Genomic DNA, 49,469 nt, shown 5'->3' with positions numbered 1-49,469 from the left:
CGAACATCGTCTGACGAAACCCAACCATCTCTAGAGCAATGGCCAGGTTGAACGGATGAACCGGACGATCAGGGAAGCAACCGTCAAGCGCTTCCATTACGACAGTCATGAGTAGTTAAGGACACGCTTCAATGACTTCATGGCAGCCTATAACTTCGGGCGAAGACTCAAGACCCTGAACGGCCTCACTCCTTACGAATACGTCTACAAAATCTGGACTTCAGAGCCAGAAAAATTCATCACCAATCCAAACCATCAAATTAAAGTACTAAAGACATGGGTTAAAATATCGGCTGTGTAATATTGTTGAGATAATTTTCATAAAATTAGGAATTGGTGACGTATCTCTACCCGATATGACAAAGGCAAGGAATTATGTCCTGGCTTTGTCAATCTCGTCTCATCAGTCCAATGGATACACCTTGCCCACGAGACCTAGATTTCGCGTTGTATTCTTTCTGCAATCCGTATGGACAGCGCCGCAGCGGTGAGGGTTGGGTTCATGCAGGTGCTTGCGGACATGACGCTTGTGCCCGCGATATACAGATTGGGATGATCGTGGGCGCGACAGTCGCGGTTTACGACGGAATCCCTGGGATTGTCGCCCATGATTGTCGTGCCCGACGGATGTTGGCGATTTTCGAATTTCATGTTTTTTTTGGTGATTTCCGCATCGAGAAGCTGCGAGAATCTGTTGAGATCCTGCATGGCGAGTTCAGTGCCTGCATGCCAGTAATCATTAAGATCGTAATAGAGTGAGGGGACGGGCAGACCAAGGGCATCGAATTTAGTCTTGCTCAGTGTCACACGATTGGCGGGATCGGGGAGGACTTCAAAGTCTACGGCCCACGCAAGGGTGTGAGCGGAAAGCTCCTGTATTCGTCGGTCGAGTTCCGTGCCGAGAACGCCCTGTTCCAGCAGGGTGGCCGCATATTGCGAGACCGGTGTCGTATTGCGGACCTTGATCTTGTACTGGGCAGCGTTACGGCGAAAATCGCCTTCGCGCTTATTGAAGACCAGCAGTTCTGTCGGTCCCTGGCCGGGCCATACGGGGTCGCGCGTTTTCATCGTAACGCTGATACCGGTGGTATCCATGAGGTTTCGCCCGACCATGTCCGAACTGTTTGCAATTCCGTTAGGAGAATGTCGGGTTTTGGACATTAGAAGGAGCTTGGGTGTTTCAATCGTATGTGCGGCCACAACGAAAACCTTGGCCGTAACCTTGTGTTCTGAACCGTCAGGACGTTTGAACCACAAGGCCTGAATGCGTCCGGTATCATCGTCTTCAAGTTTATAGACGACAGCGTTTGGCATGATGACGGCGCCTCGGTTCTCGGCGATGTCGCAATGCATAGAACCATCATATTTGGCACCAATAGGGCAGACCGGGTTGCAATTGTTGTTCCCCGCGCAGACCGGCCTCTGATTATAGGGGCGTGTTGCCCGTCCGTGGGGTTCCCAGACGGGATTGTATCCCCCCGCGGACAGCTTTTCGGCCAGCGTCCTGAACATGTAAGTCAGAGGAACCTGTTTCATCGGGTAAGGAGCCGCGCGTGCAGGCGAGGGGCTGCCGCCGGCCCCGCTTTCGTCTTGATCGTCCGTCCCGCTGACGCCAAGCTCCATCTCAGCCAGGCCGTAGTATTTTTCGAGATCGTCATAGCCGATCGGCCAGTCTCGACCGCGACCATATAGCGAGTTAAGCTTGAATTCGCTGGGTAGGAGGCGCCAGAGGGCCGAGCCGAAATGCCATGTCGTACCGCCGACGACGCGGAGATAGCTCGTATTGTATTTGACCGGTCCTTTCTGCTCCAGATAGTCGCCATAGGTGGAGGGCGCATGAGGAAGGCTCGGAAACGGTGATCCGGCGCCCTGCAGCTTCATGTTTGCCAGAGACAGTTTGACGGGTGCGTCACGGTAGGTTTCGACGATGTCGCGACGCTTTACCCGCGGCCCGGCCTCGAGAATGAGGACGGATTTGCCTGCTTTTGCCAGTTGGGCACCAATCAGGGCACCGCAGACACCGGAACCGACAATCACAACGTCTGCATGCAAATTTTCAGTGCTCATCGGGCGCTTCCTTGAACGTCATGTAGGGTTCGGGGCGGCTGCCCCATGCGAGGGGGCCAGCGCCGTAAGAGGGAACGACCAGAGCTCCTGCGACAGCCTGGAACATCAGTGCGTCGGAATACGCGATCATCTTCTTTTTCGGATCCTCGCCGACCACGCCGAGATACCATGCGGAGACGATTGTTGTTGCGGTACTGCGGGCGTCGGGTGTGGGCCCATGGCTCAGATAATCGTCCATGGTCTGGGTCCCTGAGGCATGAATGTCGTTGGACAGATTGGTGATTCTGTCCGGCAGGTCAGGGAATTGATCACGCAAGCCCAGATAATATCGCCGCGCCAGAGTGAAGTTCAGGTTTTTCCTGCCCGTTAGAAACTCGGAAAGTATGAGAAAGTCCGTTACGTCAGAGGCTTTGGGCGTGTTGGTTAGCCCGTGGGATGCAAGAGCACCCATACTTCCGAACGCAAGGCCGCCAAGCAGAAACCTGCGTCTGGACACCTGACTTAGAGCTGTGGGAACGATGGAGTGTGGGATCATGGTTTAGTGCTCCACATGGGGGCAAGAGCATGGAATCATGGCGTAAGTGCCGCGCGTTGTTTCGCGACATAACTGGCGTCGACCTGGACCGATGGGTTGCCGAAGGTCTTCAGAATGAAATTGCTGAGATCCGCGATATCCTGATCCGAAAGACGATTGACCCAAAGTGCGCCGGATCCGAAGGCAGGCATGAAGACCGAATTGTCACCGCTCCGCCGTTCGACGCCCGTCAGGATGGTTGCCACGAGGTTACGTGCATTGGGGCTTCCAGTGGTGGAGTTGTGCGTCAGGGAGGGGTAGGCGTTGATGCCCTGTCCTTCCGCCTGATGACAGGATGCGCAGGAGCCGCTGAAAATTTTCCAGCCCCTGTCTTCAGGACTGGCCTGCCCGCGTGCCGCGTCTTCCGGTCGATCTGCAGTGCCGTAAGACGTCCGTGAACGTTTTTCGTCGCTTGCGACCGCTGGAACCTCTCGCAGATAGGCAATCATGGCATTAACGTCATTGGAAGTAAGAAACTGGGTGCTGTTCGTGACGACTTCCGCCATGGGGCCAGCCGCTTGACCTTTGTTCAGCGCATGGCCGGTCTTTAGATAATTCCTGAGATCGTCGTCCGTCCAATCGGCGATGCCGGCGACCTTGTCTGTGGTGATATTGGGGGCATACCATGCGCCCACAGACGAGCCTGCCAGATAACGCATACTCGCCGGTCCCATGAATATGGTGCGCGGTGTGTGGCATGTGCCGCAATGTTCGAGGTGATTGACCAGATAACGGCCGTGCGTAATCTGTGGCGTTTCCCGCGGCTGCGCCTGGAACGGACGTGTATCAAGATAAAGCCAGTTCCATAGCACAAGCCCCGAGCGGATGTTGAATGGGAACCGTACGGTATCGGGCTTGTTTTCTTGTTCGACAGGTGCAACCGCCGAATTAAAGAAAGCGTAAAGTGCCTCCATGTCGCTATCCGTCACGCCTGCGTAGGATGTATAGGGCATGGCCGGGTAGAGGCGCTTGTTGCCGTGCCCGACACCTCGGCGCACAGCATCGAAGAACTCTGCCTTCGTGTAGTTGCCAATGCCTGTTCTGGGGGCAGGGGTGATATTGGTCGAATAGATTGTCCCAACCGGTGTCGTGATCGGATAACCGCCTGCAAAGGGTTTGCCTCCAGGCGAAGTATGGCAGGCAAAGCAGTCAGCGGCGGTCGCGATGTAGCGCCCTTTTTCAACCAGCCCTGCATCTTCCGCTCGTGCATCGGGCAGAGTGGCCATCAGTGCGGCAACACCTGAGTATGCCACAAGGTAGAGGGTGGCTCTGGTAGAGCGGGGGAAGGATGTCTTTCGCATCATGGATGTCCCGTCGTCAGAGGAGCGGTGGACGAGGTGTGCTCATGCGATGGAATTCTCTTGTTCTGCACCAGCAGCAGCATGCTCAGCGCCCCACAAACTCCGATGCCAGCAGCAATCCAGAAAGCGGATGCATATCCGCTGGCTGCATGTTCGATGACGTAGCCGGTCAGTGCAGGAGCAACGACACCGGACATGTTGGCCAGGAAATGGATGAAGCCGCCGACGGTCCCCATATAGATGACCGGCGTTACTTCATGGATCATCGCCCAGAGCGACTGGGTCGCCATCGACAGTGCGAAGAGCGATAAGGTGAAAAGTATCACTGCTGCACTAACAGACTGAATGCTCGGGATGGCGGAGAGTGTGACCGTGGCCAGAAGAAGAGGCGCGATTGTGGTTGTTTTGCGCGCTTTCAGACCATTTTCGCTACGTTTGAAAAATAGGTCAGAAATGAATCCACCAAGAAAATATCCCAGAAACCCACCAACCCATGGAACGCCAGCTGCAACGGAAAGGCCTGTCGGTGTGACGTGCATGACATTTGTGAAGTAACTGGGCATCCACGAGACAAAAATATAGAGGGGGTAAAGAAGGGCAAACAGCCCCAGAGCCAGACCCCAGGTGGATCTCCGCAAAATATAATTCTTCAGGGGCGCACTGCCTTTGGGGAGGACGGCTTCCGAGCGGTCAGACGTGATATGCGCCAGTTCTTCGGGGGTAACATGTCGGCTTTCCGCCGGGCGATCGGATGCAAATCTGAGCCACAGAACGCACCAAAGAACACCGATGGCGCCGAGAGCGACGAATGCCAGGCGCCAACCAAAGAAATAACCCAGAGAAATCACCAGTGGCGCAGCCACCGCACTTCCGAGATTCTGCCCCGAGAGCGTGAAACCTAGGGCGCGAGCCGTTTCCTTTCTGGGAAACCAGTTCGTGACCGTTCGGTTCGTGGTGGAATTCATAGGCCCCTCAGAAGCACCAAAGAACAGACGTACGAGGATGAGGGGGGCGAGGGTTGCGACGGCCCCTGTCAGCGAGCAGAAAATCGACCAACTTACGACGGCAACACCAAAGGTGCGTTTTGGTCCGAATTTGTCAGACAGGTATCCACCTAGAAACGAGAATATCGCGTAGCTGAAGAAGAAAGCACTAAACACCCAACCAAGCTGTGAGGGTGTAATGTGTAGATCGCGCTGTATTTGAGGTGCTAGAATTCCGACAGCGGCACGATCAGTATAATTGATCATTCCCAGAGCAAAAAGTAGAGCGGCAATTACAAGTCTGTAGCGGCCTTTTGTCACTATACACCTCAGTGGCTGGCATTGATTTTAGCAGCCTGTTTCGCGTCGAAATCCAAAACACATAACGCCATATTAGAAAGCGCTTACATCACATGAATGCTGTTCTAACAATCGCAAAAGCGTGAATCAGGGGAAGGGATGTAGGCATGAGAGGATTTCTGCGATCGCTGGAAACAAAAATAGCACCATATTTTAGATATTTAGCTGGAAATTCCATTTTATTGTTATAAACGTAACATACACGTGTTTACCGCAAAAGAAAATAGTGGGTGTAAGCGTTTTCATTGAGTGGCGAGCAGCCTGGAATTTTCAAAAGGCCGACGTGATTCACATTTTTCATCTGCGCACAGGAGATAAACGCTTATGTCACGGGAACAGTTTTCGCTGAGTGTCGCCCTGGTTGTTAAAGGGGCGTTCGATGACGGAATTCTCCATGATTTTATGGAAAAAACAGGCTTTGAGCCGGTTATCGAATGGGCGCCTACAACAGTTATTCTTGCCTCCCTCGAAAAGGGAAGTAGGCCTGATGGTGTCATCGTTACAGATGATGCGTTGGCAGGACTCGTGAGGGAGGGGATCGTTGCGTCTGACGCTTTGATACCGCTCGTGGCCTCAAAAATCGGTATCGGTGTTTCCAGTGGAGCTGAGCATCCGGATATAGCAACGGTCAAGGCTTTCAAGAACACGTTGCTGAACGCCCGCTCTGTTGCCTATTCCTTGGGCGGCCAGAGCGGTGTGTACTTTGCTCCCCTGCTTGAACGGCTCGGCATTGCAGAAGCGGTCAATGCCCGGGCGACGCGTATTCCTAGCGGATTTTCCGCGGAGAAGCTGCGAACGGGTGAGGCGGATATCGCGGTGCAGCAGGTCAGTGAACTCCTGGCGATAGAAGGGACCGAGATTGTAGGGACGTTCCCTGAAGAAATTCAGAAGGTCACGCTTTTCTCGGGAGCACCTCTGGTTGACAGTCCGCAGAGGGAAAAGGTCGAGGCATTTCTCTCATTCCTGCGGCAGCCAAAGTCCACGGAGCGATTCAGGAAATCCGGTCTTGAGCCCCAGTGAAACGTGGGAAGCAAGAATCATGACTTCTGGTTTGGTGAGGCGTCCGGCAGCGTTGCTGATCGGTATTGCTGCCCTATCCTGTGGTTCCGCGTATGCACAGACGATTCAGGAGGCCGAGCCGACCTATGATGCCAGCGTTCGGGTCGCAAAGCCTCTTCCCGCGACCCCGCTGAGCGGGCCGGTGGTGCCGCCGTTTGAAAATCCTCCCGCGTTTGTGCCCGATTTTTTCGGTGTGCGGGCATGGCTGCGGGCGCACGGCATTGCATTGCTGGTATCCAACACCAATGAATTTACGGGAGCCGTCACCAGGCCCACGCCAGGCTTCAGAAACTATCGCCAGGGAGCAAGCAATGCCGGGCAGATCAGTACGGTTTTGCATATGAACTGGGATAAGCTGATCGGCTTGCGGGGTTTTGCGACACATGCGGTTTTTACGAGCCGGTATGGTACGACTGCTAACCGGATGTTCGGTGACTGGTTGGGGCACGCATCGGAAATCTATGGCGGTGGTGGCAATGTCGTTGTTCACCTGGTCATGGCTTATGGCGAGGAAAATCTCTTTGGTGGCCGGTTGGCGATTGCGGGCGGCCGTATGACTGAAATGTCAGATTTTTCCAACTCGCCCTTGTTCTGCAATTTCATCAACAACAGCCTGTGCGGCCGTCCCCGTGCGGTGAGTGATAATGACTATATTGGTCGCTATCCTGCTGGTGTCTGGGGAACCCGCGTTCGTGGTCGCCCCTCGCGCTACACCTACATTCAGGCGGCTGTCTATTTCCCCGAGAAAAGCATGTTCGCCAATGCCTATAACCGGAGCGGCTTCAAATTCAGTGGTGGGTCGGCCATCATGGGGCAGTCCATACCGATCGAACTGGGGTGGGAGCCCGAGTTTGGTGCAAAGCACAAGCTTGCTGGGCACTATAAGATTGGTGCGCGTCTCCTGACTGTTCCGCTCTCGGACAACTATTACGATATCAACGGTCTACCCCTGAGCGTGACGCGCAAAAAGGCCATGCAGCATAGCCGGAGCTGGAGCGCGTGGTTTGAAACGGATCAGAAAATATGGCAACCGCAGGGAGCGCCCGCTTCTTCGGGCACCACGCTGATTGGCGGATTTATTCTCAATGATCCACGTGTCGCCCTGCGGCGCTGGGAGACTTATTTCGGTTTTATCAATCGTGGGTTTATCCGCTCGCGTCCTCATGATGCTCTGAATTTCATCGGTATGTACGAAAAAATTGCTGGTGGCGTGAGCGCTACGGAGGCGAATTATCTTGATGAGGGTGCCGCCCGGCTGCTGCCTAATCATGCAACGGGTGTACAGAAAAATGCCGCTGTTTTCGAAGTTAATTATCAGATTCAGGTGACCCGCGGCGTCGCTATCGCCCCGGATTACCAGATCTTCTTCAACCCGAACGGACAAAAAAACCTGCGGACTGCACATGTTTTGGGCTTCAAATCGACAGTCCAGATTTTCTAGGTAAGGGTGTTGTTTGCCTGTGGCAGGCAACAGTTTTCAGATGTTGCGGTCTGGTTCGTCCGGCGCTGGCTTGAGCACAATGCAGCTCGGGCTGGCAACTTTTACGCAGTGCTGAATACCCGCGATGTCCAGCCCCTGCGCCGTCAGGGCGACGCGCCCTATTGTGTCCGAGGTTTCGTGTGCGACCAGAATCGTTGATGCGGATGCGACAACAGAAAAGAAACGCGGCGTTTTGCCTCCGCTGTCGATCGATTGGGTAAGCAAGAGCGTTCCAGTATCGTCGTCGATGGAAAGGACACTCAGTATATCAGCACCCCTAAGGGAAACGAGGACGGAGGTTTCGTCCGGAGAAAGTGCGATTTCTGCTCCTCTGCCGTTTCCGGTGTAGTGCTCCGGAAGGGCCAGAACAGTCTGTTGGGGGGTTAGCTCACCCGTTTCCCGGTTATGGCGATAGTACGTTACCGTACAGTCAAGTTCGTTGATGACATAGGCGTAGGGCTTGGCGGGATGAAAGGCGATATGCCTGGGGCCTGCTCCTTCGCGTGTCGGCACGTTGCTAACACATTGCAAATGACCTTCGTGGAACCTGAACACGAAAATACGGTCCAGACCTTTATCCGGGACGTACACAAAGCGTTCTGCCGGATCGAACGTTACACCATGAGGATGGGAGCAATGCTGTTCAAGTCGGTGGGGGCCGCGCTCGCCGGGGAGTGTTTCGGAAGAGGTGACTGTGCTGAGTATGCCGGTCGCTGCATCGAAAGACACGGATGTGAGAGTGCCATCTGCATAGTTCGGGATGACGATGAAGCGGTTGGCGGTATCGAAGGCGAGGTGTACGGGATTCTGTCCGCCGCATTCGACGCCAGATCTGTGTTCGATCAGACCGGTACGGGGATCAATGGCATAAGACGAGATATGGTTGCGATCTCCATGAACGGCGCAGAGATAGTGCCCGCTCCGATCAAGTGACAGAAACGAGGGATTATCGTGTGTCGGCATATTCTGAAGATGCCGCCACGTCGTTAGTGTCTCGTCCACATGATAGACGTTGATGCCGTCGCCATGCGCGTGTCGCTCCGCCGTCGTGTAGCAGCCAACATAGGCTAGAAATCCGGAAGGCATAGGCTCTCCTGTCGTGCGATAAATGGAAGTCCGTGACAGATTTTGGAAACGATTACATGCATTTTTCGGGATCGCTAATGCTGCTCTGTAAAACATTGCTCATTTTTGCGTGATTCTGGAATGCTTGAAGAGTGATTCTACGCGAACAGTTACGCTTTAAAATAAGAATAATTATAAAAAAATATGCAAAAACAATAGTTTAATGCCATATCTTTGGGGTGGGAATGCCGTATCTGCGGTCAGGTGCCAATCCGTGGACAAGCTCCGCCTCTCTTGCAAGTGGGTAAGAGGGAGACGTAAGATCAATGTAAGGGTTTACATAATTATTTTGAATGCAGGAGCATGTCTGTAAATGGGTGACATTATGAAGACGACTGATGGCCTTCCACAGGCTATTGCTCCCTCTCTTCCTACTGCGTTCAAGGCAACTTCTCGGGTTTTGCCTGCTCGTTTGCGGGACATTTTGGCGCTGGATGACTTTGAGCGGCACTGCAAGCCGTTCCTGCCGCGTATGATTTATCAGTATGTGGCTGGCGGCGTGGAAACAGAAAGTGCCATGCGTAATGGTCGCCAAGCCTATCAGGATTATGGTTTTACACCGCGTGCACTGGTCGATACATCTGCTCGCTCGACGCAGACGAATCTGTTCGGAAAAACGTACTCTGCGCCATTTTCGATTGGTCCGCTGGGCGGAGCGGCGTTCGTGGCCTATCGCGCGGATCTTGCTCTGGCGGCTGCGGCACGGTCATGCAACATCCCTATGATTCTGAGCGCATCTTCATTGATCCGGTTGGAGGACGTCATCGCCGTCAATCCTGACGCATGGTTTCAGGGATATCTGGCGGGGGATTTCGACCGTATTGCGCGTATGCTCGATCGGGTTGAAGCCGCTGGTTACAGAAATCTCGTCGTTACGGTCGATACGCCGATACTCGGTAATCGCGAACATAATATCCGGTCGGGGTTCTCGATGCCGATCCGGATTACACCCAGGGTGATGGTGCAGAGCGCAACCCACCCACGTTGGCTTCTAGGGACTGTAGCCAGAACGTTCCTGAAACATGGCGCGCCGCATTTTGAAAATACGGAGGCGGATCGTGGTCCGCCGATGATGTCACGCAAAGTGCGTAACACCGTTGCCCGGGACAAGCTGACCTGGGAGCATATCGCGTTTATTCGCAAGCGCTGGAAAGGGCCGCTGGTCATCAAGGGCATCATCTCGCCGCATGATGCTTTTATGGCGCGGGATCATGGTGCGGATGGCATTATTCTTTCCAACCACGGTGGTCGTCAGCTCGATCACGCGATGGCCCCTCTGCGTGTTCTGCCAGAGGTCGCATCGAGAAAGGGAGAGATGAAAGTTATCATCGATGGCGGTATTCGCCGCGGCTCTGACGTCCTGAAGGCTTTGGCGTTGGGAGCTGATTTTACGCTGATGGGGCGGCCTTTTCTTTTCGCAGCAGCCTATGACGGTCAGCGGGGCGTAGAACATGCTTACACGATCATGCGCGATGAAATCCTGCGCGACATGGCGATGCTGGGCGTCAATTCAGTCGAAGAGTTGGACGAAAGCTTCGTCAGGAGGGCAGGGGCCATCATGGTCTGAATGGGATCTGCGTTGAGTCAGTTTTTCAGAGCTTGGCCGGGGGCGCCACGGTGCCCCGCAGGACGAGCTCTGGTGTAATCCGCGTCATTTGTACCATTGTTCTGTCATTCATGAGATTGAGCAGGGCGAGGGCCGATATTTTTCCGATCTCGTCAGCGTCGACGCGAATGGTCGTCAGAGGGGGGGAGAGAACAGCGGAGAAGCTTGAATCGTTGAAGCCGATCACGGAAAGGGATCGGGGTATATCGACGCCTCTCTCTGATGCCTCGCTCATGATGCCGAGTGCAATCTCGTCCGTGCCGCAGATGATAGCTGTTGGGCGCTGCTCTTCCGGACCGCCCATCAGCTGACCGAATGCATCCCGCCCTGCCACAATCCCTGACGAGACAGTCAGGTCGTGCGCCGGGATCAGCTCCAGTCCGCGCTCTGCCATGGCCAGACGAACGCCTTCGGCACGTGGTCCGGCACGGTCGTTGTTCTCACGGGTGCCAGTGACGACTGCAACCCGCTTGTGTCCGAGGTCAAGCAGGTAGTTTGCAGCGCGGAACGTGGCTTCTCTGTTATCGAAGCCGACACAGTAGTGACGATCCGAGAGGCTGAAGCTCTGGATGATTGGCACCTGACTGCGTTCCGCACGTGTATAGAGGTCAGGGTCATGAATGCCGCCGACCAGCATCAGCCCATCAACGCTGCGCTGCAAGAGAAAGGAAACCTCCTGCATTTCTGTCGCGAGATCGTATTCCGAACTGGCCGCCAGAACCTGATAGTTCGCGGCGCGCATCGTCCGTTGAAAACTTGAGAGCGCTCGTACGAATACCTCGTTCCCATAGCTTGGGACTATCACGCCAACTGTCGAGGAGCGTCGCGTGCTGAGCGCGCGGGCAGCGCTGTTTAGTACGAATCCGAGTTCTGCAGCTGCTTTCATGACGGCTTCACGTGTGGCCGGTCGCACTTTTTCAGGCTCGTTCAGGGCACGCGATACGGTGGCGATGGAAACGCCGGCGAGCCGGGCGACATCCTGTGCGACCGGAAGACGCGTACGGCGATCGATGTTGGAACTCCTGCTTTTTCTGGGCAAAGGCTGGTCCGGGTTCATGCTGCTCAACGTTTATGTTTCCGTCGCCGGACCAGAGGGCTCTACCATGACGTTGCGGCCGCTGCCGGTCCGGATGTCATGGCAAGAGTGTCGGTCGGATGCAGTCTTATACCGTCCCATTTCAGAACAGTCATTGTCTTGTCGGTCGTGTTTTGTACGAGAAGCGTACGACCATCCGGAGAAAATATGATGCCCTGTGGCCAGCGTCCAACGTTTTCATGTGCAACAGGCGTCAGGTCGCTTCCGTCAACACGATAGAGTGTGAGAGACCCGTGTCTCGCAGCATCTTTGTTGGAGTTATTGACCGCTCCCACCGCGAGGTAGCGTCCGTCTGGAGAAAACCGGAGAGGTTCAGGGCCTGGTGCGACCGGTATCGTACCGAGCAGGTTCAGTATTCCGTTTTCCAATCGCACCAGATGCACCGCAGGACGTGCAGGGTCCTGATCTCCTATGGCGAGGAGGCCCGCTTTGGTGATGTCCATTGTATTGGGGGAACGGCCCAGGTCGAGGCGTTTTTCTTCTATTGTGAAACTGTCCCCGACCCTGTGGAGGAGGGCAAGTTGATGAAAGCCGCGCAGCACGACGACCGCATGCTGCCCATCCGGCAAGAAGAGGACTGAGGCGGGGTTGCTGTCCGCGCCCGTGTTCAAGGTCTGGACAGGGTGTAGCTGTCTGTTCGCGACCGCAAAGACTGAGACTGTTCCGCTTTTGCGGTTCCCGATGAGCACCCATTTCTGGTCGGGTGACACGCTGACCTGACTGGCGCCCAAGCCTGCATGAATTGTCTGGACGAGGCGGGGGACGGCATGCTCGATGCTTACCACCGATACGATATCGTCCTCAATGACGGGATCTCCCGCATGCGACCCTGCGTGTGAGCCGGCTGTGACGATGGCCCAGTTTGAAGTCGGGGCGATCCAGGCTGTTGTCGGTGGGCCCTCAACTGAGGTGGGCAGGACGAGAGTTTTTCCCAGCACTGGCATGCCATGTTCGAACCGGATCAGGGAAAGGCTATCCGGAATTATCGTCGCGGCAGTGACCATTTTTCCGGTCGCACTGGTCGTTGTATGGCCGTCATTTGCCGAAATAGCCCAGTGGTCTGCTGCATGAACACCATGCGCGAGAAATACGCCCAAAATAGCTCCTGCGGCAGACGTCAGGCATCGGGTTTTCTGCTTTCGGGACTGTTTGGCGTGTTGGCAGGAGAAGTATATCATTGTGATTTATTATCCATAAATAACAACAAAGTGATAAGAAAATAACAAAATGAATAGTGGCATACAGGGGTTGTCTATGTAAACGCTTTCAACTCATGTTGAAAGACACTCTGCGGGGGTGAGATGAGCATCACATTGAAGCGTCGATCGTTTCTTGGTTCTGCGTCCTTGGCGGCAGCAGCTACGTATCTTTCATCGTGGCATGCCGCTCATGCGAGCATGTGGCAGCCATCTCTGCGTTTGCCGGATCCCGCGATCAGGATCCTCGACCCCGCGTTCAAAGCCTGCGTTAACAACCTGTCTGTTGTAGAGCGGGTCGCTACCGGATTTGAGTGGACAGAAGGGCCGGTTTGGCTGGGAGAAGCCAATCTTCTTCTGTTCAGCGATATCAGGGGTAATCGTATCATGAAATGGGATGAGGCGACGGGAGAAACGTCCGTATTCCGGGCTCCATCGAATTTTTCGAATGGCAATACGGTGGACCGTCAGGGACGGCTTCTGACCTGCGAATGTGCGACCCGGCGCATCACCCGTACGGAAGCCGATGGTCATATTACAGTTCTTGCGGACGGCTTCGACGGCAAGCCTTTCAATTCTCCCAATGATATCGTCTGCACCACTGATGGGGCCATTTGGTTTACCGATCCGGCTTTCGGGCCGAATTTTTCCGAAGGGGATCTGTCACCGGTTCAGATTGCGCGTGTCTATCGTATTGATCCGCGGACACGGAAGACAGAGGCTGTGCTCGATGATGTGCCGGGACCGAACGGTCTTTGCTTCTCTCCCGATGAAAAGATCCTGTATCTGATCGCCTCCCGTCATACCCCTCATCGGCAAATATGGGCGTATGATGTTGCCATGAACGGTACAGTCTCCAACAGGCGCGTTTTTCTGGATTGTGCCGAGGGGGCGGCGGACGGTCTCCGTGCAGATATCAACGGAAATCTCTGGTGTGGCTGGGGTTCGGGCGAGGGGCTGGACGGGGTGGCAATATTCAGCCCGCAAGCCAAGAAGATCGGGCATATCGACTTGCCTGAACGTTGTCCAAATGTGTGTTTCGGCGGTGTTCACCGGAACCAGCTTTTCATGGCGTGCCATACCTCCATATACCGCCTGACGCTCGCGACGCAGGGTGTGCCACAGATTAGCTAAGGGACGGGGCGTTGCTTCCTGTGAGAGTAATTCCTCTTTTCCAGAAAGTTACGTTCTCGTGAGAAGCTCGGTATGAGTTTGCAAGCCCAAAAGCGCCAGTATATGAAAACGCTTACATTAATGTCGACTTTCGTATTGTCGTGACAGCCTTTCAAGGAATGACGGAATGAGCCAGCGTATTGTCCTTCTTCATGCGACCCCGGTGGCGATGGTGCCTATTCAGGACGCATTTCGTCGCCTCTGGCCTGAGGCGGAGATTGTCAATCTCCTTGATGACGGATTGACGATTGATCGCAAGAAGAGCGTCGATCTGTCGCCGGAACTCTCCCAGAGATTTGTCACGCTCGGGAAATATGGGGCGTCCATGCAGGCACAGGGTCTGCTGGTTACCTGTTCGGCATTTGGCCCGGCGATCGACTTGCTGGAAAACGAACTGACCATCCCGTTGCTTCGTCCCAATGAGGCCATGTTCCGCGCAGCGCTGGAGAAAGGGATGCATATTGGCATGTTGGCGACATTCGCCCCTTCTGTGGTGACTATGGAAAAGGAATTTGAGACTTTCCGCGCACAGGCCTCGTCAGAGGCCACGCTGGAAACGATCATTGTGCCCGATGCCATCGAGGCGTTGAGAGGTGGTGATGTTGAAACACACAACCGGCTCGTTGCTGAATACGCGCCGCGTCTGAAGCATTGTGATGTGATCATGCTCGCCCATTTCTCGACGTCCCAGGCGCTTAAAGCCGTGGAAGCTGTTGTTGATGTTCCGGTGCTGGCTGCTCCGGAAGCAGCCGTTCAGCGGATGCGCTCGCTGCTGCATGCCTGAGTGCCGAAAACGATGCTGATCGGCGTCATTGTGGATGATTTTAGCTGCGCGCGAGGCAGTGCCTTGGGAACTTGCCCCGATGGGCATTCTGTCAGTTATTTTTCGGACGACACTGTTGTCGAATTTCACAAGGTGTTTGGAGAATGAGCGACAAATCGCGAAGCGGCGGATCCCTGGTCTGTGGTCGTCGTGCCATGCTTCAGGGAACAGCGCTGGGCCTTGTTACGACAGCTTTCTTCCATTTTCCCGCAGCCAGCGTATCAGAGGCTGCCGATGCGGAATATGTCTATCGGCCCGTGTTTTTTTCCAGTGATGAATGGCGAACGCTGAGTAGCTTCGTAGACAGGTTGATTCCGGCCGATGCGGAAGGGCCTGGAGCGATTGAGGCGCACGTGCCGGAATTCATTGATCGTCAGATGAATACGCCTTACGGCCATGGCAGCGAATGGTATTTGCGACCGCCTTTGATGAAAACATCGGCGACGCTGGGCTACCAGCTCCTTTTCACGCCAAGAGATATCTACAAACAGGGGCTTCCGGCGTTAAATGGTGCGATAATGCAACGTTATGGCAGGCTGTTTCATCAGCTTGATGCCAGCGAGCGCGATCAGGTCATCGGGCAGATGGAGAAGGGGACGCTCACTTTGTCGCCGATATCGTCGAAACTGCTGTTCGGGCAAATTCTGAAAAACTGTAAGGAAGGCTATTTCGCCGATCCGATACATGGCGGGAACTACAAAATGGAAGCCTGGAAGATGATCGGGTTTCCCGGTGCGCGTGCGGATTTTACCGACTGGGTCGATCGTTATGGTGCGCGCTATCCCCTTCCGCCCGTCTCGGTTGGCGGTCACGCCGTGCAGGGAGGCGTATGATGGTTTCCCGTAGCGAGAAACATACGGATGTGGTGATTGTGGGTTTTGGCTGGGTCGGTGCCATTATGGCGCGGGAACTGACGCAGGCGGGGCTGAACGTGGTGGCGCTCGAACGCGGCCCACGTCGCGATACTTGGCCCCAGGGCGCCTATCCGTCGTCAATCGACGAACTCACGCACAACACCCGGCACGCCCTTTTTCTCCAGCCCTCGCAGTCAACGGTGACTGTACGTCACCGCGAAAGCGACGTGGCCGCGCCCTATCGTCAGCTTGCCGCATTTCTTCCTGGCACGGGGGTCGGTGGGGCTGGTTTGCACTGGTCCGGATGCCACTGGCGTATCTCGCCGGCCGAGCTCCGTCTGCGCAGTCATTACGAGGAACGATACGGAAAGGACTTTATTCCTCAGGACATGACCATTCAGGACTGGGGTGTGTCTTATGAGGAACTGGAGCCTCATTTTGCTTTTGCTGAAAGCGTGTTCGGAACTTCGGGGCAGGCCTACAAGGTCAATGGCAAGATCGTGGGAGATGGAAACCCGTTCGACGCAGACCGCTCAACGCCTTTTCCGTTACCTGCCATGAAGAACACCTATTCCGCCGAACTTTACAGCAAGGCCGCGGCGGAATGTGGGTATCATCCCTTCCGCATACCGTCAGCCAATGCGTCACAGGCCTATACCAATCCTTATGGATGCCAGATGGGAGCCTGTACGTTCTGTGGGTTTTGTAGCGGCTATGCCTGCTACAACTACTCAAAGGCATCCCCGAATGTGAACATTTTTCCCGCACTTGAGCGCGAAAGTCGTTTCGAGTTGCGTGCTGAGTGTGACGTCCTGAAGGTCGAGACGGACTCATCGGGCAAGAAAGCAACGGGCGTGATCTATCGGACGTCCAAGGGGGAGGAAGTTCGCCAGACTGCCGATATCGTCATTCTGGCCAGTTTTGCCTACAACAACCCCTATCTGCTTCTTTTGTCTAGGATCGGACAGCCTTACGATCCCAAGACGGGCGAGGGGACTGTTGGGCGTAATTTCGTCTATCAGAATGAATCCGGCGTAACGCTATTCTTCGGGCAGGACAAATTCACTAATCCGTTCATCGGGGCCGGTGGCAACGGTGTTGCCATCGATGATTTCAATGCGGATAATTTTGATCATGGGCCGCTGGGGTTTGTTGGTGGCGCGCCCATCTGGGTCAATCAGGCCGGAAGCAAGCCGATCAGCAGTGCCACGGTACCCAAAGGGACACCGCAATGGGGTGCGCACTGGAAGAAAGCCGTCAAGGACAACTTCCAGCATACGATATCGATCCATGCCCACGGTACCAACATGGCATTTCGCGACTGCTACCTATCTCTTGATCCGACATACAGTGACACTGCCGGGCGCCCGCTGCTGCGGATTACGTTTAACTGGCATGACAACGATGTGAAGATGATCCGCTACGTGACAGACCGGATGGCGGATATCGGTCGGGCCATGAAGCCTGAATCGATGTCGATCGAGACGAAGGAGTTCGGAGAAGAATTCGACCTGCGCCATTATCAGACGACGCATATCGCGGGTGGCGCGATCATGGGAACGTCCCCCAAGGATAGTGTGGTCAACCGCTATCTCCAGCATTGGGAAGTGCCCAATCTTTTTGTCATCGGATCATCAGCGTTTCCGCAGGGCATCGGATATAATCCCACGGGTACCGTTGCCGCTCTGGCTTACTGGTCTGCAAAGGCAATCAGGGAGCGTTATCTGAAGTCTCCCGGACCAATGGTGCAGGCATGAAGAGGCGTAAAACAATGAAACGGCGCCTTCTTCCGGTACTGGCGGGAGCGATCTGCGTCCTGCAGTCATCCGGGGCATATGCCGATAATGCGGATCTGATCAAACGGGGAGCGTATGTCGCTGTTCTGGGCGACTGTGAAGCATGTCATACCGCTCATGATGGCAAGTATCTGGCAGGTGGACTGGCCCTTCAGTCGCCGCTCGGGGCAATTTACTCCACCAACATCACGCCTGATCGTAACACCGGGATAGGAACCTGGAGCTACGATGATTTCGTGCGTCTCATGCGTCGGGGGATCAGAAAAGACGGGTCAAGCGTTTATCCGGCGATGCCGTATCCGTCTTATTCGAAAATGACGGATGAGGATCTGCAGGCCCTTTATGCCTACCTCACGCAAGGTGTTGCACCGGTCAGCCTGAAGAACCGGGCGCCGGATATTCCATGGTTATTGTCAGCGCGCTGGCCTCTGGCGATCTGGCGTCTGCTTTTTGCGCCTTCACCTGCGCCTCCATTACCATCTGCCTCTTATGATGAGACGCCCGATGCGCTGGTCGAGCGTGGCCGTTATCTTGTGGAAGGTCCCGGGCATTGTGGAAGCTGCCATACGCCGCGCAATCTCGTACTCGCCGAAAAGGCCCAGACTGCAACAGATGGGCCGAAATATCTGTCCGGCGGCTTCATTGTAGACAACTGGGTTGCGCCTAGTCTTCGGAGTGATGACGTCGGTGGACTTGTGGGCTGGACCTCCGAGGATATCGTGGCTTTCCTGAAAACGGGGCGTAACAGGTATGGCGCGACATTCGGTGCGATGAACGGCGTTATCGCGCACTCGACCTCTCTGACGAATGACCATGACTTGGCGGCGATCGCGGCCTTTCTGAAGACGCTTGGTCCGCCGCCAGGCGTTTCGGTCGAGACGTTCCGTTATGATGATGCGGTGTCACGCCAGTTATTCGCCGGAAAGATGCCATCGGAAGGGGCGAAGATTTATGTTGATCGCTGCGCGGCCTGCCATCGGACGGACGGACGGGGATATCCCGGCGTATTTCCCCCTCTTGCCGGGAACCCGGTCCTTCAGGGACCGGATGCAACTTCCGCCGCTCATATCATTCTGAGTGGCGGACGGCTTCCCGGAGTTTCGGCTGCGCCGTCATCTCTGGTGATGGGCTCCTACCGGGAAGTTCTGGATGATCAGCAGATTGCTGATCTTGTCACTTTTCTTGGTCAGAGCTGGGGCAATCACGGAGCGGCAATGACGGCGCCACAGGTGGCGAAGATCCGGCAGGCAACAACGGATGAAAGGAGGCCTGCAGGTGATTGAAACAGGTATTCAGTTCTGAATATACCATAGTTGGATAGTTTTTGTAAATGGATATCAGGTATAGTTTATAGGGGGTATCTACAAAAGTGGCCCCTTATGTAAGTGACGAAACAAATATAATCGAACTATGAAAAGGAATCGCGTCATGAATATTAATGGTCGTTATTCGTTTATTCTTTTTTCGGTACTGTATTTCTCATCTGTGGGGTATGGATATGCTTTTCCATCCAAAGGACCAGATGGAGAGCCTGTAGTAGAAACGAAAGATGAGCCATTACATCACGTCATATATGAAACCAAAGACGTTCGAGTAATGCGTGTGCTGTTGCTTCCAGGCGTTCGTACAATGTGGCATGAGCAGCATTTGGATTACGTGAATACTCACATTAGCGGCAGTCCAGTCAAAGTTGAGTATATTGGTCAACCGATGAAATATGCTGTTATGGAAACAGGTCATATCCGTTTCGGACCTCATCAAGGCAAATCCGAAGTGGATAGAATTACCAATACAGGTACAACTCTCAACCATCAGATTGCTTTTGAGATCAAGAAAAACGGCCCCCAAGGCTTCGGTGCAGGAGATCGATCTGATGTTAAAGGATTCAAATTGGTTTTGGACAAACCCACTGTCTATGGCTGGCACGTTGAGCTGAAACCGGGGGAAAGTACAGGTGTTTACACGGTAAAAGGACCTGGTGTTCGTGTAGTATTTAAAGGGAATAGGATTATTTCTACCAAGAAAAATTCAACTGTTACGCAAATTAAAACGCAGGATGCGGATGCATTTCTTATTGATCCCGGGACGTATATAATTACGAATGGAGGTTCAGAAGACTTGGTATTCAATGAATATGAGCTGAAATAAGTATTTTGAATGGTTGGAGGGATTTTGAAGGTTTATGGATCCCTCCACATTTGACGGACTCCACTGTTCAAATATGCGTTTCAGGCTGCCGACCGGGTGTTTCGCCAGCCGCCCGGTATTCCGTCCCAAGGCTTGAGACACAGGGCGCTAGGCTTGACGTTTTGTCACCGGTCGTAGGGTTTTTTCCAGTTCGTCGAGAACCTTCATGGTGGGGCGGGACTGATTGCGGGATTTGAGCATTAGGATGCCGTACGAACTGATCGCGATGTTTACATCGGATGAGACAATCTGGATCTGCCTGTATTTGGCCTGCTGATGGGCCACTGCTGCAGAGAGAATTGTCAGCGCGTCCGTTTTTTCTAGATAGGCAAGTGTCATTAGCAGGGAGTCGCTTCCGATAATGTCTTTCGGAAGAGCTAGGTTCCTGTCTTGGAATATGCTTTCGAGTTTGCTGCGCGACTTTCCTCCTTTCCGTTGCAGGACCCATGGGAAAGGCGCCATATCCTCAAGTCGGACAGTAGATGCCTTCCTGAACAGAGGGTGGTTCTGACGCGCTGCGATGACCATGGGTTCCTCGCCGATCGGGGTGTAATGACACATCATGTTTCGCGCATCTTCCGGCGCTCGACCGATCATAATGTCGATGTCGCCATTTACCAGGTCATGAAAAAGGCCAACACTCGATCCGGTACGGATTTCGAGCGATATATCCGGGCTGTCACGCTGGATATTGAGGACGGCCATCGTCAAGAGATCAACCACGGGCCCGTCGATGGCCCCGATTGATACTGTGCCCGCCCCACCTGAGAGAAGCGCATTGAGCTCGTCCCGTGTGCGATCAAGTTCATCGAGCAGATTGTTGGCATGCCGGGTCAGAACACTGCCATAGGCGTTGATGACGAGACGGCGTCCTTCCCGCTGGAAGAGCGGGATACCAATCACATCTTCGAGATCTCCCAATAGCCGTGACGCGGCGGGCTGCGCCAGGCCGAGACTTTCAGCAGCGCTCTGGAGCGTGTTGTGGCGTGAAAGAGCCTGCAACAGCTGGAGATGCCGGAACTTCAGCCGGATATCGACGAACCATGAGGGGGGTAACAGCTGTTTCTCTTGCATGGGCTCAACATAACATGAGGAAGATGAAACATAACACTTTGTGCATTAGACATATCATAAAATATGTGAATTATTCCTCTTCAATCACCTCTGTCTTGTGCGGCAGGTGCAAAAAGAACTTTAGCGCTTTAGATGGAGGACGACGATGCTGGGTAAGGATCAGACAGGTCAGATCGGTGTGATCGGCCTTGGAGCGATGGGGCTTGGTGTTGCGAAATCATTGTTGCGTGCAGGTTTTGCGGTCGGCGCCTATGATGTGCGTGCAGAGGTTCTGACAGCGTTCGAGACTGAAGGTGGCAAGGCTTACACGTCACCAGCTGCCCTCGCAGCATCCTGTGATGTCCTGATCATTCAGGTGGTGAATGCGGAGCAGACAGAGCAGGTCCTCTTCGGCGAACAGGGGGCAGTGGACACGCTGAAACCTGGCTCTTTGGTCATTTCCTGCGCAACTGTAGCACCAGCCTTTATTGAAGGGCTTGAGACACGCCTGAGGAAGCGCGACATTTGGCTGCTTGATGCGCCGATGTCCGGGGGCGCCGCCAAGGCTGCTTCCGGCGAGATGACGCTGATGACCTCCGGTCCCGAAGAAGCCTATGCCCGCGCGGAAGCGGTTCTGCCTGCCGTGGCCGGAAAGGTCTATCGGCTCGGAGCTAAAGTAGGTGTCGGCACCCGTGTGAAAATCGTTAACCAGCACCTGGCCGGCATTCATATCGCCGCAGCTGCCGAAGCTATGGCGTTAGGATTACGGGAAGGTGCTGATCCGGCGACCCTGTTCGAAGTCATCACCAACAGCGCTGGCAATTCCTGGATGTTCGAAAACCGGGTGCCTCATATTCTTGCGGGAGATTATACGCCGCTGTCAGCGGTGGATATTTTCGTCAAGGATCTTGGTCTGGCGCTTGATACGGCCCGTCGGACGAAATTTCCCCTGCCTCTGGCGGCGACCGCGCATCAGATGTTCCTCAACGCGTCTGCGGCCGGACATGGTCGGGAAGATGATTCCGCAGTCATCAAGATTTTCCCGGGGATTACGTTGCCATCTTCTGACAAGGGAGAGGAAGCATGACCAGAGCTGGTGCTTTTATCGGCTGTATCGCGGATGATTTCACGGGCGCGACCGACATTGCCAGCACGCTGGTCCGTGCAGGCATGAAAACGGTGCAGACCATCGGTATTCCTGAGGCGGATGATCCGATGATCGCCGATGCCGAAGCTATTGTCGTCGCCCTCAAGTCACGCACTATTGCAGCGGAAGAGGCGGTGGCTCAGTCATTGGCCGCTCTGGACTTCCTGCGGTCTGCCGGCTGCCAACAGATTGTCTTCAAATATTGCTCCACTTTCGATTCCACTGAAAAGGGCAATATCGGTCCCGTTGCAGAGGCACTGGCCAAGGCTCTGGGACAAGAGGTGACGATTGCTGCACCCTCTTTCCCGGCCAATGGGCGCACGGTCTATAATGGCCATCTCTTCGTCGGTCATGCGCTGCTCAATGAAAGTGGGATGCAGAACCATCCGCTGACACCAATGAAGGATGCCAATCTCGTACGCGTGCTTCAGGCCCAGTCCACAGGAACTGTCGGGCTCATTGACCTTTCGACGGTTTTCAAGGGGGCGGAGCAAATCAGAGCAGCGATCGGGAAGGCTAAGGCCGAGGGGGCCACTCTTCTGATTGTTGACGCAATTTCCGAAGCTGATCTGACAGTGATCGGACAGGCCTGCCGCGATCATGTCCTGATCACGGGAGGTTCAGGAATTGCCCTGGGGCTACCCGATAATTTTAGGGCGAGCACCGAACTCTCTGGTGCGGATGCCGCAGTTCTGCCTGCCGTGGCCGGAAAGGATGTTGTCCTTGCCGGCAGTGGTTCGCTGAGGACAAATCTTCAGGTAGCACGCTGGATCGAGGCTGAGCGGCCAGCTTACCGGATTGATGTCATGAAGCTGGCTGCCGGTGAACCGGTTGCGGAAGAGGCGGTTGCCTTCTTCGACGCTCACGCCGGCCAGACCGTGCTCATCTACGCAACCAGCCCGGCTGATGAACTCAGACAGGTGCAGGCAGCGATAGGAGCCCAAAAGGCGGGGGAGATGGTCGAGCATGCTCTGGGTCGTATCGCGCATTTGTTGAAAAACCGGGGTGTCAGGCGCTTCGTCGTTGCCGGCGGAGAAACGTCAGGCGCTGTGGTTCAGGCGCTTGACGTCAAAGGTCTGCGTATTGGCGCGCCGATTGCGCCGGGCGTTCCTGCAACCGTATCAACGGGTAGCGAGCCGCTCGCACTTGCCCTGAAATCAGGCAATTTCGGTGAGGCTGACTTCTTCGAAAAAGCGCTGCTGGCATTGTCGGGAGATCAGTCATGATTGATGAAAGAGCATGCCGTGAAGAAATCTGCGCGATCGGGCAGGATCTGTATGCGCGCGGGCATACAAGCGGAAGCGCGGGAAACATCAGCGCCCGTCTTTCTGACGGCTGGCTGATCACGCCGACGGATGTTTGTTTGGGGCGCCTCACACCTGAGGGAATCGCCAAAACCGATTTTGAAGGCAATCAGGTTTCCGGGCCACGCGCCTCCAAAACGGTGACTCTGCATCGCAGGATTTATGAGCAGAGACCGGACTGCAACGGGATCATCCACACACATTCCACCCATCTTGTTGCGCTGACCTTAGCGGGTGTGGATGCCGAAGATGCCATTCTGCCGCCGATCACGCCGTATCAGGTCATGAAAATCGGGCGTGTCCCGCTGATCCCTTATGAACGTCCGGGATCGCCGAAAGCGGCAGCCCGTGTGGCCGAACTGGCTTCCTCTGTCAACGGCGTCATGCTGGATCGGCTCGGACCCGTCGTGTGGGGCAGTAGCGTGACAAGTGCCAGTGATGCGCTTGCGGAGCTCGAAGAAACGGCGCGCCTGTGGCTGATGACCACGCCACGGCCCGCGCCGCTGGATGATGCCGCGCTTGCGGAAATTGCGGCTGTGTTCGGGGTGAAATGGGACTGACTTGGCCTTTTCGAAAGCAGGAGAGGTCCTGATATGACCCCGATGGTTCTTTTGGCCAGCGCCATTGCCGGTATCGTGCTGATGCTGGTGCTGATCATCCGTTTTAAGCTGCATCCGATCCTGACGCTCCTTATTGTCAGCATGTTTGTCGCGCTTTTCGCCGGAATGCCTGCGGTCAAGATTGTTCCTGCGATCGAGGCGGGGATGGGCAAGACACTGGGCCATATCGCCATCATCATCGCTCTTGGGGCAATGATCGGAAAGATTGTGGAGGTTTCAGGGGGCGCCCAGGTTCTCGCGCGCGATCTTATCGCGCGTTTCGGAGGTCGGCGCGTCCCGCTCGCCCTGATGCTTGCAGGTTTTCTGATTGGCATTCCGGTCTTTTTTGAGGTCGGCGTGATTATGGTCATGCCGTTGCTCTACGGTGTGGCGAACGTGACCCGGCGCTCTCTCATGATTTTCGCACTCCCGATGTGTGCGGCCATGTTGACAGTGCACTCGTTTCTGCCGCCGCATCCCGGTCCGGCCGCCGCTGCGGCACAGATCGGCGCAAATATGGGACGTATTCTGGTGTTCGGGGTGCCGATCACCCTTATGGTCTGTGGGGCCGGGGCGCTGATTGCACAGCGCATGACGCATCGCGAGTTCACATATGCGTCAGACATCCAGGCAGCAATTAATGGATGTGAGGACGGAACGTTCAATGCCCAGCCGGAAGTATCCGCCCATGCGCTGCCTTCAGCCGAATCACCCGGATTCTGGCTGATTGTCGGGCTGATCCTGCTTCCGATCGTCCTGATCATGCTTGGCACCACGCTGTCGATCTTTCTGCCGGCCGCCTCTTCCTATGCCGGAGCTGCCCATCTTGTCGGCTCGCCGGTAACGGCGCTGCTCCTCGACACTCTCCTTGCCGGCTATACGTTGGGACTGCGACGGGGATGGAGCTTTGAGCAGGTCTCGACGGTCATCGGATCTGCGGTCCCCGGTGTCGCCCTTGTGATCCTGATCGCCGGCTGTGGCGGCGTGTTTGGGAACATTTTGGTAGAAAGCGGCATCGGCCACGTCATCTCTGATATACTCCGTACGACCGGACTGCCTGCGCTTGCCCTGGCTTTTATCCTGAGCATGATCCTGCGCGCAGTGCAGGGATCGACGACGGTGGCGCTTGTGACGACCGCAGGGATTCTTGGTCCCATGATCTCGGAGATGCATGCCAATCCCAACCAGCTTGCCCTGCTTGCGCTCGCCATGGGGGGCGGGGGCCTGTCGGTTTCTCATGTCAACGACGCAGGGTTCTGGATCTTCACGAAACTGTCGGGGATCGACGTTGCCGATGGCCTGCGGACCTGGACCGTTCTGACGACCACGCTCGGTGTCCTGGGGTTTCTGGCCACCTGTCTGCTGTGGCCTTTCGTCTCGTAGTTCATTGCAAGGGAAGTCTCTCGTCATGCCTGCTTTTGCCGCAAACCTGACTATGAATTACCCGGAACTTGAGTTCCTCGAGCGCTTCGATGCCGCCGCGCGTGACGGTTTCAAGGGAGTCGAATTTCTGTTCCCTTACGCTTTTGACAGGCAGGATCTGTGCGCCCGGGTCAGGGGAAATGATCTGCATGTCGCGTTGTTCAACGCACCACCAGGAGACTGGGATCGAGGTGAGCGTGGACTGGCGGCGCTGCCTGGCCGTGAGGAGGAGTTCCGCCGTACGATCGGGGCCGCACTGGAGTATTCCCAGGCTCTCGGAAACAGTCGCCTGCATGTCATGGCTGGTTTGCGCGATGTCGGAATCCCGCATGAGAAGCAGATGGAGACTTACCTTCGGAATATCGAATACGCGGCGTCTCAGGCGCAATCCATAGGACTGACCATTGTTCTGGAGGCCATTAACACGCGCAACATGCCGGGTTATTTCCTGAATTATCAGGAGGAGACAAAAGCGGTCTGTGATCTGGTTAGGGCAGATAACGTCCAGATCCAGTTCGATGTTTATCATGCGCAGATCATGCAGGGTGACCTCGCGGTTCGACTGGAAACTCTGTTTGGATCAATCGGTCACATTCAGGTAGCCAGCGTCCCGGAGCGGCACGAACCAGATGAGGGAGAGATCAATTACCCCTATCTCTTCGCTCTGCTGGATCGTCTTGGTTATCGGGGCTGGATTGGATGCGAATACAACCCGCGGGCTTCGACCTCCGAAGGTCTGGACTGGTTAAGTCCATGGCGAGGAGCTACCGCAGAAACGCCTTAGGTCACTCCGGCAGAGCATCCGTTCCAGAGTCTGGCGGTAGCAAGTCCCTGAGATGCTCGGATCAGCCTTGACCGGAATTGAGCAGGCGGCTGTTTCTCTCGCCCCGGAAAGGTTTGCTGGCATCGAGGAAATCCTCGTTCGTCCGCATCGTGTAGGCAATGACGACGAGATAGGTGATGGCACGTGTCAGTTCGAGGCGTGTCACCAGATCTGTTTCCTGGGCGTCCAGAACACGCAGGCGCCTAACCGCCGCTTCCGCAATACGGGCCGCCTTGTCATGCCGCTTCGTGGATTGTTCCACATAATGCAGAACCAGAAGGATCGGACGTCGCGCGCTTTCGGGCAAGTATTCACGGTCCAGAAGTGCGCGGAGCCTGATGACGTTCAGGCCTAGCGTCAACGTTGCCAGCGTGCCCAGAATACACGCTTCGATCAGCGGGGCCGGGGTGGGGCCAGCATGGCGGATCAGCCGGGCAAAGCGATCCGTATTGCGACCGATCCAGACGCTGATGCGTGGCGTGAAGCCCGGATGTGCCAGATGCTGCAGTTCTCTGAGCATGATTCGACGCAGACGGAAGCGCTCGGCATCGCTGCTGAACGGCAGGACGCTCCGGAACACGATGACACTGACAGCCACCGCCAGAACAGTCGCCATATTCCCATTGTAGAAGGCGATTTCGTTCATGACGTGATGGTTCTCAAGCCCCAGCATTGCTGGCAGCAGAAGCCCGTAGGCCGCTGAGCCACCAGCCGTGGATGGATTACCCTTCGCCAGGCCGCCCAGAAACATTGCTGGCCCTAGAAAGAGCGTGAGAGTCTCGAAGGTCGTGACTTTCGGCATGAGTACGAAAACCAGAATCCATGCCATGAAATAAGCCGCGACGGCTCCTTTGAGGAATTCGGTTGTGCCAAGGACGGGGTTTTCCTTGGTCGCAAACAGACCACAGACCAGCGTCGTAATAGCAATAAAACCAAGCCCGTTCGGCCAAGCAGTTACTTCATAGATATAGGCCGTTATCAGAACAGCGCACGCGCCGCGCAAACCGTTATGCACCGCTTCACGGGTGTCGCGATGGGTTTCAAGCTGGAAATGGAAATGATCGCCTTTGATGCGATGTGTACTGGCCTCGTATTCCTTGATGGCCTGCTCCAGATCTCCCAGAAGTTCGCCCAGGGAGACGAACAGGATACGTTCATCCAGCCTGTCTTCCTGCATTTCCTGACCTTCGTCAGTTTGGTCAAAGGGTTCGAGGCCGGGGATGGGTTCAAGGTTCGAGCGGATGTCGCTTTCGCGATGTGGCGCGGCATAAAGGCGGCAGATGTCGCGAAAGTGCTGAAGGTCCGCAAGCAGGGCAGGAACGGCATTCTGGTCCGGCAGGCGCTGCGGGAACTGCTTGAGGAAGGCGAGGATCTCGTCAGCGGTTTTCGTGAACGCCGGATGATTGTGGTTGAGCACCTGAAGGCGCATGGCCATGCCGAAGCCGCGGGATAGAAGAGCTGAAACCGCTGCGAGCGCCGCGCGTGCGTGATCGCCTTCATGGCCGTGCGGTCCCATCTCGACTTCAGCGAACTCGATCTGGTCATTGATTGTCAAAATCGTCCCGAATTGTCTCCGTGCGGCATTCAGCGCGCCGCGCTCTTCGCCCAGAAGACTGCATAAGGTGGTGGTGACGAGGACTAGAGCGGATTCAAGTTTCTGTCGAAGCTGTGCCCTGGCATGTCTTTCTTGGCTCGTCGCGAAAATGAGACCCATGAAAGCTTCGCACAGCACACCAAGCACGATGTATGTGCCACGCGACATCGCGACCATGAAGATATTGTCCGGATTGGACGCGGCACCCATACAGATGATCGAACAGGTATATCCCGCAAGAACAAGGGCATAAGAGCGGAAGTTACTGACGAATGTTGCAAATCCGCTGCACAGACCGATCCATAAGGCGACCATGGGAAAGAACATCCATGGAGCCTGGGGGGCGGCTGCCATGATGGTGATGGCGGCGATGGCGCCACTGATGGTGCCGACGATACGCCATTTTGCCTTGGACTGGCTTTCGCCACGGCTGGTTTGTGCAACAGCCCAGACGGTCATGGCAGCCCAGGCCGGATCGTCCAGCTCCATCCAGAACGCGATTCCGACGGCCAGACAGGCTGCAACGGTGTTGCGCAGGGCAAAGGTGACGGAAGAGGGGCTGGGTGCATACAGCCACGAGAGAAAGGGACGCGCGCGCGGCCGCAGAGGTGCAGGCCGTGTGGTCGTATTATCCGGAGTCGGTTGCCCCGAGGATATAGTGCTGCCACTCATTGCGTGAGTGTCTTAGCCCTAACAACATTATCCGGCGAGAGAGGAAATTTCCATTCTGATATCTGTTATAAATTTTGTATATTCGCGTGTCTTCGACTCCTCATCGGGGAGGCACAACAGTTAAGACGGGTGTATGGTTACCCGTCCGATACTTCCATTTACGAGTGGAGTAGGTTTTGAACGCTCACGCGACACTTTTGCCTGACGCACCAAAATAGCACTCGCACCTGTAACGCCCAGCATCATTGTCACTTTGGAAGCTAGAGCCTCGCGCTCGGTTGCCAGCCACGGAGAGTAGACGGTTATCTCTGCCGCGTCGGGTCTTCTCCTGCAACAAGCTCCGTGTTGCATGCCGATAGTGGGCTTTGGTAGTCGATGATCGTTTTCCGCGCAGGTTGGCCAAGGAAGGAGAGGGTCAATATCGGCGGCGTCAGGATGCAGCGCACCGGAGCAATTCCGTTCCACCACTCATTGCCGGCAGCTGTATGCAAGATTGCCTGCATCCGAGACGACTTTGGCAGGATCGACAATACCTCCTTCCAGTTCCGGGGCAAAACGGTATTTCTGACTATCCTAGCAGAATGCCCGCTCTGGAGGCATCGTGACTCAGGGCGTCTGCAAGTGCGGCCGCCTGACTGTTGATAAGAGTGGAAGCATGGCAGTTACGGATGACCTGCCAGTCAGGACTGCGGTCGCCCGGCATCTGGCAATGTAGGTCAAGCATACGTTTTCGGCTCTCGATTGCGAGGCTCTTTGAGCTGTTCTACAAGTTCATTAGGGGCGGTTAGGTTATTACGCAGTGTCTAAAGTGTAAAACAAAGTAACTAAAACCACTGAGGCGCCTCTGATACGAAAGCAGACGGGAATATTTTCACGAAAGACCGGAAAGGGCTGGTTGTCAAAGGGGTGCTAGGAAGAGTACGCGTGGTAGAAGGGACGTAAAGGTCGGATAGAACCTTTATGGTGAACTGTAATAGACTCGGTTTCTACTCTATATTGACGAAATTTCCGTGAACGAGGGCGTCAGCTGGAAAAATTGTTTGTCTTTGAGAGCACAACAGTTTCGTGGTTCATGTTACCATTCCAGATATGGTCTGCAAGATTGAATACTACGGGATAGGTGCTTGCTTTTTTTGTTTGCGGGTTATTTTGATATGATGATATTTTTGATCCGGAAAAGGCGTTCGCTAAATATTTCTATTCCGCATTTACCTAGCCTGTTATAGGCGTTATGGAACTAAAAAACATTAGAGCAGAGGGGTGAAATATTATGTCCGAGAACACTTCCAGTACAGGTCTCCTGGAACTTACTGCCAAGATCGTTGCTGCTCAGGCCTCCCGTGGAACACTTGAAGCAGAAACACTGCCCGCCCTGATCCGCCAAGTATATGACGCCCTCGCTAAGGCAGGAACTCCCGAGGAAGAGCCGCAATCCGAGCGCCCGCAGCCGGCAGTTCCCATCAAACGCTCTGTTTTTCCGGACTATATCATCTGTCTCGAAGACGGCAAGAAGCTGAAAATGCTCAAGCGCCATCTTCAGAGCGCTTATGATATGACACCGGAACAGTATCGTGAGCGGTGGGGTCTTCCCTCGGATTATCCGCTGGTCGCTCCCAACTATGCCCAGCGTCGTTCTGCTCTGGCGCGCGAGATCGGCCTTGGACGCAAGATCAGTGCCGCAACCGGCGAAGGCAAGAAAGATGGTGCCCGCGGACGTCGTACCAAGAAGGAGAACTGAGTATCGTCAGGGCTGGCTGGTGGGATTTTTCCAAAGAGGAGTGGTATCGCCAGCCGGTTCTTTTGAGACGACAAGGACAGGAGCGGTTCCATTAACGCTGAACTGAGTGCTTTTTTGGCGGGGCAGGTCAAACGCAGGCAATTGTTGCTCTGGCGGGTAGGGGCTCTTGTTGCATTTGTTGGTGCCGTGGTCATTTCGATGGCCGGTCATGGCGGTGCCGTCAGTACGAGCTCCATTCAGCGACCGCACATCGTCCGGCTAGTCATCAGCGGCATCATAAAAAATGACGTCTCCCAGACTGTGCGGGCACTGAAACAGGCGCGGAATTCGTCCGATGTGACTGGACTTCTGCTTGTGGTGGATAGCCCTGGCGGTGGTGTGACAGGAGGAGAGCGCCTGCACGAAGCCGTCAAGCGCTTTGCCGCCGTCAAGCCCGTCTCTGTTTCCATGGGGGATATGGGCGCCTCTGCCGCTTATATGCTATCCGTGCCCGCCCAGCATATCGTGGCGTTACCCTCTACGCTGACCGGTTCAATCGGCGTTCTTTTACAGCGCCCCGATGTCTCGGCTGGGTTGGAGCGTCTCGGTATCGGCATGGATGCCATCACGTCCGGCGCCATGAAGAATCAGACCGATCCCACCAGTGCTCTGACGCCCGAAGGTCGGCAGATGCTTCAGGAACTCGTGAATGACTTGTTTGGCCAGTTTGTTTCGATGGTCGCCGAAGGTCGCCATCTGACCGAGGAAAAGGTCCGATCCCTTGCGGACGGCCGGGCCTATACGGGCCGCCAGGCGATTGCCCTGGGGCTGGTGGACGAGCTTGGAGATGAAGATGTGGCCCGGCTCTGGCTCAGGAAACAGCTGAAGATCGGTAATGCATCTTATCCCGTAGTGCCACTAATCCCCGAGCATTCAAGGTACTGGTATCAATGGCCTGATAAAAAGGCACTTCTGAAGGGCCTGTTGGGTGGAACTTTCTCAAGTGTGATCGATCGCGAGGGCCTTGACGGAGCCGTTGCGATTTTGCAACTCTGATGACCCGTTTCAGAAGGCGGAGTCAGGTGGAACAGCTGTCATGACCCGATCCGAACTTATCGCCGAACTGTCGGCCGCGTACCCACATCTTCTTACCCGCGATATCGAACGTATCGTTCATGCGGTCTTTGACGAGATCGGGGCGGCGCTTGCGCGGGGAGACCGGGTCGAACTGCGGGGCTTCGGAGCTTTTCTTCCCCGCGAACGGGCAGCCAGGACGGGGCGTAATCCCCGGACCGGTGATGTCGTGCCGGTCGAGGAAAAAAGCGTTCCCTTCTTCAAGGTGGGCAAGGAACTTAGGGAACGCGTCAACCAACGTCTGTCTACTCGCAAAAACGCTGACTGAACGGGCTGTGTCCGTGTTGCATCAAGCGCGTGCGAGGAACACCCTGCGTCAGGCCTGGGGCTGGTTCGAAGGGCCAGTTCTGCAGTATTGTAAGGCCATGAAACCTGTCCCACATTTTCTGGTTGTGTCTGCCTGGGTCGGCAGCCTGTGTCTGGTGGGAGGATCTGTTCTGGCTCCGTCAGGCGCTCTAGCTCATGGAGTATTGAAAACTCCGGCCAGGACATCGCTGCATCACACGGCCAGATCGCGTTCGACGCAGGCGAAAATCTGTTACCGAATAGCATCCGGCGTTATTGTGCTGGAGCAGATGCCCAACAGCGGCCGACGTCTTGGACGTGGAAGCGGGTTTGCCCCGGTTGGGGAAGCGGTCTTCCGTTCCAGCAACCGGCTTCATGCGTGTCCCGGGGCGCACGGGCGCCGGGGATAGGGAGACGGGACCGTCTCCCGTATTTGCCCTAGTCGTGGCCCTTGAGGTTGCTGATTTCTGAAAGAAGAAAATCCCGGAACACTGCGATCCGTTTAGATGTCCGCAATTCTTCTGGATAGACGAAATAGGCCTCCACCAGCGGGACCTGCTGGTTCGGCAGGATCCGGACGAGTCCGGGATAGCCCGTGGCGGCATAAAGGGGCAGTGAGCCGATCCCGGTTCCAGCCGCAATGGCGTTTGCAACCGCAGAAATATTATTGATCGCTAGTCGCCGGCTCCCTTGGCGTGCAACGCCTTCCTGCCGCAGCAGATCCAGCAACCAGTTCACGTTGGGAAGTGGCAGATGCCAGCCTGCGAAGCTTATGATCTGGTGATTGGCAAGGTCTTCCAGAGAGTGTGGTGTGCCGTTGCGCTCAAGATATTCGGCGCTGGCATAAATTGGCATGGGAAAATTCGCGAGATGACGTTGAACCAGATCCGGCTGGGTCGGCGGATGGAGCCTGATCGCAACATCGGCCTCCCGCATGCCCAGATCCAGATCTGCATCTTCGAGCAGAAGCGTGACTTCGATATCGGGATGCAGCTCTAGAAACCGGTTCAGGCGCGGAGAAAGCCAGGACAGGCCAAAGCCGGTCGTCGTGGTGATCTTGATCTTGCCAGCCGCCCGTTCCTTGCTCTCGCTCAGGAAGGCCTGGGTGAGGGCGAGTTTCGAGAAGACTTCCCGCACGGTACGATTCAGGACATCGCCCTGTTCCGTCAGGATCAGCCCACGCGCATGCCGATGGAACAGAGGCACACGCAGGACATCTTCAAGCGCGGAAATCTGGCGCGAAACTGCCGACTGACTCAGTCCCAGCCGGTCGCCGGCATGAGTGAAGGAACCGGCTTCTGCCACGGCGTGAAAAATCCGCAGCTTGTCCCAGTCCATCTGGTTTTCTCCCCGTTCGCCGATGCGACGGTCTTCGTCCTTCTTACCCATACGTCCCGGCGTTATCCGTCAAGATATGTCGTTGAATGGACGAAACTGTCTGAAGCGCAGGCGAGGGTCAAGTTTTTGTCATGGCAGGTATGCCAGAAAGATATCGTTCTGCCTCAAGCGCCGCCATGCAGCCCGTTCCGGCTGCCGTCACGGCTTGCCGGAAAATCCGGTCCTGGATATCACCGGCTGCGAATACTCCTTTGACTGACGTGCCTGTGCCATCGTTTTCCGTCAGGATATATCCATCGCTGTCACAAGCGACTTCATGCCGGAACGGACCGGCATTGGGCGTATGACCGATGGCCACGAACACGCCATCCACGTCCAGCTTAGAGAGTGCGCCCGTCTGCGTGTCCTTCAGGGCCACGCCGCAGACGACTTCCGGGTCACCCGCGCCCAGGATTTCCTCGACAGCTTGGTTCCAGTGAACTTCGACCTTTGGGTTGGAGAACAGGCGCTCCTGCAGTATGCGCTCGGCCCGCAGGCTGTCACGGCGATGGATCAGATGCACCTTGTCCGCATGATGCGTCAGGTACAGCGCTTCCTCGACCGCCGTATTGCCGCCGCCGATAACGGCGACCGTCTTGCCGCGATAGAAGAAGCCGTCGCAGGTCGCGCAGGCTGAAACGCCACCACGTTGGAGGCGCTTTTCCGATTCGAGGCCGAGCCACTTGGCCTGGGCTCCCGTGGCGATCACAACTGTGCGTGCCCGGAATTCGTCTCCAGAATCTCCGACTAGCCGGAAATATCCGTCCGGCCCCGGACCGTTCTTTAGGTCGGCCTTTACGATCAGGTCATAAACCAGTTGCGTCCCGACGTGCTCGGCCTGCGCGCGCATCTGCTCCATCAGCCAGGGGCCCTGCACAGGATTCGCAAAGCCGGGATAGTTTTCAACATCAGTCGTGATGGTGAGCTGACCGCCGGGCTGCATCCCGGTGACGAGAATCGGCTTGAGGCTCGCGCGGGCCGCGTAGATCGCAGCGGTGTAACCAGCAGGGCCGGCGCCAACGACCAGCAGATCCGTATGATGGATTTCAGGCATGATGGGTCCTCAATGGGTATCTGGTCCCCCATATAAAGACTTCCGACGCATCTGCCATCTTTGCGGATCATGTCACCTGCCATATATGTCAGAGTGAAATGAACGTACCGCCACACCCCGCACCGATTGAACTGGACGCCATCGACCGGCAGATCATTGCCGAACTTCAGGTCGATGGACGCATGACCAACGTGGAACTCGCCCGTCGGACCGGCATTTCCGCGCCCCCCTGTCTGCGACGTGTCCGGCGGCTTGAAGAAATGGGGATCATCAAGGGCTACCATGCAGAAGTGGATGCGGCCCTGCTGGGCTGGTCCCTGAATTTCTATGCCCTGATTGGTCTCGAGAGCCAGAAAGGCAGCGTGTTGGAAGCCTTTGAGGCACAGGTCGGCGCCTGGCCCGAAACGCGGGAATGCCATATGATTCGTGGTGGCGGCGATTTCCTCGTGCGCCTTGTTGCCCGCGACGCCGCCCACCAGAATGCCCTGACGCGCCTGTTGACCGACAGCCCGCATGTCGTCCGCGTCCAAACTCTCCAGACCATCCATACAAGCCGTGATCTTGCCGGCGTGCCGATCTGACGGCTGATCCCATGACCGCCTCGCGGCTGCTGCCGCTTCCGGCCGAAATGAGTGTCATCGTCCCGTGTTACAACGAGGTCGCCAATGTGAGGCCCATGGTCGCCGCGTTGGACAGCGCGCTTGAAGGCCGGAAATGGGAAGTCATCTTCGTCGATGACAGCTCTCCGGACGGCACGGCGGCCGAGGTGTCCCGCATTGCACGTCTGGACCCGCGGGTCCGGGTGCTGTGCCGGGTCGGGCGCCGTGGCCTGTCATCCGCCGTGATTGAAGGAATTCTCTCATCAAGTGCCCCGTGGGTCGCGGTTATGGACGGTGATCTGCAGCATGATGAATCCGTCCTGCGCACCATGCTGGCCGAACTGCAATCCGGCGCGGATATCGTCGTGGCGAGTCGACATGTCGAAGGCGGAGATAGCGCCGGACTGGCGGGGCACTGGCGACACATGCTCTCAGATGCGGGCATCCGAGCCGCGCAGGCCATCATGCCGCATCCGCTCAGTGATCCGATGAGCGGTTTTTTCGCCATGCGTCGCGATCTCTTTGACACCCTGCTACACCGACTATCGGGAACAGGCTTCAAGATTCTACTCGATCTGGTGATGTCAGCACCCCGGACCGTGCGTATCGTCGAGGTGCCTTTTGTATTCCGCCCGCGGCAGGCCGGCGAGAGCAAGCTCGATATCGTGGTCCTGATCCAGTTTGCGACCATGCTGCTCGACAAGCTGGCTCGAGGCTGGCTGCCGACGCGTTTCATGGCTTTTGCGCTGGTCGGGCTGATTGGCGTGGCCGTCAATGTGGCCGTCCTGAATCTGGCAGGCGCCTGCGGTCTGAGTTTTTCTTGGGCCCAGCTGGCCGGAACAGCCGTCGCCATCCTGACGAATTTCATGCTCAACAACCGATTCACCTATCATGACCGTCGTCTGAAAGGGATGAAGCTCTGGCGCGGACTGGTCATTTTCATTGCCGTTTGCTCGCTGGGTGCGATCGCCAATATTGGTATTGCCCGCATGATGCTGGACAGCGCCGGCCATGGCCATTGGGACCGTTCCTCCGCTGCCGGAGCTGTCGTCGGCGTTGTCTGGAACTACGCGGTCTCTTCCACGCTTGTCTGGCGCTGACATTGTGAGTGATACCCCGCGCCAACTTCGGCTGTTCTGGGCGTTTCTTGTCCTTCTGACCGTTATCCGGCTGTGTCTGGCGGCCAATGTCCCGTTGACGCCCGACGAGGCCTACTACTGGGTCTGGTCCCGCAATCTTCAGCCAGGCTATCTGGATCATCCCTTCATGGTTGCCCTCTGGATCCGTGTCGGGACATGGATCGCCGGGGAGACACCGCTGGGTGTCCGTCTGCTGGGTCCGCTCTCCGTTCTGCCCGGAAGCTGGGCGCTTTATCACGCAGCACGGCGTCTGCTGCCGTCCTGCTCATGGCCAAAGTCCGGCTTCGGGGCTGTGCTGCTGCTCAATGCTACGCTCATGCTGGGTCTGGGCGCCGTCACCATGACGCCAGACACCCCGCTTCTGTTCTTCATCACGCTATTTCTTTACACGCTCAGCCGTGCTGTCGATCCAGAGTTGAAACCGCGTGCTACTCTTCCGTGGTGGATCGGTTCGGCTGTTCTTCTGGGGCTGGCTTTTGATTCAAAATACACCGCCGTCCTGATCTGTGCCGGACTGGGGGGCGCTGTCCTTGCGACGGGACGCTTGCGCCGTCAGTTTGGTCCGTGGTTGGCCATTCCGGTCCTGTTTTTGGCGATGTCACCTGTCATCCTGTGGAATGCGTATCACCACTGGGCCAGCTTCATCAGACAGGGAGGCAGGGCGGGAGACTGGCATCCGGCTCGTGCCGTCCAGTTCATGGGCGAGCTGATCGGGGGGCAGATTGGCCTCGCCACGCCGCTCATTTTCGTTCTGTTCGCGGTCGGGCTCTGGGTCTGTCTCAAACGCAATCGCCTTCTGGCCTGGCTGGCTCTTGTGCCGATGGTCGTGTTCGTCACGCATGCCTTCGGGGACCGGGTCCAGCCAAACTGGCCGGCAGTGATCTATCCTGTCTTTGCCCTGGCTGCTCTTGAAACAGGCTGGCGCGTCCGCTGGCCCGTCATCAGCGGGCTGGCGCTGACGCTCATTGTCTGTATTCAGGCGGTTTTTTCGCCGCTGCACCTTGTGCCCCATCGGGATCCGGTTTTGCGTCTGACCGGCGGCTGGGAAACCTTTTCCCGACAGCTCGCTCTGAAGGCCAAAGCCGAAGGCGCAACCGCGCTTGCCGCTGAGGATTACGCTCTCGCCTCAAGGTTGGCGTTCACTCAGGATATCCTACCCGTGATCGGGACGGATACGCGCTGGCAGCTTTTCCGCCTTTCTCCAGCAATGAGCGCAAAAGCCGTCATGGTCGAGGAGCAGCGGCATGGCACGGTTCCAGAAAAATCCGCAACACTGTGCCGGGAAGTCCGCGCTCAACCCATCCGCTGCTTCACCGTCAGCCCGCCAAGTTTCACGATAGGTGTGCAGCTTCCCGGGCGTTCTTAAACCTCTCCTTAAGAACTCGCCCGTCATACTGGGAACACTCAGGAGGCGGGATGTCCAACCAGAACGGTAAAGAAGCTCGAAAAATCATCATCAAGCGTTTTGATGTGGTCGAGGGTGGTCATCATGGCGGGGCGTGGAAAATTGCCTATGCCGATTTCGTAACGGCCATGATGGCGTTCTTCCTTGTCATGTGGCTCATCAATGCCACGACGGAAGAGCAGCGCAAGGGTATCGCCAATTTCTTCAATCCGATGGCGGTCTGGAAGGATGTGCCGCCACCGGTGGAGAATGTCCTGCCCGCGGCACCGGAGCCAGTGTCTCTGGAGACGAAACCGGTTGCCCTGAAGCCGGGAAAGGACCAGTACGGCAAGGTGTCCCAAGAAGCCGGAGGCTCCCAGCAGGGGAAGGGCCAGACCGCGCCGGGCGTGCATACAGCGCAGATCGTCGTTCTGCATGACAGCCAGATCCAGCCCGGTGAGCCCCCCGTTACGCCTTCTGTCCAGAAGGCTGAGCAGGAGGCCAGGGCTGCCGCGGCCCAGAAGATCCAGGCGCTCATTAGCAATACGCCCGAACTGGCGGATGTCCGTTCCCAGGTCTCGGTCACGGTCGGTGATGACGGGCTGCATGTCCAGATCGCGGATTCCGATCATCAGCCGATGTTCGCTATGGGGCAGTCCTCGCCCAATCCTCATGCCGTCCAGTTGATCAAGGCAATTGTGCCGTATCTTGAGAAGCTCCACGGCAAGCTCTCCATTGCCGGATACACCGACGCTGCTCCCTATCGCCCTGGTCAGCTGAGTAACTGGAGTCTGTCGAGTGCGCGTGCGGTCGCAGTACGGGATCTCGTTGTCCAGAGCGGCTTTCCGGACCGGCGTTTGAGATCCGTCAGCGGATATGCCGACCGCAATCTTTTTGACCCCACCCAGCCGCTCAATCCCGGGAACCGTCGCATCGTCCTGGTGCTGTCGCCCGATATTTCTCAATAAATTCAAGTTAGTCAGGAAATTTTCGGATGTTCATCATTATCGGTCTGGTCGTTGTTCTGGGTTGTGTTTTCGGATCGTTCGTAGCATCCGGCGGTGCTATCGGCCCGCTTGTCTCGTCAATGCCGTTCGAGCTTCTGACCATTCTGGGAGCCGCAGTCGGAACCTTTCTGATGGCTAACTCCCTAGGCGCCGTCAAACATCTTCCTGCCGGTATCAAGAAGGCCATGAAAGGCTCCCAGTACGGCCGGACGGATTACGTCGATCTTCTGAGCTTGCTGTTCCACATTGCGAAACTGGCGTCTTCCAAGGGGTTCATGGCGCTGGAAACTCATATCGAGGATCCGCAGGGCAGTACGGTTTTTGGTGCCTTTCCGAAGATTCGGGACAATCCCCATGTCTGCTCGTTCATCTGCGACTATCTGCGCATGGCGGGCATGAATGCGACTGATCCGTACCAGATGGATGAAGTGATGGGGAACGAACTCAAGAAGAACATGCGCGAGGAAATGCATCTTCCCCATGCACTTCAGTCTGTCTCCGACGCGTTGCCTGCTCTGGGAATTGTGGCGGCGGTTCTGGGCGTTATCAAGACCATGGCGTCCATCAGCAAGCCGCCGATCGTTCTTGGCGAAATGATTGCGGGCGCGCTGGTGGGAACATTTTTGGGTATTCTTTTGGCCTATGGAATTGTGGCTCCGATCGCGAGCCGACTTGGGGGCGTGGTTGAGGAAGAGTCGTCTTATCTTGATCTCGTTCGCTCCGTTATTGTTGCTCATCTTCAGGGAAATGCGCCACAGGTCAGTGTTGAGATCGGGCGTAAAAGCATCCCTTCCGACTTGATGCCGAGCTTTCAGGAAGTCGAAGAAGCGGTCAGCGCAGCGGCTGTGGCCTGATCGGTCGGATGTCTTTACGATGTCGATATTGTTGGTATCGTAAAGGCTTTCCATGTTTCCTGTTCTTGCGAGAGCACTGTGCCTGTCTCTCTCCATCCTGCCTCTGGCAGCTTATGCGGGTTCGCCCTCTCTCCCGTCGCCTGCCGAACTGAGCCAGACGGACGGTGCGAAGGCGCTGGACTGGGTGAGGGCACAGAATGCCCATACAGAGGCGGTCCTCACATCTGATCCACGCTACAAACCCCTGTATCAGAAAATCCTGACAGCCCAGCAGTCTCCGGTCCGTCTTGCCGTTCCCACGCAGCAGGGTGGGGAAATCTGGAACTTCTGGCAGGACGATGTTCATGTCCGCGGGATCTGGCGCAGTGCTTCGGTCGCATCCTTTAATTCCGGTCATCCGGAATGGAAAACGCGCTTCGATCTTGATGCTCTGGCCCGCACAGAACACGCCAACTGGGTCATGGAGGGTCTTGAGTGTCTTGCGCCGCAGGATCGCTTCTGCCTCATGTCCCTGTCTCAGGCAGGGGAAGATGCGCATGTGGTCCGGGAATACGACACGCAGACGGGTAGTTTTGTAAAAGACGGTTTCGTTCTGCCGTCCGGAAAACAGACCGTCATCTGGGTGGATGCCGATACACTTCTGGTTTCGCGGGACTGGGGAGCGGGCAATGCGGGGCTGACCAAGTCAGGTTATCCTTATTCGGTCCGGCTGCTCCACCGCGGTCAGTCACTGGCTCAGGCTGTCGAAATCTATCGTGGGCAGACCACGGACATGGATGTTTCGCCGGAGAGGCTGCGCGATGAGAAGGGGCGGCAGCTTTTCTTTATCAGCCGTCACCGGGATTTCTTTCACACGGAAGTCAGTCTTTTCAATCCTGTCACGCATCAACTGAGTCGGCTGTCCCTTCCGGAGAAATACGACAGCCTCTCCTATCTGGATGGTCAGCTGGTCCTGCATCTGCTTCAGGACTGGGTCTTGCACGGACGGATATTCCGTGCGGACAGTATTATTGCCCTGGATCCGGAAAAGCCGTCTGAACCCCGGCTTATTCTGTCGCCGACGTCCCATCAGACCATCGGGGATGGTATGGGGGACGCTGTGGCGGTGACCAAGGATGGTCTGGTTGTTGTTGTGTATGACGATGTCCAGCCTGTCCTGAAGCTTTTCCGCCATGAGGCGGATGGTGCATGGACCGCGCGTTCCATTGCGCTGCCTAAAAACATGGCGGCGGAAATCGTCTCGTCAGATCCGAAGCTTGCGCAGGCCTATCTTCAGCTTGAAGGGTTCATTCAGCCGCCGCAGCTATGGAGCCTAAATACGACGTCACAGACCGCGCAGCCGCTGTATCGTCAGCCGGACCTGTTCGATGCGTCCGGTCTGGTCGTGGAGCAGATGTCGGCGACCAGCACGGATGACACGGCTATTCCCTACTTCATCGTTCATGCCCGAGACTGGCAGAAGGATGACGCCCGTCCGACCCTGATGACGGCTTATGGCGGGTTCGGACTTTCGTATCTGCCCGTCTATCATCCGGATCTGGGGATTACGTGGTTTGACCGTGGTGGCGTGTATGTCATGGCCAATATCCGTGGTGGCGGAGAATTCGGCCCGGCCTGGCATGATGTCGCCCGGCGGGAAGGACGGCAGAAGGCTTATGACGACTTTGCGGCTGTGGCTCGCGATCTGATCGCCAGGCATATTACGTCGCCGAAGCATCTGGGGCTGCGGGGGCGCTCCAATGGCGGTCTTCTGGCGGGTGTGGAGTTCACTCAGCATCCTGACCTGTGGAATGCGGCGATCATTGGTGTCCCGCTTCTGGACATGATGAATTACGAGCAGATGGCCGCTGGGGCGTCTTGGGCTGCGGAGTATGGGAGCATCTCCGAGCCGGGGCCGCGCACCTTCTGGAAAAAGATGTCGCCCCTGCAGAACCTGAAGGCCGGAGTGTCCTATCCTGAGCCGTTCATCTTCACGTCCACGCGGGATGATCGCGTTGGTCCGATCCATGCACGCCGGTTTGCAGCCCGGTTGGAAAGCCTAAAGCTGCCTTTCCTATATTATGAGGATGTGGAAGGTGGTCATGCCGGTACGGTCAATGCAGCTGAGATCGCGCATGAGCGGGCTCTTGAAGCGATTTACCTCAGCCACAAGCTGATGGACGTACAATAAGTCACGCCGCGCCCCTGTCCGTTCAAAGGAACGGGTAGGGGAGAGGCAGGGTTTTAGGCACAAAAAAAGCCGCTGTCCCGAAGGACGCGGCTCCTTTTCCGTTCGGAGGACGTGAAGGCTTAGAAGCCTTCACGCTCCAGACGCTTACGCTCCATCTTGCGAGCGCGACGAACAGCTTCGGCTGCTTCGCGGGCACGCTTCTCGGAGGGCTTTTCGAAGTGGCGACGCAGCTTCATCTCACGAAACACGCCTTCGCGCTGCATCTTCTTCTTGAGCGCCTTAAGCGCCTGGTCAACATTGTTGTCACGAACGAGAACCTGCACGGTGCCGTCAACTCCTTATGGGCCCGCTCTTAAGCGCCACCCGTGATATGGCATTCCAACTAAGGATGGTGCCCTTAACACATCTTTTGCGGGGAACGCAATTCATTCAGGAACGCTTGAATGGATTATTCCCAACGCGCACTCTGGGACACTCGGATGCTACTCCCGTTTAAAGGACAGACGTTTTCATGGCCCTGCTTAAGATTGCCCGTATGGGCAACCCCGTCCTGCATCAGGTAGCACAGGCCGTTTCCGACCCGAAAGCCCCGGAAATTCAGTCGCTCATCGCAGATATGCTGGAAACGATGGCCGATGCCCGGGGTGCCGGATTGGCCGCGCCGCAGGTTCATCAACCCTTGCGGATTTTCGTCTATCACGTTCCCACGAACCGCGTGGCGAATCCCGAAGAGGCATTGCTGCCCCGCGTTTTTATCAACCCCGAAATCAACCCTGTCGGTGATGAGATGATGATCTGTAGCGAGGGGTGTCTGTCGATTCCGGGCCTCCGGGCCGATGTGCCACGCCATGCGAGGGTCCGGTATTCCGGGTTGGATGAGAATGGTGAGTTGCTCGAAGGTGAGGCGACCGGTTTTCATGCCAATGTTCTGCAACACGAGAACGACCATCTGAACGGCATTCTCTATCCGCAGCGCATTACCGATTTCGAACGATTCGGATATGTGGAAGAAATTCTCCGGTGAGCTCCCGTCTTATGGACGTTTCGTCATCTGCCACGGCGCATCTCTATCTGCGCGAAGATCGTATCCGTCAGTCCTACGAAGCCATGATGCTGGCCTGGCGGACTTTGAATGCCGATTGTGAGGCGCTTCTGCGTGAAAAGGGGCTGGGGCCTGCGCATCATCGCATCCTGTTCCTGACGGCCGCTCATCCGGGGATTACGCCCGGGGTTCTTCTGAATAGTCTGGGCATTACCAAGCAGTCTCTAGGGCGTGCTTTGGGAGATCTGCGGGAGCGTAAACTGCTTATTCAGGAAGAAGACCGTCATGACCGCCGCAAACGGCCGCTACGGTTGACGGCGAATGGAGAAGCACTTGAGCGGGAACTCTTTCTTATGATTCGCGAAGTCATGACCCGGGCGTATCGAGAAGCCGGCATGACAGCTGTCGAGGGGTTCCGGCGGGTTCTGGCGTCTCTTCAGGCTCCGTCGGAAAGTTGCGCGCGATGAGTGATGAACATATCCTTGTGGTCGATGACGATCCGCGTCTGCTGCGTCTGCTTCAGCGTTATCTGTCGGAAAACGGCTATCGTGTCAGTACGGCGCTTGATGCGCAGACGGCACGGGATGTCTTGCAGCGCATTCAGCCGGATGCTCTTGTCCTTGATGTGACGATGCCAGGCGAAGATGGGCTATCGCTGACGAACAGTCTGCGCAGAGACGGCCTGTCGCTGCCGATCTTACTGCTGACGGCGCGTGGTGAGCCGGCGGACCGGATTGATGGGCTGGAAGCGGGGGCGGACGATTATTTGGGCAAGCCCTTCGAGCCGCGTGAACTTCTGCTCCGTCTGCGCGCGCATCTGCGCAGGGTGGTGCCGTCCCTGCAGGCTGTAGATGAGGTCCCGGATGTCCTGCGTTTGGGAGATCTGGAATTTGACGTCAAACGAGGTCTTCTCAGTGGACCACAGGGAGCGGTCCATCTGACGGGCGGAGAGTCTGCACTTCTTGGGGTGCTGACCCGTCAGCCCGGGACAGTGCTATCGCGTGAAGCCATTGCCCGCGCCCTTGAAATGGACGAGATCGGTGAGCGGGCCGTCGATGTGCAGGTCACGCGCCTGCGTCGTCGGATTGAGGTCGACCCCAAGGAGCCGCGTTTTCTTCATACCGTCCGAGGAAAAGGCTATGTTCTCAAGCCGGGACGCTGACCCTGTGGGGGAGCGAGACGACGCCTGGCAGAAGCTGGACCGCCCGCTGAGGCGCATCCTGCCGCGCTCCCTGATGGGACGATCCATGCTGATCGTTCTCATTCCGCTGCTGGTCACGCAGGCCATTGCGCTGGGCCTGTTTTATGGCACCTACCTGAATGTGGTCTCCAGGCGCCTTTCGGATGGTGTTACGGGTGAAGTCTCGCTCGTTATTGCTATGATCGAGCACACCTCTTCAGACGCCGAGCGGACACTCGTGCTTCAGGACGCGTCGTCCCGGACCCAGCTCGGATTTTCATTCCAGCCCGGTGAAATGCTTTCCCGGTATGGCACCAATCATGTCCTTGGTCCGATGGATGATGATTTCGCGCGATCCATCCGGCAAAATCTTGGACGGCCCTATGATGTGGACTGGTCGGAGTCTCCGCAGACCGTCCGGGCGTCCATCCAGCTTCAGCAGGGTGTGATGGTGGTCATGGTGCCGGTGAAGCGCCTGAATATCGGTCCGATCTGGTTGTTCGTCGTCTGGGCTGTCAGTAGTTCGATCGTACTGTTCCTGATCGCAGGTCTGTTTATGCGCAATCAGGTTCGGGCCATTCGCAGGCTGGGTCATGCGGCCGAACTGTTTGGTATGGGAAGGGACCAGGGACCGATCCGCCCGCAGGGCGCGCGGGAAGTCCGTCAGGCTGCCATTGCTTTCAACCGTATGCAGGCGCGCGTTAATCGTTTCGTGGCTCAGAGGACGGCGGTTCTCGCCGGGGTGTCGCATGATCTGCGGACGCCTTTGACCAGGCTGCGTCTGACCGTCGCTATGATCCCGGTTTGTGGCCCTATCCGTGCCGAGGCCTTGAAGCCGGATCTTGCGGATATGGTTGCGGATATTGAAGATATGGAGCGCCTGATTGGTAGTTATCTGTCCTTTGCCCGAGGAGAGGGCGCCGAAGAGCCTGTTCTGACTGATCTGAGGGGTATGCTTGCTGATGTCGCAGCGGCCACCGTAAGGGCTGGGGGACAGGTTCTGGGTGTGGAAGGGCGTGAGGGCGTGGAATCTACGGTGCGCCCCGATGCCTTGCGGCGTGTGCTGACAAACCTTGCGGAAAACGCCCGCCGCCACGGGGGGGCGATGCGTTTTTCTCTGCGTGAGGGAGAGCGGAACGTTGAAATTACGGTTGAGGACAACGGCCCTGGTTTGTCGGCCAGTCGCCGGGCGGTAATTTCAGAACTTAATGGCACGATGGCCAGTCAAAATGGGAACAGCAGCGGGCTGGGTTTAACGATCGTGCGCGACATCATTCATGCCCATGGCGGATCGATCCGTTTGGTGGAAAGCCCACTGGGAGGGCTGGGTGTGGTGCTCAGCCTCCCGAAATAGTCAGGCTCAGGGCAGCGTATTGCCAGCGCCGCCATTGCCGGTGCCCTGACCGCCCATCGGGCCGGTGCTGCCACCGAACTGGCTGCTCATGCCGCTCATCGGGTTGTAGCGGCCGACATTGCCCAGCAGTTCCTGCAGGATGGACGAACTGGTGCCCGGTGTCGGAGTTTTTGCGCCTACCATGCCGACATACATTGCGTTCTTCTTGTTCAGCGTGTCCATCTTGCGTAGGACGCCGCCGTTATCGAAGTTCAGGACTACGACCTGCTGCTTCTTCACGCTCGGGAACGTCAGCGGCGTCGGGGACGTGATCATGGACACGTAGATCCATGTGTTGTCGTCGAAGGTTGCGTGAGCGGTCGGTGACCCTAGCAGATCCAGAACATCGGTGCGTGTGCTCGTTCCGGGAACAAGCTGTGCGTAGTCGGTCTTTTCGATCAGGGAGCCGCGCGGCTCGGGAATCGGGGAAAAGAACGAGCATCCGCCGAGCAGCAGCGGAACACATGCCACTCCGGCCTGTGCGAAGCGGCGAAGGAGGCGTGTTCTGCTTTGGGGCGTCGGGGAAGATGCGTTATTCATGGATCCGGAAACTATCCTGTGCAAGAGAACCGCTCAAATGAGCGCGTGCCCGAACGGCGCCTGCATGTCAACGATTTCCCCCATATTCCGGGGGTGGAGTGCCTGAATGTCCCATTCACCCGAATTTTCCCGACGCATCCCCTTCAATCGGCTGGGATCGGGGCTGGACGAGACGATCGAGGCCTCGCCCGCCGAGCGCAGGGCTCTCGCCGCCCGGCTTGGAATCCCTGAGATCGAAACCTTGGTCTGCCGGTTCCGCCTGATGCCTTCGGAGAGCCGGAGCGTTCTGGCGGAAGGGCATCTTTCGGCGAAGATTACGCAGATCTGTGTTATTACGTCCGAGCCTTTCGAAGATGTTCTGGCTGAGACTTTTTTTCTGAAGTTCATTCCTGAATCCGACATGCCGGAAGACGAATTCGATATCGATTCCATCGACCTGGATGGACCGGACGAAGTTCCGCATGATGGAAAAGCCGTCGATATCGGTGAGGCAGCGGCTGAACAGCTGGCCCTGATGCTGGACCCCTATCCGCGCAAACCTGGTGCCGGTTTGGAAAATGCAGTTGACGTGGCGCCTGCAGAAGGGGAAGAAGGGGAACATCTGTCTGGCGAGGAGCCGGATGGTCTGCGTCGTCCCAATCCGTTTTCGGCGCTTTCGGCGCTGAAAAACCGGGGCAGGAAAGAATAAAATCCCACGTCTGACTTGCGGGATGTTACGAGCTCTGCTAGAGCCGCCCGCCTGAACTCGACGTAATTACGAGACGACGAACAACCAGGGCACCGGATGCCGCGGGGAGCGGAGCAGGGGTGCCGACACTGAAGCAGAAAGAGGCATAAAAGCCATGGCCGTCCCTAAAAGAAAGACTACGCCGTCCCGTCGTGGCATGCGTCGCAGCCACCAAGCCCTGGGTGTTGAGGCACATGCAGAGTGCTCGAACTGTGGTGAGATGAAGCGTCCGCATCACGTTTGCAGCCACTGTGGCCATTATGACGGCCGCGAAGTGGTCGCCGCTGGAAACAGCGGCAAGGGCCTGAAGACCGCCGTCCGCGCCTGATCCCTACCTGCGGGTCCGTAGCTTCCAGAAAGCGCGGCCCGCATCTGTGATGCTGTCCGGGAAACTGTCTCAATGACCAAAGCGCCTGACCGTGGCACCGCGGCCTCCGGGCCTTACGCCCTCGCCGTCGATGCAATGGGTGGTGACAGAGCCCCGGATATTGTCCTTGCCGGCCTCGAACTGGCCGCCGACCGGCACCCGAAGGCTCGTATTCTCCTGATCGGAGACGAGGTCCTTCTCAGGCCGGCTCTGGCAAAATATCCTAAAGCTGCGCGTCTGTGTGATATCCGTCATGCTGCGGCAAGTATTTCCATGGACATGAAGCCGACTGCGGCGCTTCGTGTGCGGGGCTCGTCCATGCGCATGGCCATGGAAGCCGTCGCTGCCGGAGAAGCCTGCGGTGTCGTGTCGGCGGGTAACAGCGGCGCCATGCTGGCTCTGGCCAAAATTATCGTCAAAGCTCTGCCGGGTATTTCCCGTCCCGCCATGATTGCTGTCGAGCCTTCCGCACGCGGTGATATCGTGATGCTGGATCTCGGGGCGAACATCGCCTGCGATGCTCGCAATCTGGTCGAATTTGCTATCATGGGTGAAGCCTTTGCGCAGGCCGCCCTAGGTCTTCCGTCTCCTACGATTGGTCTTCTCAACGTTGGTTCGGAAGAGCTGAAGGGTGATGACCGTCTGCGTCAGGCGTCTGAACGCTTGCGTGCCAGTCCTCTGGCTCCCCAGTTCCACGGCTTTGTGGAAGGTCATGACATCACCGCTGGGACGACCGATGTGGTGGTGACGGATGGCTTTACGGGAAATGTTGCCCTGAAAACCGGTGAAGGGGCTCTCAAGTTGGCCTTCAGCCTTCTGAGGCGCGTCTTCCAGACCAATCTTCTGACCCGCCTGGGGTATCTTCTGGTCAAGCCAGGTCTGGAGCGGATGCGGGAATGGATCGATCCGCGTCGCTATAACGGCGCCCTGTTTGTTGGCCTGAACGGTATTGTCGTGAAGTCGCATGGCGGTGCAGATGGTGAGAGCTTTGCCGCGGCTGTAGATGTTGCCATGGATGCCGTCACACACCATTTGAACGACAAGATCCGCGATCGCCTGGAGCAGCTTGGAATGGGGGCTCCCGAGCCTGTCGCTCCTGTCGCTGCCAAGGTCGCGCCTGAACCTGTGAGCTGAAAAACATGTCCGATCCCATTCGTGTCCGCCTGACGGGTGTCGGGGGTTATCTTCCGCGTGAGGTTGTAACCAACGACGATCTTGCCCGGAAATTCGGTATCGAGACTTCGGACGAATGGATCAAAACCCGAACCGGTATCGGCCAGAGGCATATCGCTTCCGATGACGAGACGACGTCCAGCATGGCGGCTGAGGCCGCGCGTCAGGCGCTGGAATATGCTGACGTAGATGCGTCACAGGTCGATGCCGTTCTGGTCGCCACTGCGACGCCGGATCAGGTCTTTCCGGCCGTGGCTGTGCAGGTGCAGGCTCGTCTTGGCATGACTGCCGGGTTTGGCTTTGACATCAGCGCGGCTTGCTCGGGTTTTGTCTATGCCCTCGCGACGGCAACGGCCCTAATGCAGTCAGGACAGGCCAAAAAGGTCCTGGTGATCGGCAGCGAAGTTTTCTCGCGCCTGCTGGACTGGACCGATCGGTCTACCTGCGTCCTGTTTGGCGATGGTGCAGGGGCGGTTCTTCTGGAAACCGGCGCTGGAGAAGGCGAGGGCGTTCTGTCCACGCATCTGCACTCGGACGGCCGGACCGGCGATATCCTGTATGTGGATGGTGCTGCGGGTTGCCCGTCAACATCGCAGCATCTGCGGATGCAGGGGCGTGAAGTTTTCCGTCATGCTGTCGTTAAGCTTTCGCAGGCTGTCGATGAGGCCCTCGAAGTCAATGGTCTGACCGGGCAGGATATCCAGTGGATGGTCCCCCATCAGGCGAATCTGCGCATCATTGACGGGATGGCTAAGAAACTGGCGCTTCCGGCGGATCGGGTGGTCGTGACCGTAGATCGTCATGCCAATACGTCTGCGGCATCGATTCCGCTTGCTCTGAACGAAGCCGTGCGGGATGGACGGGTCAGGAAAGGCGATCTGGTGCTGATGGAAGCGCTGGGTGGCGGTCTGACCTGGGGATCTGCTCTTATCCGGATGTAAGCCTGTGGCCTGACAGTGCGCAGGTTAATGATTGATTCCTTTGACTGTTCTGAACGTCATGATACGCAAGTGACATGAGCACAGTCACGCGCGCGAATCTTGTCGAGCATCTCTACAGTCGTGTCGGTCTTTCCCGGCATGACTCCTCCATGATTCTTGAAAGCCTGCTGGGTGTGATCTCAGACCGTCTTGAAGCAGGCGAATCCGTAAAACTAAGCGGATTCGGAACATTCTCTGTCCGCCAGAAGGGCGAGCGTATCGGCCGCAATCCCAAGACGGGTGTGGAAGTTCCCATCTTGCCGCGAGCAGTGCTGGTGTTCAGACCTTCCCAACTGCTGAGGGATCGCATGAACGGTTCCGAGAATGGCGCAGCGGCCGAGGCTTCCTCCCATGACAGATAATTTCATATCCCAGACCGTCATGGTTTCACCGAGCGACGATCTTGCTTCCGCTCCGGAGAAGGTCAGGAAGGCGCCTGAGGCATACCGCACTATCAGCGAAGTCGCTGAAGAGTTGCATATTCCCCAGCACCGTTTGCGATCCTGGGAAACCATTTATCCAGGCGTAAAGCCTTTTCGCGGGGAAAGTGGCCGTCGTTATTACAGCCCCGAGCATATCGAGACACTTCGACTGATTTCGGATCTTCTTTATGTGCAGGGATACAAGGGGCAAGGGGTTCTACGGGTTCTGAGGGAGCGCCGTGCCGAGAAGACGCGTGCAGCCGCCCAGAAGGCTGTTCCGGAGACTGTGTCTGAAACGGTTCAAGAGGTTTCGGCAGCATCTGCGGAAGTGGTTCAAGTTCCGGTTGTCACGGTTGAGGTGACTGAAGCGAGTTCTGCATCTGTTGTGGACGCACCGCCGGTAGCCGAGCCTGTCGAAAATGAAGACATTCCGGTGACGCCGACAGAGGTCAGCGTTGACGATATTGTTTTTCCAGAAGTTCCTGCCATGGCCCACGAGGTCATGCTGACGGAAACGGTTGACAGTACGGCAGAAAATGGGATCCCCGAAGCCGAAGCCGAAGCCGAAGCCGAAGCCGAAGCCGAAGCCGAAGCCGAAGCCGAAGCCGAAGCCGAAGCCGAAGCCGAAGCC

At 56.6% G+C, this 49,469-nt stretch carries 47 protein-coding genes and 1 pseudogene; 34 read left to right on the top strand and 14 right to left on the bottom strand.

All coding sequences use genetic code 11. From position 1 onward, the window contains the following. A pseudogene (locus GSP01_RS09675) lies at positions 1-301 on the top strand (integrase core domain-containing protein); the annotation flags it as partial. A 134-nt stretch (positions 302-435) separates the two neighbouring features. On the opposite strand, the gene GSP01_RS09670 reads toward GSP01_RS09675, so the two are convergent. From GSP01_RS09670 to GSP01_RS09655, 4 genes are read right to left on the bottom strand one after another with little or no spacing between them, the layout of a single operon-like run. Further along, positions 436-2,067, bottom strand: coding sequence for a GMC family oxidoreductase (locus GSP01_RS09670; RefSeq protein ID WP_141353048.1), 1,632 nt, complete (start codon positions 2,065-2,067; stop codon positions 436-438). Continuing rightward, positions 2,057-2,602, bottom strand: a complete 546-nt coding sequence (locus tag GSP01_RS09665; RefSeq protein WP_141353046.1) for a sugar dehydrogenase complex small subunit — start codon at positions 2,600-2,602, stop codon at positions 2,057-2,059. The genes GSP01_RS09670 and GSP01_RS09665 overlap by 11 nt, the downstream gene beginning before the upstream one ends. Positions 2,603-2,637: 35 nt before the next feature. Continuing rightward, the gene (locus tag GSP01_RS09660) at positions 2,638-3,945 is read right to left on the bottom strand and encodes a cytochrome c (RefSeq protein ID WP_141353044.1); all 1,308 of its coding nucleotides are present in this window, start codon (positions 3,943-3,945) and stop codon (positions 2,638-2,640) included. Further along, positions 3,942-5,246 (bottom strand): MFS transporter, encoded by a 1,305-nt coding sequence (locus GSP01_RS09655; protein WP_141353042.1) that lies wholly within the window; start codon positions 5,244-5,246, stop codon positions 3,942-3,944. The genes GSP01_RS09660 and GSP01_RS09655 overlap by 4 nt, the downstream gene beginning before the upstream one ends. 363 nt (positions 5,247-5,609) lie before the next feature. On the opposite strand from GSP01_RS09655, the gene GSP01_RS09650 reads away from it, so the two are divergent. Together GSP01_RS09650 and GSP01_RS09645 are read left to right on the top strand one after the other, a co-directional pair. Beyond that, positions 5,610-6,305, top strand: a complete 696-nt coding sequence (locus GSP01_RS09650; protein ID WP_141353040.1) for a substrate-binding domain-containing protein — start codon at positions 5,610-5,612, stop codon at positions 6,303-6,305. A gap of 19 nt (positions 6,306-6,324) precedes the next feature. Beyond that, positions 6,325-7,785 carry a carbohydrate porin gene (locus tag GSP01_RS09645; RefSeq protein WP_141353038.1) on the top strand — a complete coding sequence of 487 codons (1,461 nt, stop codon included), beginning with the start codon at positions 6,325-6,327 and terminating at the stop codon, positions 7,783-7,785. Positions 7,786-7,821: 36 nt separating this feature from the next. Here the strand turns inward: GSP01_RS09645 and GSP01_RS09640 are convergent, their stop codons facing one another. Then, a complete protein-coding gene (locus GSP01_RS09640) occupies positions 7,822-8,910 on the bottom strand; it encodes a lactonase family protein (protein WP_167495519.1) in 1,089 nt (362 codons plus the stop codon). 352 nt (positions 8,911-9,262) lie between these two features. On the opposite strand from GSP01_RS09640, the gene GSP01_RS09635 reads away from it, so the two are divergent. After that, entirely contained in the window at positions 9,263-10,516 is a 1,254-nt protein-coding gene (locus GSP01_RS09635; RefSeq protein ID WP_141353034.1) for an alpha-hydroxy acid oxidase, read from the top strand. 25 nt (positions 10,517-10,541) lie between these two features. On the opposite strand, the gene GSP01_RS09630 is transcribed toward GSP01_RS09635, so the two are convergent. Both GSP01_RS09630 and GSP01_RS09625 read right to left on the bottom strand, forming a co-directional pair. Further along, on the bottom strand, positions 10,542-11,612 hold the full coding sequence (locus GSP01_RS09630) for a LacI family DNA-binding transcriptional regulator (RefSeq protein ID WP_141353060.1): 1,071 nt from the start codon (positions 11,610-11,612) through the stop codon (positions 10,542-10,544). 41 nt (positions 11,613-11,653) lie between these two features. After that, positions 11,654-12,748, bottom strand: coding sequence for a beta-propeller fold lactonase family protein (locus GSP01_RS09625; RefSeq protein ID WP_167495518.1), 1,095 nt, complete (start codon positions 12,746-12,748; stop codon positions 11,654-11,656). Between the two features lie 300 nt (positions 12,749-13,048). Here GSP01_RS09625 and GSP01_RS09620 point away from each other — a divergent pair, with 300 nt between their 5' ends. The 6 genes from GSP01_RS09620 to GSP01_RS09595 all read left to right on the top strand — a co-directional run bounded on the left by GSP01_RS09620 (position 13,049) and on the right by GSP01_RS09595 (position 19,641). Further along, on the top strand, positions 13,049-13,981 hold the full coding sequence (locus GSP01_RS09620; protein WP_228123778.1) for an SMP-30/gluconolactonase/LRE family protein: 933 nt from the start codon (positions 13,049-13,051) through the stop codon (positions 13,979-13,981). Between the two features lie 166 nt (positions 13,982-14,147). Then, complete coding sequence (locus GSP01_RS09615; RefSeq protein ID WP_141353028.1) at positions 14,148-14,804, top strand: arylsulfatase; 657 nt, start codon at positions 14,148-14,150, stop codon at positions 14,802-14,804. Positions 14,805-14,947: 143 nt separating this feature from the next. Then, positions 14,948-15,676 carry a gluconate 2-dehydrogenase subunit 3 family protein gene (locus GSP01_RS09610; protein ID WP_141353026.1) on the top strand — a complete coding sequence of 243 codons (729 nt, stop codon included), beginning with the start codon at positions 14,948-14,950 and terminating at the stop codon, positions 15,674-15,676. Further along, positions 15,676-17,454 (top strand): GMC family oxidoreductase, encoded by a 1,779-nt coding sequence (locus tag GSP01_RS09605; RefSeq protein WP_141353058.1) that lies wholly within the window; start codon positions 15,676-15,678, stop codon positions 17,452-17,454. The genes GSP01_RS09610 and GSP01_RS09605 overlap by 1 nt, the downstream gene beginning before the upstream one ends. 14 nt (positions 17,455-17,468) lie before the next feature. Beyond that, positions 17,469-18,776: a c-type cytochrome gene (locus tag GSP01_RS09600; RefSeq protein ID WP_141353024.1), complete on the top strand. Its 1,308-nt coding sequence runs from the start codon at positions 17,469-17,471 to the stop codon at positions 18,774-18,776. 145 nt (positions 18,777-18,921) lie between these two features. After that, positions 18,922-19,641, top strand: a complete 720-nt coding sequence (locus GSP01_RS09595; protein WP_218023657.1) for a hypothetical protein — start codon at positions 18,922-18,924, stop codon at positions 19,639-19,641. 147 nt (positions 19,642-19,788) lie between these two features. Here the strand turns inward: GSP01_RS09595 and GSP01_RS09590 are convergent, their stop codons facing one another. Further along, the gene (locus tag GSP01_RS09590) at positions 19,789-20,754 is read right to left on the bottom strand and encodes a LysR family transcriptional regulator (RefSeq protein ID WP_141353022.1); all 966 of its coding nucleotides are present in this window, start codon (positions 20,752-20,754) and stop codon (positions 19,789-19,791) included. A gap of 145 nt (positions 20,755-20,899) precedes the next feature. Between GSP01_RS09590 and ltnD the strand changes: the two genes are divergently transcribed. From ltnD to otnI, 5 genes are read left to right on the top strand one after another with little or no spacing between them, the layout of a single operon-like run. Then, positions 20,900-21,820: an L-threonate dehydrogenase gene (ltnD, locus tag GSP01_RS09585; RefSeq protein WP_141353020.1), complete on the top strand. Its 921-nt coding sequence runs from the start codon at positions 20,900-20,902 to the stop codon at positions 21,818-21,820. Then, positions 21,817-23,106 (top strand): 3-oxo-tetronate kinase, encoded by a 1,290-nt coding sequence (gene otnK, locus GSP01_RS09580; protein WP_141353018.1) that lies wholly within the window; start codon positions 21,817-21,819, stop codon positions 23,104-23,106. The genes ltnD and otnK overlap by 4 nt, the downstream gene beginning before the upstream one ends. Continuing rightward, positions 23,103-23,744 carry a 3-oxo-tetronate 4-phosphate decarboxylase gene (gene otnC, locus GSP01_RS09575; RefSeq protein ID WP_141353016.1) on the top strand — a complete coding sequence of 214 codons (642 nt, stop codon included), beginning with the start codon at positions 23,103-23,105 and terminating at the stop codon, positions 23,742-23,744. The genes otnK and otnC overlap by 4 nt, the downstream gene beginning before the upstream one ends. A 33-nt stretch (positions 23,745-23,777) precedes the next feature. Beyond that, on the top strand, positions 23,778-25,166 hold the full coding sequence (locus GSP01_RS09570; protein WP_141353014.1) for a GntT/GntP/DsdX family permease: 1,389 nt from the start codon (positions 23,778-23,780) through the stop codon (positions 25,164-25,166). A 25-nt stretch (positions 25,167-25,191) separates the two neighbouring features. Further along, entirely contained in the window at positions 25,192-25,989 is a 798-nt protein-coding gene (gene otnI / locus GSP01_RS09565) for a 2-oxo-tetronate isomerase (protein ID WP_141353012.1), read from the top strand. A 61-nt stretch (positions 25,990-26,050) separates the two neighbouring features. Here otnI and GSP01_RS09560 read toward each other — a convergent pair whose 3' ends face one another. Together GSP01_RS09560 and GSP01_RS09555 are read right to left on the bottom strand one after the other, a co-directional pair. After that, a complete protein-coding gene (locus GSP01_RS09560; RefSeq protein ID WP_141353010.1) occupies positions 26,051-28,294 on the bottom strand; it encodes an FUSC family protein in 2,244 nt (747 codons plus the stop codon). A gap of 302 nt (positions 28,295-28,596) precedes the next feature. After that, entirely contained in the window at positions 28,597-28,785 is a 189-nt protein-coding gene (locus tag GSP01_RS09555; RefSeq protein ID WP_141353008.1) for a hypothetical protein, read from the bottom strand. Between the two features lie 779 nt (positions 28,786-29,564). On the opposite strand from GSP01_RS09555, the gene GSP01_RS09550 reads away from it, so the two are divergent. The 3 genes from GSP01_RS09550 (at position 29,565) to GSP01_RS09540 (ending at position 31,413) form a co-directional block, all read left to right on the top strand. Next, positions 29,565-30,032, top strand: coding sequence for a MucR family transcriptional regulator (locus GSP01_RS09550; protein ID WP_141353006.1), 468 nt, complete (start codon positions 29,565-29,567; stop codon positions 30,030-30,032). Positions 30,033-30,122: 90 nt separating this feature from the next. Then, on the top strand, positions 30,123-31,067 hold the full coding sequence (gene sppA / locus GSP01_RS09545) for a signal peptide peptidase SppA (RefSeq protein WP_141353004.1): 945 nt from the start codon (positions 30,123-30,125) through the stop codon (positions 31,065-31,067). Positions 31,068-31,107: 40 nt separating this feature from the next. Then, positions 31,108-31,413, top strand: a complete 306-nt coding sequence (locus tag GSP01_RS09540) for an integration host factor subunit beta (protein WP_141353002.1) — start codon at positions 31,108-31,110, stop codon at positions 31,411-31,413. A gap of 455 nt (positions 31,414-31,868) precedes the next feature. Here GSP01_RS09540 and GSP01_RS09530 read toward each other — a convergent pair whose 3' ends face one another. Next, entirely contained in the window at positions 31,869-32,768 is a 900-nt protein-coding gene (locus GSP01_RS09530) for a LysR family transcriptional regulator (protein ID WP_141353052.1), read from the bottom strand. Between the two features lie 118 nt (positions 32,769-32,886). Beyond that, positions 32,887-33,861 carry a thioredoxin-disulfide reductase gene (gene trxB, locus GSP01_RS09525; protein ID WP_141353000.1) on the bottom strand — a complete coding sequence of 325 codons (975 nt, stop codon included), beginning with the start codon at positions 33,859-33,861 and terminating at the stop codon, positions 32,887-32,889. Between the two features lie 98 nt (positions 33,862-33,959). Between trxB and GSP01_RS09520 the strand changes: the two genes are divergently transcribed. The 6 genes from GSP01_RS09520 to GSP01_RS09495 are packed head-to-tail and all read left to right on the top strand — an operon-like array spanning position 33,960 to position 41,014. After that, on the top strand, positions 33,960-34,442 hold the full coding sequence (locus GSP01_RS09520; RefSeq protein ID WP_141352998.1) for an Lrp/AsnC family transcriptional regulator: 483 nt from the start codon (positions 33,960-33,962) through the stop codon (positions 34,440-34,442). Between the two features lie 11 nt (positions 34,443-34,453). Further along, entirely contained in the window at positions 34,454-35,560 is a 1,107-nt protein-coding gene (locus tag GSP01_RS09515; RefSeq protein ID WP_141352996.1) for a glycosyltransferase, read from the top strand. A gap of 4 nt (positions 35,561-35,564) precedes the next feature. Then, positions 35,565-36,965, top strand: a complete 1,401-nt coding sequence (locus GSP01_RS09510; RefSeq protein WP_255320890.1) for an ArnT family glycosyltransferase — start codon at positions 35,565-35,567, stop codon at positions 36,963-36,965. Between the two features lie 50 nt (positions 36,966-37,015). Beyond that, on the top strand, positions 37,016-37,951 hold the full coding sequence (locus GSP01_RS09505; protein ID WP_141352994.1) for a flagellar motor protein MotB: 936 nt from the start codon (positions 37,016-37,018) through the stop codon (positions 37,949-37,951). Positions 37,952-37,977: 26 nt separating this feature from the next. Beyond that, entirely contained in the window at positions 37,978-38,844 is an 867-nt protein-coding gene (motA, locus tag GSP01_RS09500; RefSeq protein ID WP_141352992.1) for a flagellar motor stator protein MotA, read from the top strand. Positions 38,845-38,896: 52 nt separating this feature from the next. Next, complete coding sequence (locus GSP01_RS09495; protein WP_141352990.1) at positions 38,897-41,014, top strand: prolyl oligopeptidase family serine peptidase; 2,118 nt, start codon at positions 38,897-38,899, stop codon at positions 41,012-41,014. A gap of 119 nt (positions 41,015-41,133) precedes the next feature. On the opposite strand, the gene rpsU is transcribed toward GSP01_RS09495, so the two are convergent. Beyond that, positions 41,134-41,337, bottom strand: coding sequence for a 30S ribosomal protein S21 (gene rpsU / locus GSP01_RS09490; RefSeq protein WP_011251722.1), 204 nt, complete (start codon positions 41,335-41,337; stop codon positions 41,134-41,136). A gap of 188 nt (positions 41,338-41,525) precedes the next feature. On the opposite strand from rpsU, the gene def reads away from it, so the two are divergent. Genes def through GSP01_RS09470 form a run of 4 tightly spaced genes read left to right on the top strand, consistent with a single transcriptional unit; the run spans position 41,526 to position 44,590 of the window. Continuing rightward, positions 41,526-42,038 carry a peptide deformylase gene (def, locus tag GSP01_RS09485; protein ID WP_141352988.1) on the top strand — a complete coding sequence of 171 codons (513 nt, stop codon included), beginning with the start codon at positions 41,526-41,528 and terminating at the stop codon, positions 42,036-42,038. Further along, positions 42,035-42,523: a MarR family winged helix-turn-helix transcriptional regulator gene (locus tag GSP01_RS09480; RefSeq protein ID WP_141352986.1), complete on the top strand. Its 489-nt coding sequence runs from the start codon at positions 42,035-42,037 to the stop codon at positions 42,521-42,523. Before def ends, GSP01_RS09480 begins: the two co-directional genes overlap by 4 nt. Beyond that, positions 42,520-43,218: a response regulator gene (locus GSP01_RS09475; protein ID WP_141352984.1), complete on the top strand. Its 699-nt coding sequence runs from the start codon at positions 42,520-42,522 to the stop codon at positions 43,216-43,218. The genes GSP01_RS09480 and GSP01_RS09475 overlap by 4 nt, the downstream gene beginning before the upstream one ends. Then, a complete protein-coding gene (locus tag GSP01_RS09470) occupies positions 43,196-44,590 on the top strand; it encodes an ATP-binding protein (protein WP_141352982.1) in 1,395 nt (464 codons plus the stop codon). Before GSP01_RS09475 ends, GSP01_RS09470 begins: the two co-directional genes overlap by 23 nt. A 6-nt stretch (positions 44,591-44,596) precedes the next feature. On the opposite strand, the gene GSP01_RS09465 is transcribed toward GSP01_RS09470, so the two are convergent. Further along, on the bottom strand, positions 44,597-45,169 hold the full coding sequence (locus GSP01_RS09465) for an outer membrane protein assembly factor BamE (RefSeq protein WP_041110521.1): 573 nt from the start codon (positions 45,167-45,169) through the stop codon (positions 44,597-44,599). A 106-nt stretch (positions 45,170-45,275) separates the two neighbouring features. Between GSP01_RS09465 and GSP01_RS09460 the strand changes: the two genes are divergently transcribed. From GSP01_RS09460 to GSP01_RS14900, 6 genes are all read left to right on the top strand, one after another. Beyond that, positions 45,276-45,857 (top strand): DUF177 domain-containing protein, encoded by a 582-nt coding sequence (locus GSP01_RS09460; protein ID WP_141352980.1) that lies wholly within the window; start codon positions 45,276-45,278, stop codon positions 45,855-45,857. Between the two features lie 154 nt (positions 45,858-46,011). Then, a complete protein-coding gene (gene rpmF / locus GSP01_RS09455) occupies positions 46,012-46,224 on the top strand; it encodes a 50S ribosomal protein L32 (protein WP_011251715.1) in 213 nt (70 codons plus the stop codon). A gap of 72 nt (positions 46,225-46,296) precedes the next feature. Then, positions 46,297-47,397 (top strand): phosphate acyltransferase PlsX, encoded by a 1,101-nt coding sequence (gene plsX, locus GSP01_RS09450; protein ID WP_141352978.1) that lies wholly within the window; start codon positions 46,297-46,299, stop codon positions 47,395-47,397. Between the two features lie 5 nt (positions 47,398-47,402). Continuing rightward, a complete protein-coding gene (locus GSP01_RS09445) occupies positions 47,403-48,377 on the top strand; it encodes a beta-ketoacyl-ACP synthase III (RefSeq protein WP_141352976.1) in 975 nt (324 codons plus the stop codon). Positions 48,378-48,451: 74 nt separating this feature from the next. Then, on the top strand, positions 48,452-48,778 hold the full coding sequence (locus tag GSP01_RS09440) for an integration host factor subunit alpha (RefSeq protein ID WP_041110517.1): 327 nt from the start codon (positions 48,452-48,454) through the stop codon (positions 48,776-48,778). After that, positions 48,768-49,469: MerR family transcriptional regulator (locus GSP01_RS14900; RefSeq protein ID WP_176582810.1), on the top strand; the 702-nt coding region annotated here is incomplete at its 3' end. The genes GSP01_RS09440 and GSP01_RS14900, both read left to right, overlap by 11 nt.

This window comes from Gluconobacter sphaericus NBRC 12467 (genome assembly GCF_006539125.1).
In the GTDB taxonomy this organism is placed as follows: domain Bacteria; phylum Pseudomonadota; class Alphaproteobacteria; order Acetobacterales; family Acetobacteraceae; genus Gluconobacter; species Gluconobacter sphaericus.
This window is presented reverse-complemented; position numbering and strand designations above follow the sequence as displayed.

What these genes read in the sequence shown, in the direction of transcription:
- GSP01_RS09670 (WP_141353048.1), bottom strand. Translation starts at nt 2,067, where the DNA reads ATGAGCACTGAAAATTTGCATGCAGACGTTGTGATTGTCGGTTCCGGT.
- GSP01_RS09665 (WP_141353046.1), bottom strand. Translation starts at nt 2,602, where the DNA reads ATGATCCCACACTCCATCGTTCCCACAGCTCTAAGTCAGGTGTCCAGA.
- GSP01_RS09660 (WP_141353044.1), bottom strand. Translation starts at nt 3,945, where the DNA reads ATGATGCGAAAGACATCCTTCCCCCGCTCTACCAGAGCCACCCTCTAC.
- GSP01_RS09650 (WP_141353040.1), top strand. Translation starts at nt 5,610, where the DNA reads ATGTCACGGGAACAGTTTTCGCTGAGTGTCGCCCTGGTTGTTAAAGGG.
- GSP01_RS09645 (WP_141353038.1), top strand. Translation starts at nt 6,325, where the DNA reads ATGACTTCTGGTTTGGTGAGGCGTCCGGCAGCGTTGCTGATCGGTATT.
- GSP01_RS09640 (WP_167495519.1), bottom strand. Translation starts at nt 8,910, where the DNA reads ATGCCTTCCGGATTTCTAGCCTATGTTGGCTGCTACACGACGGCGGAG.
- GSP01_RS09635 (WP_141353034.1), top strand. Translation starts at nt 9,263, where the DNA reads ATGGGTGACATTATGAAGACGACTGATGGCCTTCCACAGGCTATTGCT.
- GSP01_RS09630 (WP_141353060.1), bottom strand. Translation starts at nt 11,612, where the DNA reads ATGAACCCGGACCAGCCTTTGCCCAGAAAAAGCAGGAGTTCCAACATC.
- GSP01_RS09620 (WP_228123778.1), top strand. Translation starts at nt 13,049, where the DNA reads ATGTGGCAGCCATCTCTGCGTTTGCCGGATCCCGCGATCAGGATCCTC.
- GSP01_RS09615 (WP_141353028.1), top strand. Translation starts at nt 14,148, where the DNA reads ATGAGCCAGCGTATTGTCCTTCTTCATGCGACCCCGGTGGCGATGGTG.
- GSP01_RS09610 (WP_141353026.1), top strand. Translation starts at nt 14,948, where the DNA reads ATGAGCGACAAATCGCGAAGCGGCGGATCCCTGGTCTGTGGTCGTCGT.
- GSP01_RS09605 (WP_141353058.1), top strand. Translation starts at nt 15,676, where the DNA reads ATGGTTTCCCGTAGCGAGAAACATACGGATGTGGTGATTGTGGGTTTT.
- GSP01_RS09600 (WP_141353024.1), top strand. Translation starts at nt 17,469, where the DNA reads ATGAAACGGCGCCTTCTTCCGGTACTGGCGGGAGCGATCTGCGTCCTG.
- GSP01_RS09595 (WP_218023657.1), top strand. Translation starts at nt 18,922, where the DNA reads ATGAATATTAATGGTCGTTATTCGTTTATTCTTTTTTCGGTACTGTAT.
- GSP01_RS09590 (WP_141353022.1), bottom strand. Translation starts at nt 20,754, where the DNA reads ATGCAAGAGAAACAGCTGTTACCCCCCTCATGGTTCGTCGATATCCGG.
- ltnD (WP_141353020.1), top strand. Translation starts at nt 20,900, where the DNA reads ATGCTGGGTAAGGATCAGACAGGTCAGATCGGTGTGATCGGCCTTGGA.
- otnK (WP_141353018.1), top strand. Translation starts at nt 21,817, where the DNA reads ATGACCAGAGCTGGTGCTTTTATCGGCTGTATCGCGGATGATTTCACG.
- otnC (WP_141353016.1), top strand. Translation starts at nt 23,103, where the DNA reads ATGATTGATGAAAGAGCATGCCGTGAAGAAATCTGCGCGATCGGGCAG.
- GSP01_RS09570 (WP_141353014.1), top strand. Translation starts at nt 23,778, where the DNA reads ATGACCCCGATGGTTCTTTTGGCCAGCGCCATTGCCGGTATCGTGCTG.
- otnI (WP_141353012.1), top strand. Translation starts at nt 25,192, where the DNA reads ATGCCTGCTTTTGCCGCAAACCTGACTATGAATTACCCGGAACTTGAG.
- GSP01_RS09560 (WP_141353010.1), bottom strand. Translation starts at nt 28,294, where the DNA reads ATGAGTGGCAGCACTATATCCTCGGGGCAACCGACTCCGGATAATACG.
- GSP01_RS09550 (WP_141353006.1), top strand. Translation starts at nt 29,565, where the DNA reads ATGTCCGAGAACACTTCCAGTACAGGTCTCCTGGAACTTACTGCCAAG.
- GSP01_RS09540 (WP_141353002.1), top strand. Translation starts at nt 31,108, where the DNA reads ATGACCCGATCCGAACTTATCGCCGAACTGTCGGCCGCGTACCCACAT.
- GSP01_RS09530 (WP_141353052.1), bottom strand. Translation starts at nt 32,768, where the DNA reads ATGGACTGGGACAAGCTGCGGATTTTTCACGCCGTGGCAGAAGCCGGT.
- trxB (WP_141353000.1), bottom strand. Translation starts at nt 33,861, where the DNA reads ATGCCTGAAATCCATCATACGGATCTGCTGGTCGTTGGCGCCGGCCCT.
- GSP01_RS09520 (WP_141352998.1), top strand. Translation starts at nt 33,960, where the DNA reads ATGAACGTACCGCCACACCCCGCACCGATTGAACTGGACGCCATCGAC.
- GSP01_RS09515 (WP_141352996.1), top strand. Translation starts at nt 34,454, where the DNA reads ATGACCGCCTCGCGGCTGCTGCCGCTTCCGGCCGAAATGAGTGTCATC.
- GSP01_RS09505 (WP_141352994.1), top strand. Translation starts at nt 37,016, where the DNA reads ATGTCCAACCAGAACGGTAAAGAAGCTCGAAAAATCATCATCAAGCGT.
- motA (WP_141352992.1), top strand. Translation starts at nt 37,978, where the DNA reads ATGTTCATCATTATCGGTCTGGTCGTTGTTCTGGGTTGTGTTTTCGGA.
- GSP01_RS09495 (WP_141352990.1), top strand. Translation starts at nt 38,897, where the DNA reads ATGTTTCCTGTTCTTGCGAGAGCACTGTGCCTGTCTCTCTCCATCCTG.
- def (WP_141352988.1), top strand. Translation starts at nt 41,526, where the DNA reads ATGGCCCTGCTTAAGATTGCCCGTATGGGCAACCCCGTCCTGCATCAG.
- GSP01_RS09475 (WP_141352984.1), top strand. Translation starts at nt 42,520, where the DNA reads ATGAGTGATGAACATATCCTTGTGGTCGATGACGATCCGCGTCTGCTG.
- GSP01_RS09470 (WP_141352982.1), top strand. Translation starts at nt 43,196, where the DNA reads ATGTTCTCAAGCCGGGACGCTGACCCTGTGGGGGAGCGAGACGACGCC.
- GSP01_RS09465 (WP_041110521.1), bottom strand. Translation starts at nt 45,169, where the DNA reads ATGAATAACGCATCTTCCCCGACGCCCCAAAGCAGAACACGCCTCCTT.
- GSP01_RS09460 (WP_141352980.1), top strand. Translation starts at nt 45,276, where the DNA reads ATGTCCCATTCACCCGAATTTTCCCGACGCATCCCCTTCAATCGGCTG.
- rpmF (WP_011251715.1), top strand. Translation starts at nt 46,012, where the DNA reads ATGGCCGTCCCTAAAAGAAAGACTACGCCGTCCCGTCGTGGCATGCGT.
- plsX (WP_141352978.1), top strand. Translation starts at nt 46,297, where the DNA reads ATGACCAAAGCGCCTGACCGTGGCACCGCGGCCTCCGGGCCTTACGCC.
- GSP01_RS09445 (WP_141352976.1), top strand. Translation starts at nt 47,403, where the DNA reads ATGTCCGATCCCATTCGTGTCCGCCTGACGGGTGTCGGGGGTTATCTT.
- GSP01_RS09440 (WP_041110517.1), top strand. Translation starts at nt 48,452, where the DNA reads ATGAGCACAGTCACGCGCGCGAATCTTGTCGAGCATCTCTACAGTCGT.